This window comes from Streptomyces sp. NPDC058470, from assembly GCF_042721055.1.
Taxonomy (GTDB): Bacteria; Actinomycetota; Actinomycetes; order Streptomycetales; family Streptomycetaceae; genus Streptomyces.
The window spans coordinates 1-49,503 of sequence record NZ_JBHXMF010000066.1; the positions used below are offsets into that span (position 1 = coordinate 1).

A 49,503-nucleotide genomic window follows, 5' to 3' on the forward strand; every position below is an offset into this window, starting at 1 on the left:
TCCCCCGCGCCCCTCGTTTTTTTTGTGCCCCCCCGCGGGGGGGGCGGCCCCCCCCCCCCGCTCCGCGCCCCACTGGTTGGTGAGGGTGGGTCAACTCCTGCGCTGCGCTCCGGAGTTGGGCGTTACGGCCGGATGCTTCGCATTCCGGCCTTGGTTGGGTGGCGCCGGAGCGCTCCGCGCTCCGGTTACGTTGAGTGATGGATTCGGGAGGGTCGTTTTGATCTTGGGTGGAGCGCTCCGCGCTCTTCGGTGTGCTCGTCGGGTGCGGGTGCTCGGGAGTCCGGGGAGGGCTCGCTTCGCTCGGCAGCGAGGGAGTGGGGGGTGTGCGTTGTCGGGTGCCGGCCGAAGGTTGAGCGGTGTGAATCGGGCTCTGTTTGTGGTGTTTTGAGTGAGTGTCACCCGGCTTGCCTGTGTGTTAGGCATCACATTTTCGGCGTCCTCGGTCCTACTTTGCAAAGTACAAAGCCCGGCGCGGGGCCCGTCGGTACGTGGACACCTCGCGGATGCCGCGCGGGACGCCGACGGGGGTAGACGGACACCGAGCGGACGCAGCCCACGAGGTGCCTGCGGTCGGGGCGCAGCGACGGTGCGGGAGCGTAGGGCGGGCAGGGCGGCTCCGGATGCCACCGAACAACGCCGAACAACTCGCTCACGAGCGGCACCGGTGGCGGGGCGCAGCATCCTTCGTCGCGTCGGCTGAACGTTTCTGGACGTTCTTGGACGGCGTCGGACGGCGTCGGACGGCGCGGGACGGCGCGGGACGGCCTCGCGCCGGGGAGGCCTCGCGGCGGCTTCGGCGGTGGTGTTGCCGGGGTCGCAACACCGGCTCCAGGTCGTCGTCTGGGGGCTCGGCCTGCGCGGCGGGGAGGGGCCACGACGTCGTACGGCTTGCCTGTTGCCCGAGGGCACGAGGAGACGGTCGGGGCTTGGGCGGCCGGCTGAGCGGCGAAGGGGTGTTGCGGGGGCTCGCAACACCACCCGGCCGCACCGCCGGCCGCAGGGCGCAGCAGCCCGGTTGGGCGCCGGCTGCCGTCCGTCCAGGGCGCCCGGGGTGACGGCCTCCGGCCGTACGCCGTCTGTCGTGTCACGCCTGCCGACGTCGAAAATTGCAGGTCACCAGGGGGACACCACGGGGTGACACCGAGCAGGCCCGACGGGGTTCCGCGGCCCCCGTTCCTGGATGTGGTTGGACAGAATTGGACAGTTCTGGACGCCGGCGGACGCCTGCCTCCACAACCCCGGCGGGCGGCGAGGGGGCGGGGCGCAGCGGGGTCGGCCGAGCTCGGCGAGGCGGGCGCCGCCGCGGCCCGGGGCGGTCAGGTGGTTGGGCGTAGGGGTGGGGCGGTGCGGCGGGTGAAGGCCCTCACGCCGGGCAGGTCCGGCCGGCGGGCGGCGACGTCGGCGATCAGCGCGCGTACCGAGGGACGGCGCGCTTCCTGCGGCGCGGCCCGTTCCACCCGCTGCAGCTGGTCGAACGCGGCCGGCACGTCACCGGCGGCCAGGAGCGCGCGGGCCGTGTCGGTGGCCGCGCGGGCCCGGCGCTCCGGCGTGGACAGCACGGCGGGATCCAGGCGCACCGCGTACGCGAGGGCCTTGTCGACGTCGCCGAGCTCCCGGTGGATCCCGACCCGGTACAAGACGCACTGCGCCGGCGACAACTCGCCCGCGGGTACCCGGGCCCCGGCCAAGGTGTGGGTGAGGCGGGCCGTGCTCTGCTCGGCCCGGTCGGCGAACTCCCGCGCCGCGGACGGCATGCGGGCCTGCGCGGCGGTGTACGCGGCGGACAGGGCCACCATCCCCGACACGTCCAGCACGGCCAGGCCCGGCCGGCGGACGGCGTCCAGCTGGTCATGGGCCTGCGCCAGGAGCTGCAGGGCCTGATCGGCGCGGCCCGTACGGCGCAGCGGCGTCGCGGCTGCCCGTGCTGCGGCCGCGAGGAGCACCGGGTCGCCCGAACGGGCGGCCGCTGCTGCGGCCCGAGCCGCGAACGCGCCCGCCTCCTCCAGGGCGGCGTCCTTGACGGCCAGTTGGGAAGCGAGCACCCACACCTGCGCCGCCCGGCCGGCTCCCACCGGCCCTGTCTCCTGCGTCTCACGCGCGCGGGCGCCCAGAGCCGGGAGCGCCTGGCGCAGCCGGCCGTACTCCCCTGCGGAGAACAGCCCCCGCGCTACCGCCAGATCCCTCTCCCGCAGACGACCGCCTGCGGGCATCGCCCCGGCCGGCATCGCCCCGGCCGTCCACCACCCCACCGCGCCGAGCCCTGCGCCCAGCAGCGTCCTGCGCTCCATCCCGACCGCCCCCTCCACCCTCGCCCTGCCGTCCCCGGGCCCAGGACCCGGAACGGGGGCCTTCGGCCCGTCCTGCGACCGTACGAGCAGCTCGGCACCCCGGACAGGGCGCACACACCCGCCACCGCGCGCCCCCAGAACCCCGGCGGCGGGCCCCGGTGCGGCGCGGCGGAGGTACCCCAGCTCCAGGACGACGGCCAGGCCCCTGCCGTGGTGTTGCCGAGCACGGGCACCACCACGGCCACGGGTGCCGCGTACAGGCGCGGGACCGTTGCCGGCCCCACAACACCCGACGCCGGACAGCCCCAGGGCGACATGGCGCCCGCGCAGGTCGGCCCCCAGTGACTCGCCGCGGCGGACGGGGCGCCGAAGGCCGCCGGGTGCCGAGTGCCGAGTGCCGGCGAACAATGCCGAACAACGCTGAACAACGCTGAACAACCCGCCCGCCAGCGGGAACGCAGCCCGCCCGCAACCAGCGGGATGGCGCCGACGGCGCACCAGCCCCCGGCGCCTGTGGCCGGTGCGCAGCTCGGCGGCTCGGCGCCCCGGGCAGTCAGCGCGCGCCGGAGCAGAACAAGCACGACCCCTTTGTTTTGACCTTTCCCCCCTCGTGAGGTACATTAATGAGCACATCGGGGTGAGCGCCCCGCCCCGAAGCCAGGAGGAAGCCATGAACAACAACGTGATCGACTGGAAGACCGGCGCCACCTACGCGTGCCCCCGCTGCAACCACGACTCGGTGGCCGAGCCCACCAGCTGGGAGGTGTACACCTGCTGCAACTGCGGCACCCGCTTCGCCCGCTTCCCCCGCCTCCAGCGCTTCCTGCGTCACGTCGGCATCACCTGCGAGTTCTGCACCGAGCGCCACCCCGTAGTCGTCGACGGCAAGCCCTACGGCTTCCTGCGCAAGCGCCACAACGGCGTCGGCACCTACGCCCGCCACCAGGTCGAGGCATGGCAGTACGACACCGACGAGATCCCCGACCACAAGGACCGCGTCCTCTACCGCGACACCTGCGCCACCCGCGCGGACGCGCTGGCCTCCCTCGCCCGCTACCGCAGCTTCCTCGGCCGCGTCGAAGACGACTTCAGCCCCGTTCTCGCCGTCGTCGCCGACGAGGAGTTCAACAAGTACTACGACGTCGACCACCTCACCAAGGAGCAGCAGGACGGCCTCCACGACGGCACCCTTGAGGTCTACGGCGTAGGCGTCATCCGCACCCACGACGCCCCCAGCCGGATGCGCGGCTGGTTCTACCCGGACACGGACACCTTCACCTGGGGCCTGATCGCACCCGCCGGACTCGAAGGCCTCTACACCCAGCACCTCCCCGAGGCCCTGGCGCCCCACGCCCCGCAGCTCTGACACAGACCGGCCCGCCGCCCCAAGGGAGACGGCGGGCCAGGCGGCCGAGGTGCGGCGGACCCGCACCGCCCGGCGGCCGGCCCGCCCGCACCGGGCACAGGGGCGCAGCAGGCGCCCCGCCTTGGGCCCGACACGACAGGGAGCACCCCGCCCATGGGCAAGTACCACGCCAGCCCGACGCACATCCTCGCCCTCGTCAAGGGCGCCGCCGAGGGCGATGCGATCAAGCACACCACCGCCCTGGGCCTGGGCACCCACCTCGACGACGCCGTGGCCTGCGGCCTGCTCACCATCGGCGGCGACGACTACGACCTGCACCCGACTGATACGAGGCGCACCTCGCCGGCCTCCCGGACGGCCGGGCCAACCACTGGGGCAGCGCCGTCCCCCGCGCCGCCGTCGACCAGGTGCACCGGCTCCACCTGGAGGCCACCGGCCGCGCCGTCGTCGTCGAGGCCGAGCTCACCGGGCCGGGCCACGGCACCGTCACCGTCCCCCACGGCACCCGTCACGCCACACCGCCCCGGGCCGCCCTGGGCCGCACCCGCAACGCCGCGGGCCGCGCCACCGGCTGGTACATCGACCCCACCCCGGGCGGCCCCGCCCCGGCCCGTGTCACCGGGCGCACCAAGGACGACGTCATCCGCCGCTACCTGCGCACCCTCGGCATCTGGCCCGACGCCATCACCTACGCCCGCATCCGCTACACACCCCCGCGCTGACACCCGCCCGCACCACGCCGCGACAGGCCCCCGGGCGGGAACGGCAGGCGGCGTCACACCCCCCAAGAGCGGCCCTTCATTTTTGACACCCACCCCCCGTTGAGGTACATTAGTAACCAGCGGTGAGGGATACACCCCTCACCCTCGCCCCTTCGGGAAAGGACCCCATGAACCAGTCCGAGGCAGACCAGGCCCGCACCCTCGCCGGTGACGTCACCAAGCTCATCGGGACGTTCGAAAACGACAGCACCCTGACCGACTCCCAGAAGGCGATCGACTTCCTGACGCTGATGCACAAGGAACTGCTCGACTTCGCCGACAACCCGGCCGACGACCGCCTGCGCCGTGGAATCGAAAGCCGCGTCACGAACTTCATCGAACTCACCCGGCAGGCCAGCCACCAGGCCGCGTAGCACCACACGGGCCTTCCCCAGCAAGGCCCGGACAGCCCCAGCGCGGACGAGACGACGCGAGCAGAGGCCGGGCGCCGACCGAAGTGTTGCCGGGCGCGGCAACACCCACAGCCCCGGCCCCCGCGTACGCACACGGAACCGTTGCCCAGCCCCGCAACACCCCGCCACCGGCCGGGCCGGCGGACAACGCCCAGGGCGCAGCAGCCGGCACGGCCCAGTACGGCCGGCGAGGCCGGACGGGCGCCCGGGACGGCAGGCGTACGGCGGCACGGGCCCCGCGGACATCACGCCCCAACAGCACGCTGCAGAAGCCCGGTCGAGCAGCACACGAAACCAGCACGCCACCCCACCGGGCACAGCGGCGCGCCACCGCGAACGCGGGACACGGCGCGGCGGCCGGCGGCGGCGTCCGAGATACGGGGCGCGGCCAGGACGGCCGGGCCGGACGGAGAACGCGCCCGAGGTCCCGCGCGGTGCGCCCGGGGCCCCTGCGCGGTGGTTCAGCCGGCCTCGGCCTCCCCGGCGGCGGGCTCCCCGGCGGCGGGCTCCTCCTGGTCCTGGGTGAGCGGCGGGTACTCGGCCAGGATCTGCTCAAGCACCTTGTAGAGCGCCCCCGCCCGTGCGCTGCCCGAACTCCCGAAGGCCTCCCGCTCCGTGGACATCAGCAGCAGCCAGTGCGCGCCCGTCATCCGCATCCGCTGGGCCGCCCGCACCGCGGACAGCACACGGCGCTGCTCCGGCTCGTTCAACGGCCCCCGCACCGGCGTCACCAGCTGGTGCGCGGGACCCCGCAGCGCCTGCCGCAGATGCAGCGGCACCTCGTCCCACGACGGATCGCTCTCCCCCGGCAGCAGCCGGCCCCGCGCGGCACCGGCCTCCGCCCGCACCCCCGACACCGAAGATCCGGAGGCCGACGCCGAGGCGGCCGGCTCGGACGCGGCATCATCGGCCGCCTGCGGCCCCGCCTCCCTCGGCCCCGGCACGGCCGCGGCCCCTTCCACCGCCAGGTCCTCCTGCGCCGCCGCACCGGCCCCGGCGGCGGGCCCACTCCCGCAGACCCCGACGGACTCGTCGACGGACTCGGCCGCACGGCCGGGTTCGGGGGCGGCCCCGGCAGAACCGGGCCCGGACACCCCGCTCCTGGAGCTCCCCGCGACGGCCGGCGCCACATACTCGGCCACCACCTGCTCCAGGACCTCGAACACCCGCCGCGCCCGCTCACTGCGCGCACTGCCGAACGACTCCCTCGGCGCACCCAGCAACGCCAGCCAGTGCTTCCCGCCCATCCGCCGGCCATCAGCCGCCCGCAGCGCGTACCGCACCCCGGCATTCCCCTTCTCCCGCAACACCGCCAGCTCCGGAGACACCAGCCGGTGCGCGGCCACCTCCAGGTGCTGACGCAGATGCAGCGGCACCTCCCGCCACAACCCGTCACCCGGCCCCGGCAACACCAGCCCCCGAGCCACACCCGCCTCCACCCGCACCGGCCCAGCGTCCCCACCACCCGAACCGCCAGACCCGCCCGTACGGCCCGTACGGCCCTCGGCGACGCGCCCCGGCGCAGCAGCAGCGGACAGCTCCCCGGCGGCCACCTCGGCCGCCTCGGCCGCCTGGACGCCGCCCGGCGGCACCCCGGCCCCGTCCGGCCCCGACTCGGCCCGGCCGGCGCCCTCGCACCCGCCCCCGCGCACATGAGCAGCCAGCCCCGCCGGCGCCCCCGCGTACGCGCACCCCGCACAACGGGCCCAGCCCGCCCGGTCGACCGCCTCCTGGACCACCGAACGCTCCGGCCCGAACCCCGACTCGACCAGACGCTCCGGCAACGTCACCCCGCCCTGCACCGCACGCAACGCCGCAGCGGCCGTGATGTCGTGCCCGAGCATGAACCAGCGCCCGATCCCCGCCTCCCCACCACACCCGCAGAAACAATCACCCGTCGGCACCAACCGCTTTTTCCTCGTCTCCGTCACAGTCCCGGGACCCTAGCGGCACCACAACCCCCACCTCAGCACAACAGCCCACCCCGACCGGAACCGACCGAAACAGACCAGACCACACGCACGAATGACCACCACGCACACCACCCACGCCACCACCCCAAGCCCCACCAACACGCAGCAGCACCACACGAGACCAGCACACAAGACCCGCACCCCGGACCAGCACGACCCAACAGCGCGCTACAACAGCGCGCTGTAACAGCCCGATACAGAGCGACCCCACATGACGCGCTGCAACAGCAAGAGGCAACAGCGCGGAGAAACAGCACGGCACGGCAGCACCCCCACCCCCACACCCCAACCACCAGCACGACAGCCGGGGGCCACGGCCGGAGGCGACGGCCGGACGGCCACGGGCCGGGCGGCAGGAGCGACGGACGACGGGCCGGGACAGCGGACCGCGGGAAGGGCGCCGGGCGGACCGACGGCCGCGGTGGGACGGGACGGGACGGCGGAGCCGCGGCGGGGCGCCGGGCGGACCGACGGGCAGCCGACGACGGGCCGGGCGGTGCTGGGCGGCGGAGCAGCAGCAGACGAGGCAGCCCGGAGCAGCGGACGGCGGGCGGCGGGCGGCGACGCGGCGGGCGGCGACGCGAACGCCGGCGAGGGAGGGCAGCGACCACCCGGCCGGGACCGCGAGCAGCAGCCCGGCAAAAGAAACACGGGCGCGCGCAAGGGACGACGGGCGGGCGGGCAGCACGGCCGGAGGCCACGGAGCCGGGGGCGCGGCGGCGACGGACCACGCGGGACGGCGGGCCGGAGGGCGGCCGGGCGGGCCGGGCGGCGACGGGAGACCGGAGCAGCGGCGGGGCAGCGCGGGGCGGCGGCGACCGGGGCACCGGGCGACCAGCGGCCCCGGGACGGCGGACGGCGGACGGCAACAGACGGAACGCCGGGCGGACTCCCGCACGCGACGGGGGACACCGACGCGCCGGGCGGCCGCGGCGACCGAGGCCGGGTGGGCGGCAGCCCGGCCGGCGGCGACGAGCAGCAACCCGACCACACCGCACAGCACCAACCGACCACCAGCACACACCCCCACACCAACCGACAGCCGCCGGACCGGGACGCCACCAACCGGCGGACGCGGCGAGGCCGCGGCGGCCGGAGGGCGGGCGCGGCGGGGCGGCGCCGGGGCCGGGCCGAGGCGGCGGACGCGGGGTCCGGCGGGCCGGGGAACGGGCGGCGGGGCGCCGGGCCGGGCGGAGGCGACGGGCGGCGTGTCAGGCAGTCAGATCGACGTCGACAAAGTCCAGCGGGCCCAGTTCGAAGAACTGGTCGATCCTGTCGGTGTCGCGCGGCTGGAAGTAGGCCACGACCAGGCCGCGCTGGAGAAGGCGGTGCAGCTCCCCCTCTGGTGCCTCCTCCCGGTGGGCGCTCAGCAGGGCACACGCCTCATCGGGACGGACGAGCTGGGTAATCAGCCGCACGCGCGCTTCATCGCGTCCGCCGGGCACAGCGCGGTACCCGAACCGTGCGCGCGTATGGACCATCATGCCCGTTGTGACGGCGCGGATGCGGGCGTGCTCAAGCATCGCCGGCCGCGCGAGACGCAGCACCTCGGCCCTCAACCGCGCGCTGACCGTGCAATTGCGCGCGTGGGCGCAGGGGCCGGGCCCGAGATGTTCGGTCACGCCCGAGAGAGGAATGCCGAGCCAGCGCGCGAGTTCGGGGAGCGTCATGTGCCGGGATCGCATCACGTAGCGAATCCGCGCCCGGTCACTACGCGGCCACGACAGCTTGTACACCGCTCGCGTGGCCTCATCGAGAGCATGGGCTATCGGCTGGCCGGAGCCGTTCTGATGTGTCATATCGCCAGGCTGGAGCGGTCCGCTTGTGGACAGAGGCCGGGCCTGGGCGGCACCCAGCCGGGGGTGGACCGGGCGACGGGGCGGCGCGGGAATGGGCGCCGTCTCCTCCCCCGGCATGGGCGTCGGAGTGCCGGGGGCCGGCTTCACCTCCCGCACCCACCCCCGCAGAACGGCCAGGCGCTCCCGGAGGCGACCCGCCGCGCGCATCGAGCCGTTCACGGTCAGTCGCAGCACATCGGGCAGAGCGTCGGTACGCCGTCCACGGGATGCTTGCCGCACCCAACGCACAGCCACTCCCGGCAGTTGAGGCAGGCGTCGCTATCCGCGTGCACAGGCACGCACCGGCCCACGCACGAGTCCTCGCGTATACGGTCGGCAGGCACGTTGGGGAAGCAGCCGGGGCAGAGGTCAGCGGCACGGTGCACCACCGGGGCACTCGCCGGCGCGGAGACAACGGAAGCACTCGAAGAGATCGTCATGCAGTGCAGCGTCGGGTCGCAGTCCTGTGGACAGAGTCCAGCGGGCGGGCATCGGGACCTCAGCCGGCGCAGGCCTCGGCTCACGGCGGCACGGCGCGCCGCGGGCGAGGAAGACGGCGACGGAAGGTCGGAGGGACGGTCGAAGATCGGGCCCGGCACACAGCTGGCAAACACCCGCGTACGGAAGCGAGCTCCGGGAGGCGGTAGGGACGGCGAGAGCCGGTCGCACCGGCCGGCGCCCCAGCCCGCGGCACGGGCGGGCCGCGCAGCAACGCCGGATAGGCCCCGCCCGAGACGGCGGGGCGTTGCGAGTACACGACCGAGCTCGTCGAGGCCGGTACTCCAAGTCGTCCAGCGGTGTCGGTACGGGCCGCTAGCGTCGACGGCATGACAACTCATAGGGAGACCACCGCGGCCAGCCAGGCCACCGACGAGGCAGAGGCCACCCAGCGCGCGCTCAAGGCGCAGCTGTTCCACGACGCGCGGCAGGAGCCGGGCAAGCCGTGCCCCTGCGGCGAATCCACCGGAATGCACAGCGAGGCGTGCGACTGCGAGGAGGGCGCGGTCCTCGTGCACACCATGCGGATCGCGGACGGCGAGGACGTGACCGAGTGGCAGGACACCTTCCGCTGCAGCTTCGGCTGCATCGAGTACACGGCCACGGTCTCCCTGCTCGACACTCCGTGGGGCGTGCGGGAGACCATCGACGGACCCCACGGCCCCCGCATACAGACCCGTGTCTTCCCCGGCATCATCCACGGCCAGGAGGAACACGGGATCGTGCACCCAGGGCCCTGCTGACCAGCCGGGCGGACCGGCTGGGGGTGACTGGTCGGCCGGCTCGTCGTTGAGGATGCGGAGCCCTGCCCGCCCGCCTGCCATTGGAGTTGCTCGTGCCGGTCCTCACGGCCCCGTCCGCAAACGCGGTCCCCGGCCTAGCGCCCACCGGGAACCGCGGCCCGGTCGAACGCGCGGTGGTCGACGGGGTGCTCGCCGTGGCCGGGCCCGAGACGCTGGTGCGCACCGACGTGCCCCAGCCCGACGGCTCGGTGCGCCTGTACGCGGCTTGGACCGACGGCGGCGGCCCGCTGGCCGATCACATCGACCGCGTCGCGCTCGCGCGCGGGCTGGACGCCTGGTCCTGGGTCGAGATCCTCACGCACAGCGCCCGCACCACCCACCGTGGCCGGATTGAGGTGCGCACCCACCCGCTGCGGCAGGTCCTCGCCGACGTCGAACGCGGGCACCGGGGCAGCGAGAAGTACCGGGCTGGCTTCGCCCGGGTGCTGGCCGATGACGCCCCGCGGGCCGGCCGCCCGCCGCTGTCCGGGATCCCCGCCTGGCCGGGCGTCGGCCCCCGGCTGTGGCACCGTTACGCGGGAGACAGCTTCACCGTCGAGCGGCACTGCCTCGACTGCTGAGAGGACCGCACGATGCCCACCACGTTCAGCACTATGACGCCCGGCAACCCGGTGAGCGAGGCCTACGCCCGCCTCATGCACGGCGCCGACCTGGCCGATGCCGCCCGGCTCACGCCCGAGGAAGAGCAGCGCTGCCAGCAGGAGTTCTCCCGGATCTGGGAGCGGTTGCTGCACAACGCCGAGGTGACGAAGTGGCTGGCACCGGGGCAGGACCTGAGCTGGCGCAGCGGGATGCCGCGCCGCCGTGTACTGCGCACGACGGACGGGCGCACCACCGACCTGGTCCGGCTCATCCCCTGGGTGCTGCGGGAGAAGCTCGCCAGCGACGTGCTCTACGAGGACACCGCCCGGCGCGAGGAGCAGGTCGTCCTCGGGCACGGCCTGGAACCCGGCGACGCCGCCAGCGTCCGCTTCAGGAGCACAAACCCGGTTGCTGTCGAAGGGGAATCGCTCCAGGCCGGCCGGGAGCGCGAGGTCGAGCGGTTCGTGGACCTGCAGATGATGCTCGCTGCCTACACCGCGCAGCCACACTTCGTGCCGGCCTCTGAAGCGTTCGACGCCGTCACCGGCTTGCCGCCCGAACCCGAGGCGCAGCTGCGGCTGACGGGCGAGGCCGTCATGGTCTTCCACGACGGCGTTCCGCTGCCCGCCGTCACCGCTGACGACGAGGACCTCCACGCCCACGTCGCCGCGCACTTCGGCGCCGGGCCCAACGCGTTCTTCGGCGGCAGTCCGCTCGTCATGGGCGGTGTGCTCCTGGCCCACCCGGACGACGGCTCCGACGCCTCGCTGCTGTTCAACCCGCTGCTCGGCTGGCTGATCATCGCCAAGATCATGCACGACGGCCGCTACGCCTGGTCGATGCACCCGGTCCACCGGCTCGACACCAACCCCGGCCCGGCCGCCCGCGTACTACGCAACTACGCCGCCCTGAACGCGCTGGAGAACTGGGACACACCCCCTCCTATCCCGGGCCAGGCCCGCACCAGCGGCAAGGGCAAGAAGAACCGGCTGCCCGCGGCGCAGCGGCGCCAGCAGCAGCTGGAACAGGCCGCCCGCACCCCGCAGGCCCGCCTCGGCGCGCTCCTCGGCGTCCGGGTGCTCCGCTTCACCGCGCCGCCCCACCAGGCCGCCGCTCCCCCGGTGAGCTCGTCGCCCTCATCGAGTAGGGCGCCCGCGCAGTACCGCGACTGGCGCCGCGCCCACTGGACCCGCAACACCCGAGTCCACCTCCTCGACGAACACGGCCGGCCCTCCGGCCCCGTCTACGGCCCCGACGCGATCGAGGGCGAGACGTTCACCCGGCGCCGGACCCGGGTGAAGGGAACCTGGATCAACGAGCACCTCCCTTCGCGCCCCGGTCAGCCGGCCGTCTACGCGGTGGACCCGCAGCTGGCCCGGACCAGCACGGAACCCTCCGACCGCAACCGCACCTGACCGAGCCGGAAGAGAGGAGACTCCGACCGCAGCGCGTGCGGGAAAGGGCCCTCATGGGCGGAACGCACCTGGCATGCTGGGGGCAGCCGGGCAGCCCCGGCCCTTCTGCCCCGCGCACGCGGGGATGGCTCCCGTTAGGAGCACTGCTCTTCTGCTTCCCGCGTGAGTGGGGATGGCGTCACCCAGGCGAACGCACCGGCCACCGTGTGCGGCCTGGACGCGTACCCACCCCCTCGCAGCCAGGAAGGCCCGCCGTGCCCGAAGACACCGCCCCGTCCAGTTCGCCTAGCCCTCTCGACCAGACTGTGGCCGCGCTCGCCGCGGCATACCCCGGCCTGCGGCAGACCGAACCGTCGAAGTTCGGCGCGCCCCTCGCCGACGTACGGCTCACCCCGCAGCGCACCGCCCGCTTCGCATGGGCCGGCTACGAGGTGCAGGTGGCCGTCGGCCACGAGGACCACCTCGACCGCAACGACCCGGACAGCACCACGCTGTACCGGGAGGTCCGCGCTCACACCACCCTCCTCGTCCCCCAGACCGGCCAGGTGGACGGCATCGGGCACGTCGAGTGGGAGATGACCAACTCCCGGTCAGAGATGGGGTTCCCCGCCGCGTTCGCCGTAGCGGCCGCGGACCAGCACGACCCGCGGTTCGCCGCCGCCGTCCTGTCGACCGTGGCCAAGGCCCTCGCGTACGCCTGCCTGGCCACCAAGCACGCGGTCGTCCAGGCGGAGAAGGCCGCCGACGAGGCCCGGTGGGAGAGCGAACGCCCGGCGGGGGTCAGCCCGCGCAAGTGGCTCCGGGACAAGCGGGCGCAGCGGGACGCGGCAACGTCATAATCCTCCGGATGCCGCCGTCCCCCGCTCGCCCGCCGGTGAACGGGTAGGTGCGCCAGACCAGACCAGCCGACCGGACGTACGGCGACCGACCGAGGCGGCCGACGAGGCGGGCCGGCGCCGGGCGGGGCGGGGCGGGGCGGGAGCCTACTCCGGCCGATGGATGGAGGCCAGGGGGAGCAGCCCACGCCGCAGCGCCTCCCGACTGAGGATCTCCACCTCGGCACCAGCGGCACGGAATGCGTCGGCAGCTCGGGCTAGGCGACGCTCGGCAGCAGCGAGTTCGGCGACTACGGACTCATTGCTCGGTCCGCATCCGGTTGGCGCGGGTTCACAGGATCCGTCCAGCAGTTCCATGGACACCTCTGGCCCGTCGGAGGTGTCCTCCCGCAAGGCGCCGCGAACGAACACTCCCTTCCCCTGAACCGCGTAAACCAGACCTTCTCGCTTGAGCACACGCACCGCGTGCTGCGCAGTCGAATTGGCGATCTTGAAACGTTCCTGGAGCACCCGCGCAGAAGGAATCTGATCGCCGGGTTCAAGCGCGCCAGACAGTATCTCTTCCCGGAGGAATTCCGCCGTCCTGACGTACGGGGGCCTAGGGTCATGCTCCGGATCACTTACCGCGCTCACAGCGCCGAGACGCCCCATTTGGCCTGCCAACCGTGCGGCAGGGAGTACGCCGCAAACGTAACTTCCGCGCCCGACAACGGAGTAGACCAACCCCTCCCGCTTTAGCACTCTCAGCGCGTTCTGCACAGTTGAACTGGAGACGCCGAAGCGCGCTTGAAGCACCCGCGCCGACGGCAGACGGCTTCCGGGGGCATATTGCCCGACCTCAATAGAGGTGCGCAGCACCTCTGCGGCCTGCAGGTAGGGCGGCCTCGAGTCCTCTTCCAACGGCAACGTCATGCGCCAACCCTGGCAGCGCAAGCCTGTGGACAGAGGGCGGCACGGAGCAGCGCACCAGCGACGGCCGGGGCACGGGACGGCGCGGCGACGGGCACTTTGCAAAGTACACAGAACCTGGCACGACGACGCGTTCTCAGGCGGTCATGCGCAACCTCTCGTCCCAGCAGCAGGTGCCCACCCACCCGCTGTCGTACCGGCGCGCGGTGGCCACAAGGATCTCCTTCCGGCACATCTTGCACGTCTCCAGATCTGCGTCGAGGCCGTGTTGTTGGAGCACCGCAGCGATCTGCGCGTCGGTGGGGTGGAAGTCGAACGACTGGTCTTCGGTCAGCACCTGGTCGTCACTGCGGCGCACCAGATCGTAGGAACGGCCGGCGATGCCGTTCCAGACCAGCTCCCGGACGACGTACTGCTCCCCGGCTACCGCGAACGGGTCGTGGTCGATCTCGCGGACGACGACGGTTCCGGGCCTCGATGCGTTTCCCATGCGGCTCACTTTCTTGGGGTGTCAGGGGGGTGAAGGTGGAGAAGCTCGTACTTACGGCTGCTGCGCGCGGTGCTTGTGGTCGATCTGCTCCACACGGGCGCTCAGGCGGGCGACGGAGTGGCGGACGTCGTCAACGGCGTCACGCAGAACCTCCTCCAGCGCCTGCCGCATGCCATGGGCGTCACGCTCGTTCGCGATGGCGTAGGCCGTGCCCACATCTACGCCTTCCAACGTCACGGTGCCTGCAATCACGACATCGTGGCTGTCCAGCGGGTCGTGATAGCACCAGGCGTCCTCAGCAGTGGCGCGGCGCCCCTGGACCGTAACGGTGTAACCCTCGTGGAGGAAGCGGGCGGTGCCGTCGAGGTCGAGGCGGAAGCCCGGGTCGGCGGGGGCGCTGAGCTGGCGCAGTTCCATGGCGGGTCTCCGGGGTTTGTGGTGTCGCCGGTCGGGGTGGGGAGGGCGCGCCGGCCTGGCAGAGGGTCAGTAGTCCAGAAGCGGGCCGTAGTGGTGCTGGTGGAGGTCGATGGCCTCGTGGATGTCGGCTTCGGCGAAGCCGCACGTCACGGGTGTGAGCGTGCCGTGGGAAAAGTCGATGGAGATGTCGAGCAGAACGGCCAGCAGGTCCTGGAGGTCGCGCGGGGACAGGGTCAGGGTGTGGCGGGCGCTGCCGGGGAGGAGCTGGGCGGTGACCATGTGGGCCAGGCTGTGCCAGGCCGGATCCGGCCTGCTCAGGAGGTCGGCGCACAGGTGGCGGGCGATCGCGGTGGGCAGGGTGACGATCGGCGCGGCGAGCATGGCGTTCGGCCGGCAGCGGTAACGGGCCACGGGGCGCTCCTTACGTGGACGGCGGTACGGGCGGGTGCTCCTGCGGGGGCTCGAACCCCGTTTCCCGGCTTGAAAGACCGGTGTCTTACCCATGGACGACAGGAGCCGGGAAGGGCCAAGCCCGCCGCGAAGGCGGTCGGTCCTGGCCCACGTTGTGTGTCAGCCCTCCGGGGCAGTCCGCGGGGCCGGAGAGTTGGCACTTACGAACTGGAGGAACCAGTCGGGAACCTGACCCAGCTCGGCGTGGTAGCGCGTCCAGATCTCCCGGACGGGAAGGCGCCGCAGGTTCTCGTCGGGCAGGACTTCATGGCCGGTTACCTCGATGCTGTTCCAGCGGGGCGTGGCATCGCCGTCCTGGAACCAGCGGACACGCAGCCGGACGGGCCGGACGCGGTAGCTGTCCTCCCCGTCCTCGACGGTGAAGTCCGGGCCGCACTGCCCCTGCCATACCTTCTCGTACGTCCGCTGTGGCGGCCTGGCCGTCATCGCGTTGTCGTACTGCACCACCTCGTCGAACCGCTCCACGCGCAGCGAGGGCGTGAACTGTGCGGGTTCGGACGGGCCGTCGGCCAGCTCCATGTCCTGCTTCCTTTCATCCCAGCACGGTCGGTTCACCCAGTGGGCCGTCGCCGGGACGGTTCGGGTGGCGCGGCCGCGGCCTCTGCGGGTTCGGCCGGCTCAGGTCCGGGTGATGCCCCCTGGCTCGCGCACTGTGCGGGACGCGGGCACGGGAGGTCAGGTCCTGGGCGTGGCGGGCTGCCGGGACGGGAAGCGAGTCGGTGCACGGCGTGGGGGATCCGTACGGGTCGCATGTCCCGTCCCGGCAGGGCCGGGGGCACCGCTCCTCGGAGTGAGGCGAGCGGTGAGCGCTCCTGCGGGGACTCGAACCCCGTTTCCCGGGTCGACAACCCGGTGCCCTACCTATGGACGACAAGAGCCTGCGTGAACGTTCTGCGTACCCTCGGCGGGATTTGAACCCGCGGTCTCCCCATTGAGAGTGGGGTGAGTTGAGCCGGACTACTCCACGAGGGCGTGGATTTCCCGCCGTCGGCCGGGGATCGGATCAGGTAGGGCCCGTGAGGGCTTGCTCGTCACCTTCCCCGGCCGGGGCGGGGCCGCCGTCGGCTCCTCCCCAGGAGCCTCGGGCGACGCGTGCCAGCGGACCGGATCCGCCGGGGGAAGCATCACCTTCCGCTGGCACGTCGTGGACTCTGCGGGTACTGCTCCCGCTCTTCCCCCACACGGGGGCGTGCTGCTGACACCACGAGTCCCGGAGGGCGCGCTTTCCCTCCTTCAACCCGCGCCGGGGATCAACCGGGCGGGTTCGTTCTGCTGTGCCGGTGCACACCCTCTCAACGGGGACGTCGCCTCTGGAGGGGCACACACCAGCACATCGCGATCCGAGGGGAGTTGAACCCCTGCCCTCGATGCCTCAAGGGCCAGCTCCTGTAGCTGCGGACCTGCCGGACGACCCGATGCGGCCGCTCCTGACTGTCCGGCGTCCTGCGGGGTCGATCCCCCCCGCTGACCCTTTTATATTAACCCACGAGAGGGTTTACGTCAACTTTTAAGGGTCATGTGACGGGGTGGCGACCTTGCGCGGCAGGTACGGCGCCGCGCTCCGCCCGGCCGCGCGCGGACGCTAGCGAGCGGGCTCGGACATCTGCCTCATTGACGCCCAGAACCGCTCCGGGGAGTTAGCGAGGACGCCCCGTGGATGCCCGAGAAGCTCCTCTGCGTGGCTTGCCACGCGGAGGCGCAGCTCCTCGTCGGTCCAGTGCTCCGCGAACTGGAGGCAGTCGGCACGCATCAGCTCCAAGGACTCCACGATCTGGTCCAGGTCCTGCGCATTCAGCCCGGAAGCCTCCTTACGCTCCGCCACGAAAGACTCGATCGACGCCTCGATTTCGCGAACCACGGAACGAGCGCACTCGCTCTTGGAGAACGTGACCATGCGGGACTCTCGATTCATGAAGCTCCTGAAGAGGGTGGGCGGCGTGCTTGCACACCCACATTCGCTAATGTACTCCCCATAAGGTCATGTGACAACTTTTCAGGGTCGCTATTGAGGTGCCCCGCCAGTCCGGAGGTCCACGTCGCGGCCGCGATGCCCCTCGGCGGCAACCACGGACATCGCAGCCCCCGCCGGCTCGGGAGCGGCAGCCGGGGCGGGCCTCGGGCTTCGGCAACCTGCATTCACGGGGCCGGCCGGGCCGTTACGATGGCGTGTGTTCCAAGGGCAACCGCGCCGCGCCCGGTCCACCACCACCTCGACGCCCACACCGCCGCAGGGGACCGCAGACGTCTGAGACTCGCGCGAGCGATCTCGTCATGCCCTCCTCCTGGACGGCCGACGCGTGTGGGGCAGCAGGCCGGACAAGGACGCGAGACGCCATGACCAACCCCCGCAACCGGGAACTCGACCGCACCGTACGTGCGTACAAGCGGGCACACCCGGGCATCACCCTGGACCAGGCCCGAGCTGCCGTCGCCGCCCGATCCGGCAGTCAGCCCCGCCTCCCGGCCCGGATCCCCGCCGCCCCCCTGCCCCGCCCCGCCGAGCGGCTGGAGGGCTACATTCAGCGCGTCGCTGCGGCGGCCGGCGCCCAGCGACACCGGGCCATGGAACTCCTCGGCCTCGAGCCCGGCAACTCTGCCACCGACCGTCTCGACGAACTCGCTGCGGGCCCACTGCCCGACCACTCCGTACGCGGCCTCGTCGCGGCCACCGGCATGACCTCTGACCAGGCCCGTGCCCTGACCGCCCCGCGCAGCGCCGCCGGCCGGATCCCGGACCTGGAGAACTTGGCGCGGCAGCTCCTGAGCGAGAAGCACATCCGGCCCGGAGGCGCCGGCAAGACCCGTACGGACGCGGGCGACCTCGCCCGGCTCCTCGCCGAAACGAGCGGGCAGCGCACTCTCCTGTTCGACCTGCCCGCCACTGAGCCGCGCTCGACCCCTTACACCCCGATCTTCGTCGACCTGGACTGGCCGGCCGATGGCGCCCGGCCGCCCATCGATCCCGAGGTCTTCGACGAAGTCGCCGAGGCCCTCGGGATCAGGCAAGACACCGAGACGGATCCCCCGCCGCGCAAGTAACCCGCCAGCGGCGGACCAGGGCGCGCGGCCGGGCCTCGGACGTGGTCAGGCTGTCGCGCCCCAGGGCTCGGGGTCGGGGATCAGCAGGTTCTCGGCCTGCCGGGAGTCGCCGGCGGCGAGGTGCCGCGCAAATGCCGCGAGATCGGCACGATTGAGGATCAGAGGCCCTTCGTGCTGCCGGTGTTCAGTTGTCCCGACGCCGAGGGGCTCATCGTCCCAGCCGCCGAGCTGCGCGACGCGGTCAGAGGTGCCGGTACGGTCCGCACGGTCCAGGGCATCCTGCCGATGACCCAAGGCGAGGAACTCGGCACGGGTGCCGACCCTGGTGCACGCGTCAACGACCGAGGACCACTCCAGGTAGAGGTCTTCGTCGTGTGTCGCCTTGATGATGCAGCGTCCCATGCGGTTCCTCCCGTTGCGGGGCGTAGCTGAAGGGGCGAGCAGCTGCTCGCTTCCGGTGGGGTGGGGCCGGACGTCATTGTCGCCCGCCCTGGACGGCCGCGAGGCCTTCTCCTGGTCTCGGGTGGGTCTGGCAGAACCCAGGTAGCACAAGGCCGAGCGGCCGGCAGAGACGAACTCCTTCGACGGTAATCGCAGTTCACTCACAGTCGAGGCCATCCCCCCTGCTTCCCCGCGGATTGGCAGCCGTCAAGGAGGGGCTCACAACGCCACGCTTGACCCTTTTAAATTGACACATGCCCCCATTGTGGGTAAAATAATAAGCGTCAAGAGGGGTGATCGACCTTCTGGACGCCGGACAGTGAAGGGCGGCCGACCCGACCTGCCCGGCAGGCCCGTAGCTCAGTCAGTAGAGCGGCCCCCAAGCCGGGGGACGGTCAGGGGTGCAATCCCCCTCGGGCCACCAGGCGACTGCCGCACCCATGCGGCGGTCGCACACCGCGAGGACGCCGAGCCCGTCCCCAGACGACGAGGTCGCGCCTGCGACCCGAGCCGCGCCCACGCGCCCGCGGCAGGCACCCCGCGTCGACGACATTCCCCCAGTTCGCTAGAGACCGTGAGGACCTCGCACCATGCCCAACCTGAAGCCCGCTGACGCTGCCTACGCATGGATGAGCGCCCAGGACGGGCCTGTGACGTACGAGGACATCGCCCACGCCATCGCCGACGACACCAACACCGAGGAGTGGAACGCCGCTCACAGGGCCATCGTGCACCTCGAGTTCGAGGGTCGCCTGGTCAACTTGTCCGCCCGCGAGTGGGGCAAGGTCGGCGTCACGGCCCGTAGCCCCCGCAAGGGCCGTCACCGGTACCTCGCCACCGACGCCCAGTTCAAGGCGTGGAACCGGCCCGTTTACTCCGTGATGTGGGTGTCCTCGGACTTCATCGGCGAGACCGACGCCGATGCCTGGACGCGCGGCTACGCGCTCAAGGGCGTGAAGATCACCGGGGACGAGTACGACATCAATGGCATCCGCTCTGATGACTGGTCGCGCTACTTCTGGACCGGTCATGCCCGCAACGCGGCCGACGCGTACGCGCAGGGGTTCCTCGGGTGCGCCTACGACGTATGGGACCGGTCCGACTTCGAGGCGGACGTCGAGGAGATCGCCGAGATGGTCGCCCGCGTGCACGACGAGTTCGTCGACGCCGACACCAGCGACCCCGAGTACATCGCCGCCGTCGTGCGTGACCTGCAGGCCCGCCGTGCCGCCGAGGCGGCTTGATGCTGTACCGCGAGGGAGAAGTCAACTGCGGCCACTGCCGCGAACCGCAGGGCATCGCCGTCGACGACTACAACGGCGAGACGCACGAGGACGGCGACGTCACGTTCACCCGCGAGCCCTGCATGCGTTGCCGCGTCCACAGCGTCGGCGTCCAGGAGCGCTGCGACGACGACTGCCCTGACTGCGAAGACCGCGGTGATGGTCTCGGCGACGCAGCCGAGGACTGACGAATCCGCTGCGGCGGCACCCGCCCGCCGCCCCGTACCCGGCGGAACCGGGAGATCGGAGGAGCCGCGATGAGCCTGGACCACTCGTTCTTTGCCGTGTACGGCGCTGAGCTGCCCGGGGCGGACTGGGAGCACGTCTATGACCGCCTGGAGGACCTGCGCCGCACTCAGGGCCCGGCCAGTGACACCGAGGACGTGCAGCTCTTCACCGTCTCTGGCGACCGGGACCCCTCTCGGGTGTTGATCGGGGCCGACGTCGTGAGCTTCGAGCCCGGCAGCTGCAAGCCCGTAAGCAAGTTCACCCCGTCGCCCAAGCGGGACAAGGCCCTGCGGCGGGCCGCTGCATTCGTGGGGCACGCAGAACCTGTCGAGCCCGGTTGGCTGTTCGTGTACGACCTGAGCTAGCCGGGCGCCGCTCGGCGGCCGCCGGCCTCATCGTCGGAGAGGCACCCCTCACCACCTGATGACCCTTTTAATTTGACACATGAGTTCCGGTGTCGTAAATTAGAAGAGTCAGCGGGGGTGATCAACCCCGCAGGCGCCGTACGGCGACGCGGACGCGGCCGATCCGCACCGTACGGCAGGCTCGCAGCTACCGGAGCTGGCCTTGACGGCATTCGAGGCGGGGGTTCAACTCCCCACGAGTCGCGACGTGTTGGCGCACTCCACCCACCGGCGCTCCGGCAGGGCACACGCCAGCACATCAATCGGACCAGACCGACTGATCCTCGGTCGGGTTGAAGGGGGGAGGACGCTTCCCCTGGAGCGGTAGCTCAGTGGCAGAGACCCCGTTTGGGGTGGTCGCGGGTTCGAGTCCCGTCCGCTCACAAAGTGTCAGCAGGGAGGTGAAGTTCCCCGCGGATCCGGCCTAGCTGACACGCATCCGTTTGCAGCACCTGGGGAGGTCCGCAAAACGGACCGGCCCTCGGCCGGGGAAGGTGATGGACGGGTCCTCGCGGACCCAACCTGATCTGGTCCCCGCGCCGACGCCGGACACGCCCTCGTGGAGTAGTGGATTTCTCGCCCGGCTCTCAACCGGGAGATCACGGGTTCACATCCCGCCGAGGGTAAGCAAGTTGCGCAGTGCGCGCCGCTCCTGTCGTTCAACGGAAAGGACGCCGGCCTACGGAGCCGGAAATCGGGGTTCGAGTCCCTGCAGGAGCACTGCCTGACCGCTGTCGCGCCGTCCAACGGTGCCCAGAGGCGATGGCCCCGGCATCCGGGGCGCGATCGCCAACCCCCGGGGGTGTAGCTCAGAGGCAGAGCGACGGTCTCCAAAGCCGGCAGCGCAGGTTCGATCCCTGCCACCCCCGCCCTGTCTTCCTCTCGCAATGCGTCGCGCCGCTGGACGTCTTCCTCGGCCGTCCCGGTCAAGGGAGATCGCCGGCCATCTCACCCGACGGGTTCGCCCGGCTGTCCTGCTGCTCTGTAAGGGAGTCCGCCATCGCCACGCAGTACCCCCTCTCCGGAGTCTCGAGGGTCATCCACCCCGACGGCACCGTCGATCGCGTGGAGTTCCACGACCGACCGCAGACGGCCGACGAGACGCGAGTGTTCGCCAAGTACCGCGACCTGTCGCCGCTGGAGCTGATGCGACGGCTGCGCACCGCCGAGTGGAATGCGGACGTCGCCCAGTCCGAACGCGATCAATGGAAGACGAGCGCACAGAGGCTTCAGATGGAACTGGCCCAGGCGGAGCGGAAGCTGGCCGCGATCACGCCGGACGGGTGGGAACTGCCCAAGACCGTCCGGGAGCTGCTCGCGCACGCCGAAGCACACGGCTGGCGCTCTGCGCGGACCTGGACGCCGCACGGAACGGACGAGATGCTCCTGAAGATCGTCATCGGCCGGGACACCCTTCCCTCCGACGCCCCCTCGCGGGGAACCCAGTGGCGCTTCGATTTGACCTGGAGCTGCGTACCGGGCTCGGCCCGCCGGGCCCGTGCCGGCCTTGCTCGCACGCCTGATCGCCCGAAATGGCATGACGCTCCGTCGGTGCGCAAGATCCGCAAAGTGATCAGTGAGCACCCGTACGCGAAGGGCGCAGCGTGATCGCCTTCGCAGTCCTCGCCCTGCTCGCTTTCGGCTACGCCACGGGTCGGCTCCGGCCCTGGGAGCGCTTGGGGACGTGGGTGGAGGACCTGCTCCTGCCGCACAACCACAAGCGCTGGCTCGGCAATCGCGTGCGCGAGTGGGCCCTCTTCGCGGCCCTGGCAGTCACGCGGCCCTGGGCCGCACTCGACGTCTGGCGGACGCGCAAGCCCCCGCAGACGCCCTGAACACCGTCCCCCGTCACCCTGCCGTCCTCAGCCGAGGTCGCTCAGTCCTGAGAGGGGGCGTGCGCCTGCAGTGATCTGGCGCCGCCCCGAACCGAAGTCGCCCGTACAGCAGAGGAGTTCCTTGACCGTCCGCCATCTCACCGAGCGCGTGGAGCTGCCGCTGCCCGGCATCGGCTCCGCCTCAGCGCGCGTCACCGTCCTGGAGCGCGGCCGCGTCCGCTACGTCGTGCGTGCTCCGCACGTCCACGGGACCTTCGTGGTCGTGCCGGAACACATCGCGAACGGTCCGATTCTGCCGGCCACCGTCGCGGTGCAGTTCGGTGACGGCATTGAGCCGCTCGGCAGCTTCTACCGCGAGCACCGGCCCGACGAGCCGGTGGTGCACGGCGTCCGGGTCCATGGCTGGACCGGGCACCTGTACCCGGATGACCTGCCGACCGGCTGGTTCCTGGGCCGCTACGCCGCCGGCCTGCGCAACGGCATTCACCATGAGCTCACCCGCGGCACGCGGCGCCGCACCGAGGCCGTGATCCTCGCCATCGTCACGCACTGGCGCAGCCTGCCCGATCGGCGTGCCCGCATGAGGACGGCGGCGCAGGAGAAGGCAGCGGAGTACGCCGAGCACGAGGGCAACTGCGCGACTGCGGCGGAGGCCCAGGCTGTCGAGCTCGAGCAGGAGCGCCGGGCCGTACGTCAGCGGCTCTGTGCGCTGGCCGGCATTCTGCGCCGCCGCCCGCGTGCCGTGCAGGCGCCGGATCCCGAGCCGGTGCAGCTGCAGATCGAAGATCCCCGCCGGGGTCCGCTCGGGCAGATCACGGTGCGCGAGGTTGCGGTGAACGCCGAGGTCGCGGGCAGCGTCGTCTACGAGGTGACGGGCGCCCGGGTTTTCGGGCGGTTCACCGTCGGACCGAACCGGTACCGGCCGGAGCCGATCCCGCAGGGCATCTGGGTCGCCTACGGCCACGCCAGCGACCGCTACTACGAGGACGAGCGGGCGCACGCGCCCGTGGTCAACGGAGTGCGTCTGTGCGGCCAGTGGGACCACGACACGAGCGACGACATCACTCCCACCGCCCCGGACACGATCGGCGCCAGGGTGCCGTCCCGGGGCTCGGCGCCGTACGCCACCGAGCGCCGCACCGCAGCTGTCGTCCGCGCGCTGGCGCTGCACTACCTGCGCCGGAAGGACCTGGCCGCACTGCGCCTGGCCGCCGGGCAGGCCAACGTCCCGAGCCTGCGCGCAGACGCACGGCGGTCGCTGAACGAGGTCAAGCAGCAGCTGGCCATCGAAGAGCGCAATGCGCGCCGCCATCGGGCCCGCGAGCGCGAGCTGCTCTCCCTGGTCCCCGGCAGCCCTCGCGAAGACCTGCTGGCCGAGGCCGCTTGATGGCCCCGAGTCCGCCGCCGTACCCCGCCCATGGAGTGGAGATCATGCACAGCAACGTCATCGAGCAGCGGATGCAGAAGGCGCACGACGACTTCGCCGCCCGCGGCCGGGCCGTGGCCGACATCCTCAACGCCGAGGACATCCAGGGCGGAGGCTGGACGGCCGCGGCCGGGGTCAACGTGTACGGGTCGTTCACCCTGCACCACCCCGCGGGTTTCGCCGTCCACGTCGCCCGCCTCACCCCCAACCTCTCCGGAGCAGCCGGGCGGCGCCTCACGGTCGACGGCCACTACCCGCGGGAGTATTACGGCGACCGTGCTCCGACGATCGGCGTCGGACTCGACCAGTCGGCCACCTGGCTCGCGCGCAGGATCGTCACCAAGTTCCTGCCCGCGTACCTGAATGTGTGGACTACGGCGATGCTTCACAAGCGGCTTGAGGAGCAGCACACGGCGGCCCGGACCCGGCTGAACGCCCGCCTTGAGCGGGCGCTGCCCGCGCTGGGGCCGGGTGCTGTCGCCGGCGGCCCAGACCGCCTGCAGTCATACGCGTCGGTGAATCACCAGGTGGAGGGGGAACGGACCATGTGCCGTGTGAAGGCCCGCCTGAACCACCCCGGAACCGCGGTCGATCTACGGTTGGACTGGGTGCCTGCGGACCTTGCCGTTCGGATCCTCCAGGCCCTCAATCCCGCACCGCCCTTGGAAGGCCGGATCATGCCCGGTGCGCGGGCACTGGACGCCTCCCCCGAGGCGATCGCCACGCCGCAGATCCTCGTCGGCGAAGTGGTGCGCGGGGCACAGGCCAGGCGCCCGCGGCTGCCCGAGGGCCGACGCACGATCTCCCAGCCGGTCTACGAGCCGTGGTTCGCCACGAGCCGCAAGCGTCGTCCGCTCACGATGCCACGGGGAGAAGCAGCACCCGCCGAGCGGAAGCCGCTCCGACGGCGCGCTGTGTGACATGGCCGAATCCACTTCAGGCGGTCTCGCCGGGCTGAGCGATGCCCGCGGCGGCGCGGACCTCCCTCAGCAGGACGCCGGCCTGCTGCTCGTCGATGGGGTCGAGGTAGAGCAGTCGCATCAGGATCATCTCCGCGCAGTTCCACCGCCTCTGCCCGTGTGCGACCCGCGCCAGCCCGTACAACCCGCGCAGCAGCGGCCGGTTGGACTCCTCCCGCCACAGGAGCACCCCGCCGTCGTACATCGGGAAGGCGAGCGGCACCTCGGCGACGGCGACCGCGCATTCGTACCACCGGCGCGCTGCGTCCAACACATCGTGGTCCCGCTCCAGGCCGGCCTCGCCTGCGGCGGCGAGATGGAGTTCGGCCTTCACCACGTACGCCTCGGCCGCCGCGGGCTGCTCCGCGTGCAACTGCTCCAGGCGGGCGCGTGCCTCATCCGGCGCGAGGCGGAGCAACTCCTCGCGGACGGCGGGCAGGAGGCTATGAGCGTCCGGTAGCCGGTAGACGGGCCGGACGCCCTGGGTGAGCACATGGCGCCGCCACCGGTCCGGCTCGTCGACCGGCTCCAGCAGCGCCTGGTCGACCTCCTCGGGTTCGTCTTCCCAGTCGTCGTCTTCCTCGGGGGCGCCGTAGTCCAAGGGCTCCACCCCGGCCGCGGCAAGGTAGGACGGGTCGAAGGTGCTTCCGCACGGCTGTGGCTGGTCCTGGTCGCGCGCCCGGTCGGCCGCCTTCATCGCCTCCATGCACAGGCCGGAGTGCAGCAGCTCCATCGAGACCGCGTGGTACTGCTGCGGCCACATGTGCGCGCCGATCCCCGGACCCCAGAACTCGAGGTCCTGCTGCAGCAGGAGCCGCAACGCCATGTCGCAGCCGGCGGCGTCGAGCCGCGGGCCCTGCTGCATGATCCGGTCGGCGTTCTCCTGCACGGTCGTCAGGGCCTTCTGGTAGCCCATGCCCGTTTCGCGGCTGAGCCGGCGGGCGATCCGCGAGAAGTGGGTGGGTGACGTGCGGGGAGTGGTCGGCATGGCGCTCTCCTGAACACGGTCCCGCAGATCGCACCGCCCACCTCGATGCGCCGACAGGACCGACAGGCCGGGCGCGAAAGCTGCACTTGCTCTCCGGGGCCGAGCACCGGCTCGGTTCACTCAGGACGGCCAACGGTGGGTCAAGCCGACGAGCGCGCGTCCCCTGGGACGCACCGCGCCCAGAGTAGCGGCCTGCTCGACGCCGATGCTGGCCCTTCGAAGGTTCTCACCCCGTCGAGGGACTGCTGCACCGGTGGAGCAGTGCCCTGAGCAGCGCAACTGCGGTGTCGGCACGGTCTGTCAGCATGGGCACGCCGCTCATGGAGCGGCCGACCAGACAGCGACGAAAAGGGGAGATCGTGGCCACATTCGAGGAGCAGATCGACAGCATCGGCGTCGAGCCGATCACGGCAGGGGTGGTGCTCTCGTTCACGTCCACCCTGCGGGAGTCCGAGTCCAACCCGCGCGCGGGACGTCCCCGGGTGAAGAACGCATCGGTGTTCGTCGCCCACGATGAGCTGCGCGCGATATGCGAAGCCCTGGCGCAGGGAGAGGACTACCGCAGCCCTGGCGACAAGGACGCCTTCCGCGGCTTCCTCATCGAACCCTGGGACGAGGATCCGGACGTACGCGGCTCCTTCCAGTTCTTCGCCAGCGGCAGCGTCCTCGAGGTCGACCTGAGCGAGCGCACTCAGTCCGAACTGCTGGGGAGGCTGCAGCAAGCCCTGGAGAAGACCGAGAGCGAAACGCACATCCGCTTTTACGACCACCGCGGCGTCAGCCTGAACTGACGCCCTGGAACGAGCGCATCGCCCTGGCCCCGTGACCGTCCCCGCCAACACCGCACGGCAAGGGCCCAGGTGGCCGCCTCCGTCGGCCGGCCGTCGCGTGATCGCGACGGCCGTGGCGCTCTACCAGGCGGCGACGCGGGCGATGTGCGCGAGCAGCGCAGCAGTGACGTCGGGTGAGGGCGGAACCTCGGCGTTGACGGTCATGGTCGAGGCGTCGAAGTCGCGGCTGGCCGTGTGCGTGATCGTGGCGTTGTCTCCGTCGCGGCTCAGCGCGAAGGCCGGCACCCCGGGCAGGCGCTCGGGCAGGTCCGGTGCCGCGGCGGCCCCGCTGGCGGGCATGGCGTCGTCGAGGTCGGCCAGGTCGGCGGCGAGGTGGCGCAGGTGCCAGTCCTCGTGCGCACACGCCCCGTGGCACTTCACCCCGGCAAGGCGCCGGGCGCCGGGCGCGTACAGCACGTGCCGAGTGTGGTCCCGGTAGTTCTTCGTGTGGACGGCCGTCTGCTCGGCGCCGGGATTGAGCCGGACGATCCAGAAGGCATCGCCGTCCGGGTCCTGGAACTGCCAGGTCATGCGGATCTCGGCGGCGATGGCGAGGTCCGGCCAGTCGACGGCGACGCCGGTGTCCTGCCCCTGCCAGGTGTGCAGATGCACGCTGCTGCGGCCGGCGGCCGGGTCGGCGATCCACATTCCGGGGGTACGCGGCCAGTCCCTTACGCGGCCGAGCAGCAGCACGGACTGGCCAGGCCAGTTCGGGAGCGTCGGATGCTCGCGGGCGTTCTGGTAGACCGGGCAGGCCCCGCACTGCACACGCGGTGTTTCCGGCGAGGCGTTCGGGACGTGCCGTGAAGCGAGCTTCGAGCCCATGCACCGCTCGAAACCGCCCCAGTGCTGACGACCGGTGCGGGCTTCGAAGAGCGAGGCGAATCGGATCGGCCGGAGCCCGCAGTGGGCGGGGGTGTCGAAGTGGGCGTTGAGCGAGAGCCTGTTCCACCCCTGGCCGTCCGGCCCGCGCGGGCTGTACTCGTGGGGGTTGTCGAGATAGATGGGCACAGGGCCTCCGTTCGGGGATGGCGCTTGGGCATGCCGGGGTGAGGCGGCGCAGCAGGGGACGATTGATCAGGCGCCGGAGCCGGGCTTCTCGCTGGCAGTGGAACAGCTGGGCAGCGGCACGGGGTTGAGCATCGGGTCGACGAGCTGGGCGTTCCAGTCCTCCTCGTCGGCGAAGACGGTGTCGCATCCGGCGGTGCAGATCAGCTGGCCGGGCTTGAGGAGCCTCTGCACCTCGTGCACAGGCGGGTGGCGGTAGCCGATAGCGGATCCGTGGTTGCAGAACCCGCGGTCACGTACGGCGTGCCAGGCATCGGCCTCGGCGTTCATCTGCGCCATCTCCAGATCGACGTCCAGGCGCTGAGTGAGGATGGCCTCCAACTCGTCGGCGCTGCTCTCGTCGGCGTACAGCAGGTTGGCTCCTTCGGCGAGGGCGGGACCCGGTGCAGTGAACACCGGAACACTTTTAATGTACATAGAACGGCGGTGTCCGTCAACGTAAATGGATCATAGAGCTGACCCTTAAACTTTGACTGTTACCCACTCTCCAGGTACATTGAACTCGTGAGGGTGGGAGCGCCCCGCGCACCCTGACGACGAGGAGAGCGTGATGGAGCAGTTGCCGGTCGAGATCACCGTCCACCGGGTCTACGAGGACGGAATCGTGGAAGACCTGACCTGCCCGCCGGGTCATGACCTTTGGCGGGCCCTCGACTTCGTCCAGCGGGTGATCGCGAAGGGGCACTGGGTCCTCATCGTCCCGGACCAGGGATGCGGCCTCATCGCCGAGCTCTCCGCCCCGATCGCGCCGGGCCTGCTGTCAGAGATCGTGTCGAAGTCGATCGACGCGGGCCAGAGCACGCTCGTCCTGCCCCAGGCCATCGACCGGTCGGCCATCCTGCCGGTTCTGCGGAGCCTCTCCCCCGATCCGTCCTAGCGAGGACGTAACGAAGTGCACTCAACAGAAGGAGACTGCGTGACCAACCTGACCCCTCTGCCGCTGACCGGCCTCGAAGTGCCGCACACGCGCTACCGGATCACCAGCCTGCATCAGGTGACCATGAGCTGCGGCGTTGCGTTCAGCGCGAATGTGCGGGAAGGCCGTGCTCTGGTGGGAGTGATCGAGAACCATGGTCGCGGCGGCGGCACTTGGTTCACCCCGGCAGACCGCACCGGCCGCCAGGGAATGGCCGAGTTCACGCGCACCTGCCGCTGGAAGGGCGAACCGATCAGCGAGGAGGAGGTGTACGACCACCTCATCGACGAGTACGACCTGGCCCGTACGGCCAAGCAGTACGCGCGGAAGCGGACGAGCCTGGTGCGCGGGCTCGACGCCGACGGGCACACCGAGCACATCATCGAGGCGAAGGTCCCTGCCGTCTGGCTCGCCAGGGGCGACTACCCGTACATGGGCCAGCTGGCCCGCGGGCTCTCCCGGTACCAGCCCGTGGCTGAGGTCTGGCAGGTGTGGGACGGTGAGCGGTGGCAGGAGATCGTCCTCCCTGACATCGCCAACAGTAGTTCCACGGCGGTGAGTTCGGCGTGATGGCCATCTGGTACCGGGCGAGCGACGACCGCCGCATCGTCGTCCACCTGGAAGATCCCTCCTACGGCATCGACAGCGCGCGCTTTGCCCGGTGCGGCGCCCTGCTCGCCGAGATCGCACCCCCGCTCGGTGAAGGCGACACCCGGCGCCTTTGCCGTACGTGCGGCCTGGACGACGACGAGCTCGGCACGACTCGCTCCGATTTCCATCGCATCCAGCCGATCGCAGTCGCATAGACCGCTGCCGCCGGTACGGCGCTGAGGTCGGCCGAACCGTGCCCGGCGGTATCTCCGGTAGGCGACGTGCCGTGCTATCGGGCCGCGATCTGACCCAAGGCCCGTGAACGCTGCCGGGGGCCGTAGGAGCGTGGTCTGCACGGAGCGTCGTGCGTGGCAGGTTCTCCAACCGGCACGACTGCCTGCCCCGTAGACGCGCGCCGAGATCGGCCGGCGGGCCCCGCTCGCCGAACTCCTCGCGGGGGTATTGCGGTGCCTCGCAACACCCCCGCGAGGAGTTCGGCGCCGGCCACTGAAGGGAACATCGGGCGGCCGTCGCCGAATCGGGCGTGAAGCCCGGCGTGCCCTGATCTATTTCTCTGCAGTGCCCTTGACACCCTTTTAGGTGTTCTGTCATGTTCCGGCCGCAGATGTGCGGCGATCGAGAGGGGATCCCCATGGCGCGACGAAGTGAGTACGACGACGGCCAGGCGGCGAAACGACTGAAGGTCCCTGTGGCGGCCTTCCGGTGGGCGCGGCACTGCGGGCTGGTTCCGGAGCCGGATTTGCCTGCTCAGCGGTGGTCTCGGAGCACCGTGGAGGTGATGGATCCAGACGCGATCCGCGGAGCGCTCTCGCGCACGCCGATCTCCGGTGGCGCCGCGGCGGACCGGATTGCCGAGGCGCTCGGCACGCCGAATGCGATCGGCGAGAAGGCCTCAGTCACCTCGTTCGTCGTCCGCAGGCTGATCGACCTGCGACTGCTCACCGATCTCAGCACCAACCCTGACGGGTCCCTGGTCAACCCCGAGCAGGTGGACGTCGTCTGCGCCCGCGATGACCTCGCCGAGCTGGTGGCCGCCAACACCCCGCTCGGGCCCGACCAGGCCGCGCGGCGACTGTCCGTCCGCAGGACCGACTTCGACCACATGCTGCGTCTGGGATGGATCAGGCCGGCCGACTCCGTCGAGGTGCGGTTCGGCACCTCACGTGCCGGAGCCGTCGACGTCGCCCTGTTCCGCACGAGCGATGTCGATGGCCTTCCGACCGCTCACCCGGAGATCGGCTGGGACACCCTCCGCGCCGTCCAGAAGGGACAGCGTTCACCACTCGCCGCCCTTGCTGCAGCCTCCGCCTGACGAGCACGAGCTAAGCGGACGGCAGCGCTCCTCGTCTTGGCCCACCGTCGCCCGCGACGACGGAGTGCTGCCCCGCCGGAAGGGCCCAGGCCGCGCGGGCCTCCCCCTCCGGCACACGGAAGGCGGAAGTCAGGCCGTCCAGGACCGAAGGGAGCGTGCGACTCCGCGAAGGTCTTCTTCACCGGCGCGGACCGCTCCGGCGAGCGCCCAGAGGGCGTCCGGCTTGACCGTGACGGCGTGCCCGGACATCTGGAGATAGGCGTCGGCGGCCGCGTAGCCGACGACCAGGTTGTAGTCATCGAAGGGGCGCAGCACCAGGGCATGGTGCAGGAATGTGGCCGCCCGGGAGGCAGCATCCTCGTAGTACGGCTGCCCGGCGATCTGCTCGTACCGGTGCGCGCTCCCTGTCCAGTGGAGCGCCCCCCAGTCGGCGATGCCGATGTTCCGGGGGGCGGCCTCCTCCTGGATGTCGAGGAGCCATCCAGGGTCGACGTAGACGATCGGGCTCACCGCATGCCCTCGGGCGCGTCCTTCACGGCCTCCAGTGCTGTGGGCACGGCGGTGCGCGCAGCGCTGAGGAAGCGGGCCTTGTTGGCGGAGTCGACCAGCGTCCGCTTCGCCCAGGAGCGGGTGGACACGCCCAGGCGCTGAGCGTGCTCGTTCACCCTGGACAGCTCCTCTTCGCTGAGATCCACAGAGATTTTCGGCATACACCCACCGTACCGCGCGATGCCTCCACGGGTAGAGGCATTGGTGGAGGCATTCGGCTTTACTGCGCCGCACCTGCCAGATTCGGCGCCGGGAGCGCGTACTCCATCCCGGCAGGCCGAGCCTCGCCGCCGGCGACAACAGGGCGGGGCCGCTCGCACCCTCCGATGACCCTCATTATTTGACGTCTCCCCCCTCCTGTGGGTACATTGAATGCACCTCCTCGCGCCGCCTCGTGCCCATCTCATGTCGCCGAGTCCTCACGCGTTCCCCCGGCCAGCTGCGGGACATCCGTCTCGGGCCACCGCCAGAGGGCCATCGCCCTGCCTCACCATCCCGGAGAGCCGTACATGACACGCCAGACCGCCCACCCGCTCGAGCACCACAACCTGCGCACCTCGGATCGCTCGCCCCGCGAAATCGCGACGAGCTTCCGCCGCACCTTCGGACTCGACCTCGATCCGGACTACCAGCGCGGCGACGTGTGGACCGACGACCAGCGCGTCGCGCTCATCCGGTCGTGGCTGACGGGGACGCCGACCGGCGTGGTGATCCTGAACGACCGCACGACGCCTGAGTGGAAGGAAGCCAACGGCTACGACCCGACCGACCGCGGCGAGGCCATGTACGTGTGCATCGACGGCAAGCAGCGCATCACCACCGCCTACCTCTGGTACGACGATGAACTGGCCGTACCCGCAACCTGGTTCCCCCAGGACGACGTAACGGCCACCGAGGAGACCGACGACGGCCCGTATGTGCGCCTCTCGGGCCTGGCCAAGCCGGCCCGGCTGAAGTTCGCCAACCGCGCCCACCTGTCGGTCGCGATGGCCAAGGTCGCCACCGCAGCCGAGGAGGCTGAGATCTACCTCCTGGTCAACGGCGGCGGCACCCCGCAGAGCGAGGCCGACATGGACAACGCGACTCGCATCGCGGCGGCCTCGCCCCGGGCCGAGCGGTGACCGGCGTGCTGCGGCGGCCGCAGCGCATCCTCACCGCGGCCGAGCGCGAGGTCGTCCGCGGCGTACAGAGCCTCCCCTTCCACCGCATGCTCCACCTCGGCCTGGTCGACCCGGTGCCCAACCCGTCCCCGATGGGCGAAGACGAGGGCGCCTGGGTCCGCGCGAACGTCTGGCCCAAGCACCTCCGCCTGATCGACGACGGGTACGCCTTCGGGTTCTGGCGCTGGGCGATGTGCGAGCGGGGCACCTGCTGGAACTGTCTGAACGGACGGTGCGAGTGGTGCATGCACCGGCAGAAGGGCGGCCCCGACGTCTGCGACAACACCGAGACCGTGTTCAGCCACCGTGGCCGGAGGGCGGCCACCCTCATCCTGCGCCCCGGCGGCGAGCCGTGTGTGTGGTGGTGCCGGTGCCCCTGCGCGAAGGACGACGCCGAGCCCGCGGCCACGCCCTCGCCCGCCCTGACGCCGCCCCAGGCCACCTCAGCCGCGCCCGGATCCCCCGAAGCGCGCCGCGGCCAGGACCCGCTCCCCGGCCTGTAGACCCGGGCAGCGCGCCGGCTTCCGGCGCCGTTCCCCCACAACCGCTCGCCCGCCGCGCCCGCCGCACGCCGGCTGCCGGGCGCTGTTGTTACTTCTTGGCCTGCTCCGCGGCAGTGGCCGTGGGGCGCTCGCCGTCCTGTACCTGCTGCAGTCGCTTGAGCGTGGCGGCCAGAACATCCTGCGCGCCGGTGCTGTCGCCCCCCGTGCCTTCAACCTTCACCCTGATGTTGACGTTGCCCGACCGGCTGAAGGCGTACACGGTGTCCTTGCTCAGGCCGGGGTTGGTGACGAGCACGGACTCCTCCCCCACCTTCTTCTTCAGGCCCTGCTCCTTGCTCGACTCCTTGCCCCGCCACGCCGCGTAGGCGGCCTTGGAGTTCTCCGCCGAGTCGTACAGGCAGATCCCGACATCCATCATGTTGTCCGTGGAGCCGTTGTAGTCGAACCATGCGGAGCCGCCACGGACCCAGCCCTTCGGTGCGGTGCCACCCGAGGCCGTGCAGTACGTCGCCTCCGACGTCACCCTCTTGCCCTTGTAGGGCTCCCATCCCGAGATGACCTCTCCGGTGCCCGGAAGGGCCTGCGATATCTCGCCTTGGGCGAGCTGCTTGGTGATGGGCTTGTCCGACTCCTGGCCGGATTTGTCCGAGCTGTCCGACGAGCAGGAGGTGAGAGCGGCGATGCCCAGGAGGGCGACGAGGACTGCGGTACCTGTGCGTGACATGCTCACACACTAATCCGCGGCCTTCGTAGATCGAATGCGGATCGGCGATCTTCCGGCAGCTCGGCGAATCAGCCGCCACGCTACTGGGGCCGAACTTCTCGGAAGGCCCTGCGAGCCCCCGCCTCACCGTAGTCCTGAAGCCGAGTCGGGCCGGCCGGAGGGGAGCGGCGTCGCAGGACGGGTGTGCGCCGCGGAGTCGAGAGTCCCGGGGAGCGTGAACCGTGGGCTGTCGAGCCAGGCACGGCACGAGCCGCCGCGGTCAGCGCTCACGCCGAAGCGGTTCCGGCCGGGTCGCCCTTTCCCGTCCCACCAGGACCATGCCTCGCTCACCTCGTCCCACAGGTGCCGCGGGCCGGACTGCGCGACGCCGTCCGGCTTGTTCCATCCGTCCACGGCTACGGTGGCCCAGGAGCCGTCGGTGCACCAAAGGCGTAGCAGCCGGTCCCCATCGGCGGGCACGGGATCCCAGGTGACGCCGGGCACCTGCAGTCCGACCGCCCATCGAGAGGCGCCTGTGGCGAGCACCGTGCGCGGATCGAGTGCGGAGGCGGCCCGCTCAGGGTCGTCGGTGACGGCCTGTGCCCAGCTCGGCCGTTGCCCGCGCTCCCACATGAACATCGCGCCACCGTGGAATCGGCCTTCGGCAACCTGACCGTCTTCGCGGACGGTCAGGCGCAGGAGCCCGGTGTTGGAGAACAGGGTGCCGAACGGCATTACGAGCCGGCCGCCGGCCCGTACCTGTCCGATCCACGTCCCGGGGATTTCACGGACGGAGAAGCCGACATGTACCGCGTCGTACGGAGCTGCGTCCGGGTGCCCGAGCGTCGCATCCCCGTGCAGCGCGGTGACGGGCGGCTGACAGTCGATCACGCGTGCGCGGACCTGCGCGGCCAGTTCCGGGTCGGATTCCATCGTCACCACGAGGGTGCCGAAGCGAGCCAGGAGAGCGGCCGTCCAGCCGGTGCCGCTGCCCAGGTCCAGGACTCGCGCGCCGGGGGCGGGATCGAGCAGCGCGAGCATGCGGGCGACAGCCTCGGGAGCGGAGGAGGACGACGACGGTGTCGGTGCCCCGTCGAACGGCGACGGAGTGAGCTGGGTGACGACCTGGGCCTTCGAGCAGACCAGCGCTGCCCACGCCTCGGGCTCGGTATGCCGGGCCACGGTCCGATAGGCGCGCGGGGTGCCCGGCTCCGGCACGAAGACGTCGTCGGGCACGTAGCGGATCCGTGGAACGTCTTCAAATGCGCTCCGCCAGTGCTGCGACAGCTCTGTTGCCGTCGCGACGTCGTCGACCAGCTCCTTCCAGGTGCCGCCGGTCACCGCCTCTACTCCTCGTCCCCATCGTCGCTGGGGTCCTCGATCGGCATGCCGCCGAGGTCCTCTTGCTCCTCGTCGGTCAGTGCCCCGTCACTCGCGGCATCTTCGCGCGCCATCACAACTCCCTCGGTTCTACCCAACAGTTCTACTCCGGCGGCGTCGCGCGGTCAGGCGTTTCGTCCGCCGACCTCCGCCTCTGGCCGCAGGTCGGCGGGGTCGCCTCTGAAGTCGGATTGGGCGGAGGCCGCCGAGTGGGCGCCGGTGCCTGGCCTCTGTCCACAGGGACCTCGTTCGAGCATCGGTTCGCGGCGGTGAGGAGCCGCGTTCTGATGCACTCCGCGCCGCCTGGCGGTCAGCGGGGCGTCCCTAGATGAGCAGGAGGCCCTCGTGGGCAGGTTCAAGCAGAAGAAGCAGCGTCGCAGCCGGTTCGAGGTCGATGGACACCCGGTGGGCCGGTCGGCCTTGATGTCCCATATATCGGCGGTGGCGGACACTGTCGACGACCACGGGCGGGTGACGTTCTGGGATGACCCCGCGCTTCAACTCGGCCAGGTCGCCCGTGGCTTCGATCTCGAGTCCGGGACGGTGACGGTCGAACCGGGCGGGACCGAGCAGATGCCCGCGGCTCTGTTCGAGCCGGAGCGTGCGCTGATGATGCGGATGCCGGGCCAGCCTCCGCGGGAGCAGCAGGCGGAGGTCGCGGTGGAGTTGGGTCTGGGTCGGTTCGGTCGCGGGTTCGCCGCGCTGCGCTCCGCGCCGGGCTGGACGTTGCACCGGCTGGCGGATGAGCGGCTGGAGCTTCGCAGCCCTAATGGAGAGGCGTTCTCGCGGATCGCTGTCCCGCCCAATCCCGCCTGGATCTCCGCTGCCGTGTCCACCGGGTTCGTGCTGTGCCTGTACGGGATCCAGCTCGGGGTGCGTACGCCGCCGGGGATGGCGGCCGAGCGGTACACGGACCAGGAGCGGTTGGAGGAGTTCCGTCGGGGCCGGGGGCTGGGCTACACGGCCGCTGGCCTTGTTCCCTACGTGAACAACCGCGGGTGAGCCGTCTCGCCGCCCGTCGGCAGGCCGGACGGGCGGCGAGCGGTCTACGAGCTGGTCATGGAGAGTTCGCCGGCCCAGTGCGCGAGGGCCTCGAAGTCGTCCAGTGTGAGGCCGACCTCGGGGTCGACGTCGTAGAGCAGCGCGGGTCCGGGGTGATGGCGGCGGACGTAGTCGCGGTCCGCCTGGAGGATCTGGTCATCGACCCATGCGAAGGGGCGGCCTGCGGCGTACCGCACGACGTCGGCCGTCTTGAAATAGGTGCCGTCCGACGGGAATTGCTCGGGGCTGGTCCAGTTGATGACGGGCAGCGTGGGCAGCCCGATGACCGGGCTGACGTGCCGGTTCGCGTCGTCTTCCCAGGTCGTTGCCCAGGCGAGTTCGAAGGGAAGGTCGAGGAGCTCGGCCCCGTGTTCGGGGTGGAGGCGCACCTTCAGATCGGGGACGTCGTCCGCGTGGAGGTGGGGATGCTGAGCGATCCAGGTCTGGGGACGCATGTGGTGGAGGCGGTAGCCGGCCGGGCCGGGAAGCGGGGCCTCGAAGGGGTTGAGGACTCCGTCGATATCGAGGAGCAGAAGGGGGTGGGTCAAGGGCTCTCCAGGCTCGTGGGCGCGCTCCGGGGCAGCGCAGACTCGTCCCATTAATTTACCCTGGAAGGGTAATTCCATCAAGTTTTCAGGGTCACTCGTGTATCGTTGAGCACCCGCGCAGGCTCGGCGGCGACTCAGGGCCGGTAGGCAGGCCCTTGACGAGGCCACCAGTGCGGACGGTTCCTCTCTACGCCCCCCGTGAAGTTCACCCGCAGCACCAGGAGGTTGATCGACTTGCCACGCCCCGGAACTACGGCCGGGAGGCAGCCCGCCCCGCATCCTTACTGGGAGCAGAACGCTGCTTGCCGCGGGACGGACCCTGAGCTGTTCTATCCGGAGGGCCCGCTGAGTAACGCTCTCATCGAGCAGGCCGAGCGCGCCCGCTCGGTCTGCTCACCGTGTCCGGTACGTAAACAGTGCCTTGATGCTGCTCTGCTGGCCGAACGCAGGCTCGCGGCGTCGGAACGCTCGGGGATCCGCGGCGGCCTGGACGGGCGGGAGCGTTACGCGCTCGCCCGCGGCCGCCGGCTGCCGAAGCGGCCTCAGCCGATTCCCGACGATGGCCAGGAGCATGGTGTCCGCCGCACGTACAGGAAGGGGTGTCGGTGCTTCGCCTGCACGGCCGCGGAGACCGGGAAGAGGCCGGATCCCCGGCCTGCAGCGCCTTGTGCAAAGCCGGTCTCCGCTCGCGGCCGCTCGCCCCGGCGTGGAGAACTGGTCATGGGTGCCCCCGTCGGGCGCGCCGGTCAGAGCTCTCTCACCGAGGAGCGGCCCGAGTGCGGAACTCGCAGCGGGTACCGGTGGCACGTCAGCAGCGGCCAAGTTGCGTGCGAGGCGTGCACGGCTGCCGACCTTGCCGTGGGCTGGCTTCTCCGGGAGGGCGGGTGCGCCGCTTCCCTGGCGTCGTCCTAGGGCGGTCGCTCTGCCGACGCGGCTACGTCCAGGCGGTGGTGAAGCGGGGCGATCGCCCTCTCGAGCTCGCCTGCGGCTCTGTCGGCCAGACAGGCTCGGGTCAGGGCGAGCGGAGTGAGTTCAGGACCGAACTGGCCATCGGCACGGGCAGGTTCAGCCGCACGTCGGCGGTGTCCGTGCGGACGGCCAGGTGCTGACGGGTGTGGCGGGCGCGCTCCGTGTACTTCCCCGGAGTCGGCGTGCGGCCGAGGGAGGTCTCGACCGTGAAGGGGGCGAAGTAGACCTGTGCGGCGAGGCAGACGCGCCGCATGTCGTCATGCGGCAGGCCTGTCACCTCCAGGCGGACGTTCTCGCCGTCGATGTTGGCGGTGATGTCGGCCCCGGTCGGGATCGCCGACCGGAGGTGGCGGTAGGGCTCGGGCTTGTCGTGGTTGGGGCGCAGGGTGGGCAGGGCCGCGCACAGGAGGGCGGCGGTGCTGAGGTAGTAGCCGTCGCGGGCCACGTGCCAGGCGAGCTCGGCGGTTCCCATGGCTCCGGGGCCGTAGATCATCCATTGCCTCTCGTGGTCGTCGGGGGCTTGGCGGGGTTCAGATCTTCTCGACTTCGTCGCCGTCGTCGGTGAGCGTGAGCATCAGGCGCCGGTGAGCGTGTGGCGCGTCCCAGGTCACGCGGAGCTGGCGCAGCCCCGGGTGCGGATCCCAGGCGCGGACGGATCCGGTGGCGCCTGCGGGCAGGGGGTCGAAGTCGTCGGTGCACCGGAGTACGCGGATGCGGTCGCCTGCACTGAACTCGTGTTCCACGGTTGTTCCTTGATCGTCTGCAGGGTGGTCAGGACGGGGCTGCTTGTTGTCCGCCGGTGGGTGTGCCGGCTGCGCTCAGCGTCCTGAGTCGGACGGTGTGCGTGAGCGCGCCCAGGCATCTGCCAGTCGTCGGATGGTGGTCAGGGTGTTCTTCAGCGCGGCAGGTGAGATGCCGCCGGGGCCGACGCTCTCGAGCAGCACCTCCCGCAGGGCGTGATCGAACCTCTCGTCGGCCTGGCTGTGGGAGGGGCGCTGTGTGACGGTCCCCGGGTGCCGCCGGTGCTGCCTGTTGGGCCGGTTTGTGAGTGCTTCGCGCACCAGGGCGTCGGCCACGTTGAGTCCGTGCTGGGCGACGAGGCGGTCCCAGATGTTGGGGAACGGGGCCCCGACGCCCTGCTCGTCGTCGTCCATCAGCGCCCGGACCGTCTCGACTTCGGCTTCCAGGAGGGGCAGGTGAGGCACCGCCGAGCTGAACGGGGCGATCACAGCGGCTGCGGCGGCCTTCTCCGGGATGGTGGTGAGGCGAGTCAGCGAGGCGTGGATCGCACCGGCTGCCCCCGGGGTGGTGATGGGACCGATGCGGGTGATGCCTCCGTCTGCCCTCGTGACGATCACTGCGAGCGGTGCGGTGGAGGCAGTCATCACGTCCTCTGCGGTGTGGGTTGCGTCGGGAACGGTCATGCGGCGGCGGCCGAGTAGCGGATGGCGGCCTTCTTGGCCGCGTTCCGGTTGCGCTGCCGCTTCGGGCCACTGGCGTGAGCGCCGCTGGCTCCGGAGCGGCGCAGGTTCTGCGTGGCGATCGCGTGGGCGCGGTTGCGGGTGTAGTCGCTCAGACGGGGGTTCAACGTCGCTTCCTTCCTAGTCAGCACCTTGACTTCAACAACCCCTAATGTACCCTCTCCTTCGCCGTGCGTCAACTTAATAGGATCACCACGCAGCACCACACGTCCGATATTTGCGTGACCCTTTTAATTTGACTGTAACCCCCCGCTGGCGTACTTTAAGTCACGTGAGGCACTGCCTCGCCTGCCCATGCCGGGACACCCGGCCTTTGGAGGAATCTGTGATCAATCTCGATGCGCTCGATCTCAATGCCCTGAACTCGGCGACGAAGTACCCGTCGATCCCGACGTTCCACGAGATCGACCGCGGCACGTTGCTCGACAACGCGGTGGCCTTCAGTGGCGAAGTGGTGCTCACCGAGAAGGTGGACGGCACGAACGCGCGGGTCGCGGTCCTGCCGGACGGCGACTACGTGATCGGCAGCCGGGAGGACCTGCTCCACGCCCGCGGCGACCGTGTCATCAGCCCGAAGGACAGCATCGTGCCCGCCCTGCGCCCCCTGGCCGGCCGTCTGACACCTCCCGCGACGGGTATCCGTGTCTACTTCTTCGAGGTCTACGGCGCCAAGCTCACCAAGGCCAGCAAGCAGTACACCGGCAGCCAGGCGGTGGGCTTCCGCCTCTTCGACGTCGCCGTCGTGGACGCGTCAGTCCTGGAGCGGCCGCGCGCCGAGATCAGCTCATGGCGTGAGAACGGCGGCCAGCAGTTCCTCGCCGAGGGGGATCTCGCCCTCGCTGCCGCGGAGAACCAGATCGAGCTGACGCCGCGTCTGGGCAGCCTTGCGGCGGACCGGGTTCCGAGCGATCTCGCCGGAATGCAGGACTTCCTCGCCACCCGGCTGCCCAGCACGCGCGTCGCGCTGGACGGCGGCGCCGGTGGCCGTCCGGAAGGGCTCGTGCTGCGCACCGTAGACCGGTCCGTGATCGCCAAGGCCCGCGTCGAGGACTATGCCCGCACCATGCAGCGCCTCGCCGCTCGCTGACCACCGGTCCGGTCCGGGGCGCGGTCGCGCCCCGGCGCCGTACGCCCACTGCGTGCGGCTCCCTGTACCCATCGATGTGGTGCCCTGCCCACCTACTACCGCCTCGACAAACCCGAAATGAACAGCCCCCGATCACCGAACGAGGAAGCCGTGACCGAGACCGCTGCACCTGAGATCAAGGCCCGCAGGGGAGACCTGCTGATCGTGGAGCTGCGCCCGTCGTACACCACGTCGTCGTACAGCCGCGAGGAGCAGCCCCTGGCGTACCGGCTTATGGAGGTGACGAACCTCTTCCGGGACGGGCGGATCAAGATGGTGCGCGACGCCCGGTACGACGGCGCCGGATATGCCCAGAAGCTGGACGGGCTGCTGCACTCCACTGGCCGCCGCTGGCTGCTTCCGGTCGCCGGCTGGAACGTGCCGCTGGCACGGGCCCTCGCGGCGCAGCACGTGTATCCCAACAGCACTACGCCCCGCGACTTCCCGTCGCTGGAGGACGCGCGGCAGGCTCTGGCCCCGGCCCGTCACAGCGAGCCCTGATCCAGCTCGCCGCATCACGCCCGCGGAATCTGCAGCGGGCCGTGTCCGGGCCACTCCGTGCCGCGCGGTGCTGCGGACGCGGTCCGCTTCGGCCGCGCGACACCCGCGTTCCGCCGAAGGTTCGTTTCTCCCACTACCCCAACCGACTCAAGGAGTTTGCCCTGTCCGGTGATTCACAGCTGCAGGTCATCATCTACAGCGTCGACGACGCCGAGGTCGATGCGGTTCTGGCCGCCTTCCACGGCGCAGCGGTGGCGAGCGACTACGGCCTGGGTCGTGCACCCCGGCAGCTGGAGCTCGGTTTCGTGTACGGCGCCGGCGAGGTGGCAGCAGGCTCCGCCCGCATCCTGGCCGATGCCCTCATGAGCAACGCCCCTTCCGCTGCGTTCGTCGTCTGGCAGGACCCCGGCTATCCCGCCAACGGGGTCTACATCGCCCGCGTTCCGGGCGTCGGGGATCTTGAGACCGAGTGCGACGTGCACGGCACGCCAGTGATCTCCCTGCGCAAGGTCATCCCGTTCTTCACCACCTCCCGGCGTGTGGGCTGGACCCGGACCGAGGACAACGAGGCCGGCCAGATCCGGGAGGCGGCCGAAGTGCTCGACGTCCTGGCCGTGTTGGCAAGGTGTCTGCCGGCTGCCGCGAGGGCCGAGTGAGCGGGCCCCTCGCCGTGCTCCCCGCTCCGTCGGCGCGGTGGCGGCCCGGCCGCATGGGCCTGTCCTGCTGCAGCACGGGTACCTGCCGGCCCCCGAAACGTCTTCGCCTGCCGAAGCGGCCGTCATTCCGCGGGCGTCGACCTCGGGTGCTGGATCTGTTCTGCTGCGCGGGCGGCGCCGGGATGGGGTACTACCGGGCGGGGTTCGACGTCGTGGGCGTCGACATCAGCCCACGGCCCCACTATCCCTTCGAGTTTCATCAGGCCGATGCCCTGGAGTTCGCCCACGAGCACATCCAGGACTTCGACCTGGCCCACGCCTCGCCTCCGTGTCAGCACTCGTGCACGCTCACCAAGGGCACGAACAAGGGCCGCCAGTACGTCGACTTGATCCCGGCGACACGCGCCCTGCTCGCCTGGTACGGAGTGCCCTCTGTCATGGAGAACGTCCAGGGCTCCGAGCTGCGGCGGGACCTGGTCCTGTGCGGCGAGATGTTCGGGCTCGGCGTCTTGCGACACCGCATATTCGAGGTCGACTACTGGCGCGGAAACCGACGCCCGCACCAGCCCCACCGCGGCTACGTCCGCGGCCTGCGGCACGGCGTGTGGCGGGACGGACCGTACATCGCGGCCTACGGCAAGGGCGGCGGCAAGGGCACCGTCCGCGAGATGCAGCAGGCCATGGACATCCACTGGACCGACGTCCACGAGGAGCTCACCGAGGCGATCCCGCCCGCGTACACCGCGTACATCGGCAACGAGTTCCTCACCACGGGCGAGTGGGGCGCCATCGCCCGCGGGATCCCGGACACCGCCCCCATTCCGGACATCATGCGCCCGTATCTGCGGCTCAACTCCGCGGGCCGGCTCGTCTCGATCGGGAACCGCCCTCAGACTCCCGCCCCCACGCTGCAGCCCCTCCTCCCGCCGTTCGCTGTTCCCCGCATCAAGGAGGCGAGTTGACCACTCCCCCGCATCTCACCGAAGTCCCGCACCGGTTCCTGGACATCCCCGTCCCCGACGACATACGGAGTCAGTGGCACACCTGGGACGCCGCGGCCTGGCGCCGCAGCCGGCACATGGACACCAACAACCTCTTCCCGCCCGACCAGCGCTACACGGTCCGCGCGCCCGCCGCGATGTGCCCGCACCACCGGATGTCGTGGCTGGGCTACCGGAACATGAACTTCGACCCGGTCAGCGGGAACCGGTGGCCCGGACACCCCGGCTCCCCGTTCATACCCGTCGGCCGGAACCTGGCCAGGGTCGCCGAGGAGCGCCGGTGCGAGTGGGACGAGAAGGCGTCCGCCCAGATGCGCCTGATCGAGGAGATATGCCTGTCCGGCCGCTCCCCGCAGTGCGACCGGCCGAGCCCGGCGGGCGACAGTTCGCCGGTGTGAGCCGAGAGCCATCTGCGGCCTTCGGGACTCATGGTGCTGGTCCGTGGGGACGGCCGGCGCGCAGGTGACGGAGATCGGCTGGCGTCGTTCTCTGATCATGATGGAGACGACGGCCGGGAATCCGGTGGCCCAGCTCAGCGCGTACCTGCAGAACCTGGTCCGAGATGATCCAGCGCGGGCACTGCCCGCGGTGGGCGAGGTTGTGATGGCGCTTCACGCGGTGGCGCTGGCCTCGGTCAACGTGGCGCCATCCCCGGACTTCTTCGACGTGGGCAAGAACCTCGCGCGCATCGACGACGCGGGCACCGAGATCATGTTGGCCACGGGGGACCTCCTCCGTCCCGCGTGCCAGGAACAGAGCGCCGTCAAGCTCTCCCGGATGGAGGCGCTGATCGCCACCCTGCCCGCACCTCGCACGCAACAGGGCTGGCGGCAGCCGTCGACCGGCCGCCGGCTCCTGCCCTCGGGCGGCGGCGCGTAACGGGGACGAGCCGGCTCCGTCGGTCATCTCCGCCGGCCTTTGGGGCGCTCCGCAAGGTCGCGGGGCGCGCACTGGGACCTTGGCGGGCGGCTGAGCGAGCCGCCGGTGTCCGGCTGCTCAGACAGCGTCGGCCGGGATGAGGCCGAAGTCGAGGGCCCGCTGCGACTCCCGCAGCGTCCGCTCCGCAGTACGGCGCGCCTCGGTCAGGACGTCGCCGAGCTCCTCGACGAGGCTGGTGTAGATCGGTGCGTCGCCGGCAGGGGTGCTGCTGGTCTGCGGTGTGGTCACGGTGTTGTTCTCCCCCGGGGCGTGGACAGCAGGTGCCGAGTGTACGGCGACGGTGAGGTCGGCCTCCGGCCTTGTGTAGCTGCCGGTGTGCGGCGTCACGCGGGCACGGGCCGCCCGTGGCCGCCGCGCGGGTCGGGGGCGGGCTCCAGGTCGTCGCCCCCTCGCCCGTCATGGCGGCAGAACGGGCACCAGGGCTCGAACCGGTTGTGCGTGCGCATCACCAGGGTGCTGCATGCACACGCCGCCAGGGCCAGGCTCAGGGCGGTGCGAGGCACTTCGGGCGGGAGCTGTGCGCCGACGGCGAGGTAGAGCGGCTCGCATCCAGCCACGGTCAGAAGAAGGGTGAGGATTCCGGTTGCCTGGGTCCGGCGGCCGGTGCCGTAGGCACTGTGGAAGAGGGCCAACTGCCGGTGCGTGCGGGGCTTGTTCTGGGCCTCGTCGGCTGCGTCAAGGGGCATTTCCTTGATGCATTCGTCGCACAGTGGGCCCTTTCGGTGCCGGACTCGAAGCACGATGCCTGTGGCCATCACCGCGATCGCGACGCCTACGACCGCTGCGCCGATGACGCTCCCGGCGGGCACGAGCCATGAGGCAGCGATCACGCCGATGACGGCTGAGACGTACACGGCATCGCCATAGTGCCGGTGCCTGAACTCCCTCAATCGCCGTCTGAAAATCACGAGTTCACACCTTCCTCGGCAACCTCAGTTGAGTCGGCTGGCGCCCCGGCGGTCCGCGTACGCGGCTGCAGCGTGACAACCAGGTCGGCGTCGAGAGCGTCGGCCACCCGAAGGAGGAGATCCAGCTTGGGCAAGGCGCCCGCTCCTTCGAGCCGAGACACGTGCGGCTGTCTCATGCCGGCCCGTTCGGCGAGCTCCCGCTGTGACCATCCCACCGCGGCACGCCGGTCGTGCACGGCTTGCGCAATGGCGTAGAGCAGCTCTCGCAGCGCGAGTTCATGGGCGGCCCGCCCATCGTTCCCCGTCATACCACCGACGGTATAGATACCATTGGCGGTATGTCAAAGTAGCACCCGCCCGCTTGCCCTTCCGAAGCCGCCGTCAAGTAGCGTGCGACGCCGCGGAGTCGGGCAACAGGGGGCACCCCGAGCCCGCCCAAACGCCTGATGCGCAAACGCCCGGCCTAACGGCAGCGAGCGACAGAAGAAGCGTCGGGCGTGACCCTATTAGCTTGATCCATGGCGGGGGTTCGCGTAAGATGGAGCATGTCGGCGGGTGCTTCCACCTCTACCGTCGGTCATTGTGCCGCGCACCCTCAGACACCCAGTGACCCAAATAATTTTACTCATGGGGGTACTACTTGGCTTCCAGTGACAGCGTCGTCAGCTTCGGCTGGGAACTGCACTTCGAGGACGGGCACAGCGATAAGTTCTACCGCTTCATCGTCGTCACCGGAGACGAGCCGATCGTGCTCGGACTCCACGGCTCCCGCGGCGGCAACGGCCAGCTCGGCCTGGTCCACACGCAGATCACCGTCGCCGAGGCGCTGAGCGCCGCGGTGAAGCGGTCACGCGACAAGGAGAAGAAGGGCTACGCGCCGAGCCGGGACTTCACCGTCTTCGACCTGCCCGCAGGCCTCGCCGATCCCGGCTCCGCCCGCAGCAACGCCCACCGGATCGCCCAGCACTTCGGCAAGCACGCCCGCGAGACGGGCACGGAACTCGGAAACGCTTCACGCATCCCGGGCTCGGACCGCTAGCCCGAGCCCGCATCCGCACCCCACGCCCCTTCCACCCCAGGAGTCCCTTGCCCACCTTCACGGATCAGATGAACCAGCGCGGCCGCGCGGTATTGGCGGACCTCGAGCGCGAGCGCACCCAGCAGAGCGCGCCCGTCCCGCCCCCGCCCGCTCTGTCGTCTGCCCTCGCACCGGTAGGTCCGCAGATCCGCCCGAATGGCCATCCGTACCAGCCCCGCATGGTCGGCCCCCTGGAAGACCTCGCGTTCCTTCGTGACGCCCGCAGCCACCACGAGCACGTACTGCTCGTCGGACCGCCTGGCACCGGCAAGACCGCCCTGAGCGAGGCCGCGTTCGTCCAGGACGCCGTCGACGGCCTGCACACCGGTCTGGAGACGATCGTCGGCACCGCCGACACCGATGTGCCGGACTTCGTTGGCACCTTCGTCCAGGACCCGGACACGAAGCTCTACGAGTGGGTTCCGGGCCCGCTCATCCGCAGCATCGAGAACGACGTCCCGCTCCTGATCGACGAGATCGCCCTGATCGACCCCCGGGCTCTGACCGTGCTGTACCCGCTCATGGACGGCCGCGGCGAGCTGCACGTCACGATGAACCCGAAGCTGCCCCCTCTCAAGGTCGGCCCCAACTGGTTCGTCATCGGCGCCTGCAACCCCGACGTTCCCGGGGCGAACCTGAGTGACGCACTGCGCAGCCGGTTCCACCACCACGTCGAAGTCGCCACCGACTGGGACCTGGCCGCCGACCTCGGCGTGCCGGTGGACCTGATCACCGTGGCCAAGAACCTGGAGAGCCGCAAGGCCCAGGAGACGTACGAGGGCTGGATCCCGCAGCTGCGTGACGCGCTGGCCTTCGCCGAGGCGACCGGACGCTACGGACAGGGATTTGCCGTCTCCGGTCTGCTGCGCAAGTGCCCCTCGCAGGACCGCGATGAGTTCGCTGCGGCCATGGCGGAGAAGTTCGGTGAGACCCCGGCGCTGTCGCTGGGCACCCGGGTGCCTGCGGGGCGCCGGTGACGGCCGCCGTGGCAGGCGCGGAACCCGCTCCGCTGGAGGATGTCGACGCGGACCTGCTGGATGCCCGGGGCGCGCTCGCCCGGCGTCTGGGCTCGATCATCAACACCCTTGCCGACCGTGACGACGTGCTGCTCGCCATGGTGTGGGACGGCGCTTCCACGGCGGACGCGGCCTGGTTCGACCCGGCGCTGATCAAGGTCACGGTCAATGGGGCGATCGCGCTGAAGGACGGCGTTCACCCGGACCAGATCGACCCGCTCAGCGTCTCGGGCCGGCTGCGGCATCCGGTGATCGTCGGCATGTCCGCGCACGAGGCCGGGCACGCCCGCAGCACCCGCTGGGAGAACTGGCCCGAGTCGGCGGGACGTGCGGTGATCCGCGCGGCCGTCCTGCTCGAAGAGCCCCGGATCGAGGCGCGTCACCTCCAGGAGCGCCCGGCGGACCGCGTCTTCCTGCGCGCCTGCGCGAGCACCATCGTGCTGCCCGCGCAGGCCGCCGCTTCACCGACGTACGACCGGTGGCGGGCCGCGGCCGGTGCCGCTCTCATCCTGGGCCGGGCGGACGCCGGTGTCCTCACCGAGACCGAGGTCCAGCCGGTGCGCTCAGCGGCTGAGTCCGTCCTCGGTTCCGGTGATCTCTCCCGGCTTCGGGCCCTGTGGCAGGAGGTCCTGGCCCTCGCCGACGGTGACCAGACTGGGCTGCTGGATGTCGCCCGCCGCTGGGTGGAGGTCGTCGGCGCTGATCCCGACGACGACCTGCCCGGCATCGGGTGCGCTGCGGGCGAGCCCCACGAGTCCTCGCATGGCGAGGCGGACGGGGATCCGCTCGGCGCGGCCGTGGCCAGTGTCACCGTCGCAGCCTCGGTTCATGCACAGATCTCCACGGGGGCGATGCCCGACCCCGAGCAGCAGCGTCGTCTCCAGGAGGCGGCTGCCCGGCGGCAGAAGGAACGCCGTGCCGAGGACGCCGCACAGCAGGCAGCACGGCAGGCGGCTCAGCGCGTGTTCTCGGCCGCCCCCGCTCCGTCTTCACGCCGCTCACGGCCGCGGAACCCGGTCCGTGGCCACCGTGCACCCACGCCGGTGGAGCGGGCGGCCGCCCGGCGCCTGGGTGCCGCGCTCGCCAGGGCGCGGTTCCGCGACCCCGCCCGGGTCCGCGTCGCCTCCACGCTCCCGCCGGGCCGTCTGTCCGGCCGCGAGGCGATGCTCGGTGCGGCGCAGAGCGCCCTGGGCGTGCCGGTCACCGCCCGGCCGTTTCGCACCGTGAAGCGCAAGCGCACGGACGACCCGCCGGTCGCGGTCGGCGTGGCCGTCGACGTCTCCGGCTCGATGAGCGCCTATACCTCGATCGTCGCTTCGGCGGCCTGGATGTTCGCGCACGGAACACGTGAGGTCGCGGGAAAGGCTGCGACGGTGGCCTTCGGCACGGCCGTCACCCCGATCGTCTCCCCTGGCCAGCCGCCGTCCCAGGTCACCGAGTTCCATGCGAACGACGGCAATCACCGCTTCACCGAAGCCGCCAGCGCCCTCGACGGCGCGCTGGGGCTCTCCCGCCAGGCCGGTGCCCGCGTCCTGGTCATCGTGTCCGACGGCCACTGGGAGCCGGAGGAGCGCATCGGCGGCGAACGGCTCGTACGACGCCTGGCCAAGGCGGGCGTCCACGTCCTGTGGTTCTGTCTCGACCCCGGCTCCAACGTCCTGCCCGGCGCCCGCCGCCTGGACGTTGCCCAGGTCGCCGACATTCCGGCCGCCTTGAGCGCCGCGCTGGTCTCCGCGCTTCGTCACGCCTGACCCATCCCCTGCGGGCGGGTCCCCCACAGACCCGCCCGCCTCTCCCGGGCGCCGACGAAAAGCGGCGCCCTCACACCGAGGAGCCTGCGTGCCCATCACCACCCTTCGGGAAGCCAGGCAGGCCGCGAAGGCTCTGTCCGAGGGCGGCCCGATCGCCGCCTTCGCCGCCGGTCGCGGCGCTCCGGGATGCTTCGCCCGTCTGCGCCTGGCACTGTCCGGCATGCGTCGGGAAAGCCTGGCCACCGCAGCGGCCCTGCACATGACGGACGGCCCCGATGACCCCTACATGGAGCGGGGGAAGCTGGAGATGGCCGAGATCACCTCCGCCATCAGTGGCCTGCTGGCCTGGACCGAGCAGCAGCTCTGCGATGTCGAGAAGTGCGACTGCCGCGCCGACCGTCTGCTGCGCCAGCTCCTCGAGGAAGCTCACGTCCCCGAGCAGACCGGCCACTCCGCCTCGTTGGGACGCAACAACTGCGTCATCGCCGGCGACTTCGAGCCCGAGCCCGACGAACGGACCGCGTACGTCCTCATCGAGCACCGCAACCACATCGAGCACGCCGTCCGGGTGCATCACGGATGGCGCGCCCGCCTCGTCACGGCCGCCGGCGTCACCACGCTGTACGCATCACTGGGCTACCCGCAGACCCCGGTCGCCGAATACCGCGACGACACCCACGCCTGCGTCCGCGCGGTCGTAGGCGCACTGCACCACGACTGACGACCGAATCCCCGCCGAGATCCTGACAACTCGAAGGCCGCCGCGGCCGAGAGCCTCCTCGATCAGATCCACGCGCGCCTGCGCGCCAGCGAGTCCGACGCCGCGTAGCCGCAGCGCGGGCACCCGGCCTGGAGCCGAAGGCCTTGGGTGCCCGTTCGCCTGCCTGTCGGCGGTGTCCGGCATGGCGCCCTCGCGCCATGCAGGAACGTTCGAGAGCGGGCCAATCTCGTGATCGTGCGGCGGAGGACTCTGTCCACAGGGCTTGGCGTGCAGGGTCGCATCGGAGGCGAAGCAGAGTGCCGCCCCGCTGTTGAAGGAGACCGCCCGTGGTGATCGCTGTCCTCGACGTATTGCTGACCGTTCTGTTGCCGCTGGTGATGGGCGCAGCGATCACCTACACCAACCCGAGCGGCGCCTTGTTCCTGCGTGCGTCGGCGGAAAGCCCCCTCGTGCGGCGTGAGTTGCACCCGCTCCGTGTGCTGCCTCTGCTGCTGCCCGTGGTGTGGCAGCCGATAGCAGGCACGTATCTGCTCGTGGAGCGGCTTTTCGGGGTGTTTGTAGTTGGCGCCATCGGGATGGCTCTGGGCCGCATCATCTGCGCGGTGCTCACCCGTCTGCTGCGGAGCGAGAGTTGACCGCCACAAGCGCCCAGCGCCATGCGGCGGAGTCGACTGCCGACCGTGGCGATCCCCCGGCCGGCCGGACGGATGAGTCGGATCGTTCTGCGGCTGCGGCCGGCCGCCGGGATCGGCCGGGGCGGGCCTTGATGGTCATCTGGGGCGGCCTGGTTGCCGCCTTGCTCGTGTGCGTCGCGGTCCAGCGGGTTGCCCCGCATCTGGTCGCCGCGACCGCCAACGGCACGCTGCCCGTCCTCCTCGCACCGGTCTTGGCGCTGCTCCTCGTGCTGGGCCAGTTGGTCGGCCTGGCCGGGGTGTGCTTCTACGGCTGGCACGCGCTGTTCACCACGCCGGTCTGCATCGCCGTCGCGATCCGCCACCGGCGCGAGCCCCGGTGACCCCTGGGCCTCGACGCCCGGTACGTGAGAAGGCCCTTGGGGCGGCACGCGAATCG

Annotated in this window: 62 protein-coding genes and 7 tRNA genes; 41 read left to right on the forward strand and 28 right to left on the reverse strand. The window is 71.0% G+C overall.

Annotated features, from left to right (window positions below; translation table 11 throughout):
- Positions 1 to 1,316 precede the first annotated feature (1,316 nt).
- Positions 1,317 to 2,288 carry a transcriptional regulator gene (locus ACFWP7_RS35305; RefSeq protein ID WP_384390250.1) on the reverse strand — a complete coding sequence of 324 codons (972 nt, stop codon included), beginning with the start codon at positions 2,286 to 2,288 and terminating at the stop codon, positions 1,317 to 1,319.
- A gap of 670 nt (positions 2,289 to 2,958) precedes the next feature.
- Between ACFWP7_RS35305 and ACFWP7_RS35310 the strand changes: the two genes are divergently transcribed.
- The 3 genes from ACFWP7_RS35310 to ACFWP7_RS35320 all read left to right on the forward strand — a co-directional run bounded on the left by ACFWP7_RS35310 (position 2,959) and on the right by ACFWP7_RS35320 (position 4,789).
- Positions 2,959 to 3,654 (forward strand): hypothetical protein, encoded by a 696-nt coding sequence (locus ACFWP7_RS35310; RefSeq protein WP_384390253.1) that lies wholly within the window; start codon positions 2,959 to 2,961, stop codon positions 3,652 to 3,654.
- Between the two features lie 407 nt (positions 3,655 to 4,061).
- On the forward strand, positions 4,062 to 4,376 hold the full coding sequence (locus ACFWP7_RS35315; RefSeq protein ID WP_384390256.1) for a hypothetical protein: 315 nt from the start codon (positions 4,062 to 4,064) through the stop codon (positions 4,374 to 4,376).
- Between the two features lie 167 nt (positions 4,377 to 4,543).
- Positions 4,544 to 4,789, forward strand: a complete 246-nt coding sequence (locus ACFWP7_RS35320) for a hypothetical protein (protein WP_384390259.1) — start codon at positions 4,544 to 4,546, stop codon at positions 4,787 to 4,789.
- A gap of 500 nt (positions 4,790 to 5,289) precedes the next feature.
- Here the strand turns inward: ACFWP7_RS35320 and ACFWP7_RS35325 are convergent, their stop codons facing one another.
- The gene (locus ACFWP7_RS35325; protein WP_384390262.1) at positions 5,290 to 6,672 is read right to left on the reverse strand and encodes a hypothetical protein; all 1,383 of its coding nucleotides are present in this window, start codon (positions 6,670 to 6,672) and stop codon (positions 5,290 to 5,292) included.
- A 181-nt stretch (positions 6,673 to 6,853) separates the two neighbouring features.
- On the opposite strand from ACFWP7_RS35325, the gene ACFWP7_RS35330 reads away from it, so the two are divergent.
- Positions 6,854 to 6,988: a hypothetical protein gene (locus ACFWP7_RS35330; protein ID WP_384390265.1), complete on the forward strand. Its 135-nt coding sequence runs from the start codon at positions 6,854 to 6,856 to the stop codon at positions 6,986 to 6,988.
- 1,024 nt (positions 6,989 to 8,012) lie between these two features.
- Here ACFWP7_RS35330 and tpg read toward each other — a convergent pair.
- Complete coding sequence (gene tpg, locus ACFWP7_RS35335) at positions 8,013 to 8,600, reverse strand: telomere-protecting terminal protein Tpg (protein WP_384390268.1); 588 nt, start codon at positions 8,598 to 8,600, stop codon at positions 8,013 to 8,015.
- Between the two features lie 866 nt (positions 8,601 to 9,466).
- Between tpg and ACFWP7_RS35340 the strand changes: the two genes are divergently transcribed.
- The 4 genes from ACFWP7_RS35340 to ACFWP7_RS35355 all read left to right on the forward strand — a co-directional run bounded on the left by ACFWP7_RS35340 (position 9,467) and on the right by ACFWP7_RS35355 (position 12,776).
- Complete coding sequence (locus ACFWP7_RS35340) at positions 9,467 to 9,880, forward strand: hypothetical protein (RefSeq protein ID WP_384390271.1); 414 nt, start codon at positions 9,467 to 9,469, stop codon at positions 9,878 to 9,880.
- 92 nt (positions 9,881 to 9,972) lie between these two features.
- Entirely contained in the window at positions 9,973 to 10,500 is a 528-nt protein-coding gene (locus ACFWP7_RS35345) for a hypothetical protein (protein WP_384390274.1), read from the forward strand.
- A gap of 12 nt (positions 10,501 to 10,512) precedes the next feature.
- Entirely contained in the window at positions 10,513 to 11,937 is a 1,425-nt protein-coding gene (locus tag ACFWP7_RS35350) for a hypothetical protein (protein WP_384390277.1), read from the forward strand.
- Between the two features lie 254 nt (positions 11,938 to 12,191).
- Positions 12,192 to 12,776: a hypothetical protein gene (locus tag ACFWP7_RS35355; protein ID WP_384390280.1), complete on the forward strand. Its 585-nt coding sequence runs from the start codon at positions 12,192 to 12,194 to the stop codon at positions 12,774 to 12,776.
- 144 nt (positions 12,777 to 12,920) lie between these two features.
- Here the strand turns inward: ACFWP7_RS35355 and ACFWP7_RS35360 are convergent, their stop codons facing one another.
- The 9 genes from ACFWP7_RS35360 to ACFWP7_RS35400 all read right to left on the reverse strand — a co-directional run bounded on the left by ACFWP7_RS35360 (position 12,921) and on the right by ACFWP7_RS35400 (position 16,972).
- Entirely contained in the window at positions 12,921 to 13,685 is a 765-nt protein-coding gene (locus ACFWP7_RS35360; protein ID WP_384390283.1) for a GntR family transcriptional regulator, read from the reverse strand.
- A gap of 133 nt (positions 13,686 to 13,818) precedes the next feature.
- A complete protein-coding gene (locus ACFWP7_RS35365) occupies positions 13,819 to 14,172 on the reverse strand; it encodes a hypothetical protein (RefSeq protein WP_384390286.1) in 354 nt (117 codons plus the stop codon).
- A 51-nt stretch (positions 14,173 to 14,223) separates the two neighbouring features.
- Positions 14,224 to 14,589, reverse strand: a complete 366-nt coding sequence (locus ACFWP7_RS35370) for a hypothetical protein (RefSeq protein ID WP_384390289.1) — start codon at positions 14,587 to 14,589, stop codon at positions 14,224 to 14,226.
- 66 nt (positions 14,590 to 14,655) lie between these two features.
- Positions 14,656 to 15,000 (reverse strand): hypothetical protein, encoded by a 345-nt coding sequence (locus tag ACFWP7_RS35375; RefSeq protein ID WP_384390292.1) that lies wholly within the window; start codon positions 14,998 to 15,000, stop codon positions 14,656 to 14,658.
- Positions 15,001 to 15,035: 35 nt separating this feature from the next.
- Positions 15,036 to 15,106 (reverse strand) — tRNA-Glu (locus ACFWP7_RS35380).
- A gap of 53 nt (positions 15,107 to 15,159) precedes the next feature.
- Positions 15,160 to 15,579: a hypothetical protein gene (locus tag ACFWP7_RS35385; RefSeq protein WP_384390295.1), complete on the reverse strand. Its 420-nt coding sequence runs from the start codon at positions 15,577 to 15,579 to the stop codon at positions 15,160 to 15,162.
- A gap of 288 nt (positions 15,580 to 15,867) precedes the next feature.
- Positions 15,868 to 15,938, reverse strand: a tRNA-Asp gene (locus tag ACFWP7_RS35390).
- Positions 15,939 to 15,956: 18 nt separating this feature from the next.
- Positions 15,957 to 16,032 (reverse strand) — tRNA-Glu (locus ACFWP7_RS35395).
- A 610-nt stretch (positions 16,033 to 16,642) separates the two neighbouring features.
- Positions 16,643 to 16,972, reverse strand: coding sequence for a hypothetical protein (locus tag ACFWP7_RS35400; RefSeq protein WP_384390298.1), 330 nt, complete (start codon positions 16,970 to 16,972; stop codon positions 16,643 to 16,645).
- Positions 16,973 to 17,394: 422 nt separating this feature from the next.
- Here ACFWP7_RS35400 and ACFWP7_RS35405 point away from each other — a divergent pair, with 422 nt between their 5' ends.
- Complete coding sequence (locus ACFWP7_RS35405) at positions 17,395 to 18,099, forward strand: hypothetical protein (RefSeq protein ID WP_384390301.1); 705 nt, start codon at positions 17,395 to 17,397, stop codon at positions 18,097 to 18,099.
- Between the two features lie 45 nt (positions 18,100 to 18,144).
- Here the strand turns inward: ACFWP7_RS35405 and ACFWP7_RS35410 are convergent, their stop codons facing one another.
- Positions 18,145 to 18,501, reverse strand: coding sequence for a hypothetical protein (locus ACFWP7_RS35410; protein ID WP_384390303.1), 357 nt, complete (start codon positions 18,499 to 18,501; stop codon positions 18,145 to 18,147).
- A gap of 389 nt (positions 18,502 to 18,890) precedes the next feature.
- Between ACFWP7_RS35410 and ACFWP7_RS35415 the strand changes: the two genes are divergently transcribed.
- From ACFWP7_RS35415 to ACFWP7_RS35465, 11 genes are all read left to right on the forward strand, one after another.
- Positions 18,891 to 18,964, forward strand: a tRNA-Ala gene (locus tag ACFWP7_RS35415).
- A 166-nt stretch (positions 18,965 to 19,130) separates the two neighbouring features.
- Positions 19,131 to 19,784: a hypothetical protein gene (locus tag ACFWP7_RS35420; protein ID WP_384390305.1), complete on the forward strand. Its 654-nt coding sequence runs from the start codon at positions 19,131 to 19,133 to the stop codon at positions 19,782 to 19,784.
- Entirely contained in the window at positions 19,784 to 20,011 is a 228-nt protein-coding gene (locus tag ACFWP7_RS35425) for a hypothetical protein (RefSeq protein ID WP_384390308.1), read from the forward strand. Before ACFWP7_RS35420 ends, ACFWP7_RS35425 begins: the two co-directional genes overlap by 1 nt.
- Positions 20,012 to 20,080: 69 nt before the next feature.
- Positions 20,081 to 20,416 (forward strand): hypothetical protein, encoded by a 336-nt coding sequence (locus ACFWP7_RS35430; RefSeq protein ID WP_384390310.1) that lies wholly within the window; start codon positions 20,081 to 20,083, stop codon positions 20,414 to 20,416.
- A gap of 592 nt (positions 20,417 to 21,008) precedes the next feature.
- A tRNA-Glu gene (locus ACFWP7_RS35435) sits at positions 21,009 to 21,081 on the forward strand.
- Between the two features lie 22 nt (positions 21,082 to 21,103).
- A tRNA-Arg gene (locus ACFWP7_RS35440) sits at positions 21,104 to 21,175 on the forward strand.
- Between the two features lie 78 nt (positions 21,176 to 21,253).
- Positions 21,254 to 21,324: transfer RNA gene (locus ACFWP7_RS35445), tRNA-Trp, on the forward strand.
- A gap of 196 nt (positions 21,325 to 21,520) precedes the next feature.
- On the forward strand, positions 21,521 to 22,063 hold the full coding sequence (locus tag ACFWP7_RS35450; RefSeq protein ID WP_384390313.1) for a hypothetical protein: 543 nt from the start codon (positions 21,521 to 21,523) through the stop codon (positions 22,061 to 22,063).
- Entirely contained in the window at positions 22,060 to 22,290 is a 231-nt protein-coding gene (locus ACFWP7_RS35455; RefSeq protein ID WP_384390316.1) for a hypothetical protein, read from the forward strand. The genes ACFWP7_RS35450 and ACFWP7_RS35455 overlap by 4 nt, the downstream gene beginning before the upstream one ends.
- Before the next feature lie 121 nt (positions 22,291 to 22,411).
- The gene (locus ACFWP7_RS35460; RefSeq protein ID WP_384390318.1) at positions 22,412 to 23,677 is read left to right on the forward strand and encodes a hypothetical protein; all 1,266 of its coding nucleotides are present in this window, start codon (positions 22,412 to 22,414) and stop codon (positions 23,675 to 23,677) included.
- Positions 23,678 to 23,721: 44 nt separating this feature from the next.
- Positions 23,722 to 24,636, forward strand: a complete 915-nt coding sequence (locus ACFWP7_RS35465) for a hypothetical protein (protein ID WP_384390320.1) — start codon at positions 23,722 to 23,724, stop codon at positions 24,634 to 24,636.
- Between the two features lie 16 nt (positions 24,637 to 24,652).
- Here ACFWP7_RS35465 and ACFWP7_RS35470 read toward each other — a convergent pair whose 3' ends face one another.
- Positions 24,653 to 25,663: a hypothetical protein gene (locus ACFWP7_RS35470; protein ID WP_384390322.1), complete on the reverse strand. Its 1,011-nt coding sequence runs from the start codon at positions 25,661 to 25,663 to the stop codon at positions 24,653 to 24,655.
- A gap of 359 nt (positions 25,664 to 26,022) precedes the next feature.
- On the opposite strand from ACFWP7_RS35470, the gene ACFWP7_RS35475 reads away from it, so the two are divergent.
- A complete protein-coding gene (locus ACFWP7_RS35475) occupies positions 26,023 to 26,454 on the forward strand; it encodes a hypothetical protein (RefSeq protein WP_384390325.1) in 432 nt (143 codons plus the stop codon).
- A gap of 120 nt (positions 26,455 to 26,574) precedes the next feature.
- Here ACFWP7_RS35475 and ACFWP7_RS35480 read toward each other — a convergent pair whose 3' ends face one another.
- Both ACFWP7_RS35480 and ACFWP7_RS35485 read right to left on the reverse strand, forming a co-directional pair.
- Positions 26,575 to 27,504: a hypothetical protein gene (locus ACFWP7_RS35480; protein ID WP_384390327.1), complete on the reverse strand. Its 930-nt coding sequence runs from the start codon at positions 27,502 to 27,504 to the stop codon at positions 26,575 to 26,577.
- 66 nt (positions 27,505 to 27,570) lie between these two features.
- On the reverse strand, positions 27,571 to 27,957 hold the full coding sequence (locus ACFWP7_RS35485) for a hypothetical protein (RefSeq protein ID WP_384390329.1): 387 nt from the start codon (positions 27,955 to 27,957) through the stop codon (positions 27,571 to 27,573).
- A 154-nt stretch (positions 27,958 to 28,111) separates the two neighbouring features.
- On the opposite strand from ACFWP7_RS35485, the gene ACFWP7_RS35490 reads away from it, so the two are divergent.
- From ACFWP7_RS35490 to ACFWP7_RS35505, 4 genes are all read left to right on the forward strand, one after another.
- Entirely contained in the window at positions 28,112 to 28,438 is a 327-nt protein-coding gene (locus ACFWP7_RS35490) for a hypothetical protein (RefSeq protein WP_384390331.1), read from the forward strand.
- A gap of 39 nt (positions 28,439 to 28,477) precedes the next feature.
- Complete coding sequence (locus ACFWP7_RS35495) at positions 28,478 to 29,047, forward strand: hypothetical protein (RefSeq protein WP_384390334.1); 570 nt, start codon at positions 28,478 to 28,480, stop codon at positions 29,045 to 29,047.
- Positions 29,047 to 29,283: a hypothetical protein gene (locus ACFWP7_RS35500; protein ID WP_384390337.1), complete on the forward strand. Its 237-nt coding sequence runs from the start codon at positions 29,047 to 29,049 to the stop codon at positions 29,281 to 29,283. The genes ACFWP7_RS35495 and ACFWP7_RS35500 overlap by 1 nt, the downstream gene beginning before the upstream one ends.
- Positions 29,284 to 29,867: 584 nt before the next feature.
- Positions 29,868 to 30,401: a hypothetical protein gene (locus tag ACFWP7_RS35505; protein WP_384390340.1), complete on the forward strand. Its 534-nt coding sequence runs from the start codon at positions 29,868 to 29,870 to the stop codon at positions 30,399 to 30,401.
- A 129-nt stretch (positions 30,402 to 30,530) separates the two neighbouring features.
- Here ACFWP7_RS35505 and ACFWP7_RS35510 read toward each other — a convergent pair whose 3' ends face one another.
- Entirely contained in the window at positions 30,531 to 30,911 is a 381-nt protein-coding gene (locus ACFWP7_RS35510) for a hypothetical protein (RefSeq protein WP_350248674.1), read from the reverse strand.
- On the reverse strand, positions 30,908 to 31,111 hold the full coding sequence (locus ACFWP7_RS35515; RefSeq protein ID WP_350248673.1) for a hypothetical protein: 204 nt from the start codon (positions 31,109 to 31,111) through the stop codon (positions 30,908 to 30,910). Before ACFWP7_RS35515 ends, ACFWP7_RS35510 begins: the two co-directional genes overlap by 4 nt.
- 348 nt (positions 31,112 to 31,459) lie before the next feature.
- On the opposite strand from ACFWP7_RS35515, the gene ACFWP7_RS35520 reads away from it, so the two are divergent.
- The gene (locus tag ACFWP7_RS35520) at positions 31,460 to 32,071 is read left to right on the forward strand and encodes a DUF262 domain-containing protein (RefSeq protein ID WP_350248672.1); all 612 of its coding nucleotides are present in this window, start codon (positions 31,460 to 31,462) and stop codon (positions 32,069 to 32,071) included.
- Positions 32,072 to 32,076: 5 nt separating this feature from the next.
- Positions 32,077 to 32,613, forward strand: a complete 537-nt coding sequence (locus ACFWP7_RS35525) for a DUF6248 family natural product biosynthesis protein (RefSeq protein WP_384390345.1) — start codon at positions 32,077 to 32,079, stop codon at positions 32,611 to 32,613.
- Between the two features lie 88 nt (positions 32,614 to 32,701).
- On the opposite strand, the gene ACFWP7_RS35530 is transcribed toward ACFWP7_RS35525, so the two are convergent.
- Entirely contained in the window at positions 32,702 to 33,337 is a 636-nt protein-coding gene (locus tag ACFWP7_RS35530; RefSeq protein WP_384390347.1) for a hypothetical protein, read from the reverse strand.
- A 123-nt stretch (positions 33,338 to 33,460) separates the two neighbouring features.
- Positions 33,461 to 34,657 (reverse strand): protein-L-isoaspartate O-methyltransferase, encoded by a 1,197-nt coding sequence (locus tag ACFWP7_RS35535; RefSeq protein WP_384390350.1) that lies wholly within the window; start codon positions 34,655 to 34,657, stop codon positions 33,461 to 33,463.
- A 384-nt stretch (positions 34,658 to 35,041) separates the two neighbouring features.
- On the opposite strand from ACFWP7_RS35535, the gene ACFWP7_RS35540 reads away from it, so the two are divergent.
- Positions 35,042 to 35,698 carry a hypothetical protein gene (locus tag ACFWP7_RS35540; RefSeq protein WP_384390352.1) on the forward strand — a complete coding sequence of 219 codons (657 nt, stop codon included), beginning with the start codon at positions 35,042 to 35,044 and terminating at the stop codon, positions 35,696 to 35,698.
- A gap of 44 nt (positions 35,699 to 35,742) precedes the next feature.
- Here ACFWP7_RS35540 and ACFWP7_RS35545 read toward each other — a convergent pair whose 3' ends face one another.
- Positions 35,743 to 36,336 carry a hypothetical protein gene (locus ACFWP7_RS35545; RefSeq protein ID WP_384390355.1) on the reverse strand — a complete coding sequence of 198 codons (594 nt, stop codon included), beginning with the start codon at positions 36,334 to 36,336 and terminating at the stop codon, positions 35,743 to 35,745.
- A 147-nt stretch (positions 36,337 to 36,483) separates the two neighbouring features.
- On the opposite strand from ACFWP7_RS35545, the gene ACFWP7_RS35550 reads away from it, so the two are divergent.
- Positions 36,484 to 37,197: a WhiB family transcriptional regulator gene (locus ACFWP7_RS35550; protein WP_384390357.1), complete on the forward strand. Its 714-nt coding sequence runs from the start codon at positions 36,484 to 36,486 to the stop codon at positions 37,195 to 37,197.
- Positions 37,198 to 37,297: 100 nt separating this feature from the next.
- Here ACFWP7_RS35550 and ACFWP7_RS35555 read toward each other — a convergent pair whose 3' ends face one another.
- From ACFWP7_RS35555 to ACFWP7_RS35570, 4 genes are all read right to left on the reverse strand, one after another.
- A complete protein-coding gene (locus tag ACFWP7_RS35555; protein WP_384390360.1) occupies positions 37,298 to 37,747 on the reverse strand; it encodes a hypothetical protein in 450 nt (149 codons plus the stop codon).
- A 37-nt stretch (positions 37,748 to 37,784) separates the two neighbouring features.
- The gene (locus ACFWP7_RS35560; protein WP_384390363.1) at positions 37,785 to 37,997 is read right to left on the reverse strand and encodes a hypothetical protein; all 213 of its coding nucleotides are present in this window, start codon (positions 37,995 to 37,997) and stop codon (positions 37,785 to 37,787) included.
- 75 nt (positions 37,998 to 38,072) lie between these two features.
- The gene (locus tag ACFWP7_RS35565; protein WP_384390366.1) at positions 38,073 to 38,639 is read right to left on the reverse strand and encodes a hypothetical protein; all 567 of its coding nucleotides are present in this window, start codon (positions 38,637 to 38,639) and stop codon (positions 38,073 to 38,075) included.
- A 35-nt stretch (positions 38,640 to 38,674) separates the two neighbouring features.
- Complete coding sequence (locus ACFWP7_RS35570) at positions 38,675 to 38,842, reverse strand: hypothetical protein (protein WP_350248662.1); 168 nt, start codon at positions 38,840 to 38,842, stop codon at positions 38,675 to 38,677.
- 218 nt (positions 38,843 to 39,060) lie between these two features.
- Between ACFWP7_RS35570 and ACFWP7_RS35575 the strand changes: the two genes are divergently transcribed.
- The 6 genes from ACFWP7_RS35575 to ACFWP7_RS35600 all read left to right on the forward strand — a co-directional run bounded on the left by ACFWP7_RS35575 (position 39,061) and on the right by ACFWP7_RS35600 (position 42,898).
- On the forward strand, positions 39,061 to 39,822 hold the full coding sequence (locus tag ACFWP7_RS35575) for an RNA ligase family protein (protein ID WP_384390368.1): 762 nt from the start codon (positions 39,061 to 39,063) through the stop codon (positions 39,820 to 39,822).
- A 150-nt stretch (positions 39,823 to 39,972) separates the two neighbouring features.
- A complete protein-coding gene (locus tag ACFWP7_RS35580) occupies positions 39,973 to 40,362 on the forward strand; it encodes a hypothetical protein (protein ID WP_384390371.1) in 390 nt (129 codons plus the stop codon).
- A gap of 41 nt (positions 40,363 to 40,403) precedes the next feature.
- The gene (locus ACFWP7_RS35585; protein WP_384390374.1) at positions 40,404 to 41,018 is read left to right on the forward strand and encodes a hypothetical protein; all 615 of its coding nucleotides are present in this window, start codon (positions 40,404 to 40,406) and stop codon (positions 41,016 to 41,018) included.
- A gap of 146 nt (positions 41,019 to 41,164) precedes the next feature.
- Complete coding sequence (locus tag ACFWP7_RS35590) at positions 41,165 to 41,980, forward strand: DNA methylase (RefSeq protein WP_384390376.1); 816 nt, start codon at positions 41,165 to 41,167, stop codon at positions 41,978 to 41,980.
- Positions 41,977 to 42,417 carry a hypothetical protein gene (locus ACFWP7_RS35595; RefSeq protein ID WP_384390379.1) on the forward strand — a complete coding sequence of 147 codons (441 nt, stop codon included), beginning with the start codon at positions 41,977 to 41,979 and terminating at the stop codon, positions 42,415 to 42,417. Before ACFWP7_RS35590 ends, ACFWP7_RS35595 begins: the two co-directional genes overlap by 4 nt.
- 43 nt (positions 42,418 to 42,460) lie before the next feature.
- Entirely contained in the window at positions 42,461 to 42,898 is a 438-nt protein-coding gene (locus ACFWP7_RS35600; protein WP_384390382.1) for a hypothetical protein, read from the forward strand.
- 117 nt (positions 42,899 to 43,015) lie between these two features.
- On the opposite strand, the gene ACFWP7_RS35605 is transcribed toward ACFWP7_RS35600, so the two are convergent.
- From ACFWP7_RS35605 to ACFWP7_RS35615, 3 genes are read right to left on the reverse strand one after another with little or no spacing between them, the layout of a single operon-like run.
- Positions 43,016 to 43,285 carry a hypothetical protein gene (locus ACFWP7_RS35605; protein ID WP_384390384.1) on the reverse strand — a complete coding sequence of 90 codons (270 nt, stop codon included), beginning with the start codon at positions 43,283 to 43,285 and terminating at the stop codon, positions 43,016 to 43,018.
- A complete protein-coding gene (locus ACFWP7_RS35610) occupies positions 43,282 to 43,812 on the reverse strand; it encodes a hypothetical protein (RefSeq protein ID WP_384390387.1) in 531 nt (176 codons plus the stop codon). The genes ACFWP7_RS35605 and ACFWP7_RS35610 overlap by 4 nt, the downstream gene beginning before the upstream one ends.
- A gap of 50 nt (positions 43,813 to 43,862) precedes the next feature.
- Positions 43,863 to 44,174: a helix-turn-helix domain-containing protein gene (locus tag ACFWP7_RS35615; protein ID WP_384390389.1), complete on the reverse strand. Its 312-nt coding sequence runs from the start codon at positions 44,172 to 44,174 to the stop codon at positions 43,863 to 43,865.
- 332 nt (positions 44,175 to 44,506) lie between these two features.
- On the opposite strand from ACFWP7_RS35615, the gene ACFWP7_RS35620 reads away from it, so the two are divergent.
- The 6 genes from ACFWP7_RS35620 (at position 44,507) to ACFWP7_RS35645 (ending at position 49,447) form a co-directional block, all read left to right on the forward strand.
- Complete coding sequence (locus ACFWP7_RS35620; RefSeq protein ID WP_384390392.1) at positions 44,507 to 44,905, forward strand: hypothetical protein; 399 nt, start codon at positions 44,507 to 44,509, stop codon at positions 44,903 to 44,905.
- A 47-nt stretch (positions 44,906 to 44,952) separates the two neighbouring features.
- Positions 44,953 to 45,921, forward strand: a complete 969-nt coding sequence (locus ACFWP7_RS35625; RefSeq protein WP_384390396.1) for an AAA family ATPase — start codon at positions 44,953 to 44,955, stop codon at positions 45,919 to 45,921.
- A complete protein-coding gene (locus tag ACFWP7_RS35630) occupies positions 45,918 to 47,711 on the forward strand; it encodes a VWA domain-containing protein (protein WP_384390399.1) in 1,794 nt (597 codons plus the stop codon). Before ACFWP7_RS35625 ends, ACFWP7_RS35630 begins: the two co-directional genes overlap by 4 nt.
- An 88-nt stretch (positions 47,712 to 47,799) precedes the next feature.
- Positions 47,800 to 48,432 (forward strand): hypothetical protein, encoded by a 633-nt coding sequence (locus ACFWP7_RS35635; protein WP_384390402.1) that lies wholly within the window; start codon positions 47,800 to 47,802, stop codon positions 48,430 to 48,432.
- Between the two features lie 326 nt (positions 48,433 to 48,758).
- Positions 48,759 to 49,067, forward strand: coding sequence for a hypothetical protein (locus ACFWP7_RS35640; protein ID WP_384390405.1), 309 nt, complete (start codon positions 48,759 to 48,761; stop codon positions 49,065 to 49,067).
- Positions 49,068 to 49,198: 131 nt separating this feature from the next.
- The gene (locus ACFWP7_RS35645; protein ID WP_384390408.1) at positions 49,199 to 49,447 is read left to right on the forward strand and encodes a hypothetical protein; all 249 of its coding nucleotides are present in this window, start codon (positions 49,199 to 49,201) and stop codon (positions 49,445 to 49,447) included.
- The last annotated feature ends 56 nt before the right edge of the window (positions 49,448 to 49,503 follow it).

Bases quoted from the DNA above. Each gene is read 5' to 3' on its own strand.
- ACFWP7_RS35305 (WP_384390250.1), bottom strand. From the start codon at position 2,288: ATGGAGCGCAGGACGCTGCTGGGCGCAGGGCTCGGCGCGGTGGGGTGG.
- ACFWP7_RS35310 (WP_384390253.1), top strand. From the start codon at position 2,959: ATGAACAACAACGTGATCGACTGGAAGACCGGCGCCACCTACGCGTGC.
- ACFWP7_RS35320 (WP_384390259.1), top strand. From the start codon at position 4,544: ATGAACCAGTCCGAGGCAGACCAGGCCCGCACCCTCGCCGGTGACGTC.
- ACFWP7_RS35325 (WP_384390262.1), bottom strand. From the start codon at position 6,672: ATGCTCGGGCACGACATCACGGCCGCTGCGGCGTTGCGTGCGGTGCAG.
- ACFWP7_RS35330 (WP_384390265.1), top strand. From the start codon at position 6,854: ATGACCACCACGCACACCACCCACGCCACCACCCCAAGCCCCACCAAC.
- tpg (WP_384390268.1), bottom strand. From the start codon at position 8,600: ATGACACATCAGAACGGCTCCGGCCAGCCGATAGCCCATGCTCTCGAT.
- ACFWP7_RS35340 (WP_384390271.1), top strand. From the start codon at position 9,467: ATGACAACTCATAGGGAGACCACCGCGGCCAGCCAGGCCACCGACGAG.
- ACFWP7_RS35350 (WP_384390277.1), top strand. From the start codon at position 10,513: ATGCCCACCACGTTCAGCACTATGACGCCCGGCAACCCGGTGAGCGAG.
- ACFWP7_RS35360 (WP_384390283.1), bottom strand. From the start codon at position 13,685: ATGACGTTGCCGTTGGAAGAGGACTCGAGGCCGCCCTACCTGCAGGCC.
- ACFWP7_RS35365 (WP_384390286.1), bottom strand. From the start codon at position 14,172: ATGGGAAACGCATCGAGGCCCGGAACCGTCGTCGTCCGCGAGATCGAC.
- ACFWP7_RS35370 (WP_384390289.1), bottom strand. From the start codon at position 14,589: ATGGAACTGCGCCAGCTCAGCGCCCCCGCCGACCCGGGCTTCCGCCTC.
- ACFWP7_RS35385 (WP_384390295.1), bottom strand. From the start codon at position 15,579: ATGGAGCTGGCCGACGGCCCGTCCGAACCCGCACAGTTCACGCCCTCG.
- ACFWP7_RS35400 (WP_384390298.1), bottom strand. From the start codon at position 16,972: ATGAATCGAGAGTCCCGCATGGTCACGTTCTCCAAGAGCGAGTGCGCT.
- ACFWP7_RS35405 (WP_384390301.1), top strand. From the start codon at position 17,395: ATGACCAACCCCCGCAACCGGGAACTCGACCGCACCGTACGTGCGTAC.
- ACFWP7_RS35410 (WP_384390303.1), bottom strand. From the start codon at position 18,501: ATGGGACGCTGCATCATCAAGGCGACACACGACGAAGACCTCTACCTG.
- ACFWP7_RS35420 (WP_384390305.1), top strand. From the start codon at position 19,131: ATGCCCAACCTGAAGCCCGCTGACGCTGCCTACGCATGGATGAGCGCC.
- ACFWP7_RS35425 (WP_384390308.1), top strand. From the start codon at position 19,784: ATGCTGTACCGCGAGGGAGAAGTCAACTGCGGCCACTGCCGCGAACCG.
- ACFWP7_RS35430 (WP_384390310.1), top strand. From the start codon at position 20,081: ATGAGCCTGGACCACTCGTTCTTTGCCGTGTACGGCGCTGAGCTGCCC.
- ACFWP7_RS35465 (WP_384390320.1), top strand. From the start codon at position 23,722: ATGCACAGCAACGTCATCGAGCAGCGGATGCAGAAGGCGCACGACGAC.
- ACFWP7_RS35470 (WP_384390322.1), bottom strand. From the start codon at position 25,663: ATGCCGACCACTCCCCGCACGTCACCCACCCACTTCTCGCGGATCGCC.
- ACFWP7_RS35490 (WP_384390331.1), top strand. From the start codon at position 28,112: ATGGAGCAGTTGCCGGTCGAGATCACCGTCCACCGGGTCTACGAGGAC.
- ACFWP7_RS35500 (WP_384390337.1), top strand. From the start codon at position 29,047: ATGGCCATCTGGTACCGGGCGAGCGACGACCGCCGCATCGTCGTCCAC.
- ACFWP7_RS35505 (WP_384390340.1), top strand. From the start codon at position 29,868: ATGGATCCAGACGCGATCCGCGGAGCGCTCTCGCGCACGCCGATCTCC.
- ACFWP7_RS35515 (WP_350248673.1), bottom strand. From the start codon at position 31,111: ATGCCGAAAATCTCTGTGGATCTCAGCGAAGAGGAGCTGTCCAGGGTG.
- ACFWP7_RS35520 (WP_350248672.1), top strand. From the start codon at position 31,460: ATGACACGCCAGACCGCCCACCCGCTCGAGCACCACAACCTGCGCACC.
- ACFWP7_RS35530 (WP_384390347.1), bottom strand. From the start codon at position 33,337: ATGTCACGCACAGGTACCGCAGTCCTCGTCGCCCTCCTGGGCATCGCC.
- ACFWP7_RS35545 (WP_384390355.1), bottom strand. From the start codon at position 36,336: ATGGGACGAGTCTGCGCTGCCCCGGAGCGCGCCCACGAGCCTGGAGAG.
- ACFWP7_RS35555 (WP_384390360.1), bottom strand. From the start codon at position 37,747: ATGATCTACGGCCCCGGAGCCATGGGAACCGCCGAGCTCGCCTGGCAC.
- ACFWP7_RS35565 (WP_384390366.1), bottom strand. From the start codon at position 38,639: ATGACTGCCTCCACCGCACCGCTCGCAGTGATCGTCACGAGGGCAGAC.
- ACFWP7_RS35615 (WP_384390389.1), bottom strand. From the start codon at position 44,174: ATGACGGGGAACGATGGGCGGGCCGCCCATGAACTCGCGCTGCGAGAG.
- ACFWP7_RS35645 (WP_384390408.1), top strand. From the start codon at position 49,199: ATGGTCATCTGGGGCGGCCTGGTTGCCGCCTTGCTCGTGTGCGTCGCG.